We start from the raw sequence: 57,671 nt of genomic DNA on the forward strand, positions 1-57,671 counted from the left end.
TTCGCTCTGATGGAGGCGATCGGCATGATTGATACTCACCTGCTTGACAGTCATCGTCGCGGCAGCAGCGGGGTGTGGGGCTAGGCTGGCACCACGTCACAACTGAATATCGGGCCATATGGACGATGCGGGAGAGTTCGGCGCGAAAGCGTGCGAACACCGAAGGAGCAATCCTCCCCGACAATCTCTCAGGTATTCGTACCGCATCGAACTGGCCACTCTGAAAAGAAGACCTGGCGCGCTTGCCGGTCTCGCCCACGGTGAAAGTCAGTGCTCACGCGCTGGTGAAGCTCTCAGGCACGAGCGACAGAGGGGGAGTTCCCACGCGGCTCAATCGAGTCGCGAACACCGCCGCGGCCGGTAGTTCGGCCCTGTCACCCGGAGAACTCATGACCTCGGCCGATTCCAGCACCCCCGCCTCCAGCTCCGAACGGTTCTCGCCGCTGCACCAGGCGCACGTCGACAGTGGTGCGAGCTTCACCGACTTTGCCGGCTGGCAGATGCCCGTGCGCTACTCGAGCGATCTCGCCGAGCACCACGCCGTGCGAAACCAGGCCGGCCTGTTCGACCTTTCGCACATGGCCGAGATCCTGGTCGACGGCCCGGATGCCGCTGCGTACCTCGACTACGCGCTCGCCGGCAAGCTCTCGGTGATCGAGCTCTGGCAGGCCAAATACAGCCTGCTCCTGAACGAGAACGGCGGCATCATCGACGACCTCGTCGTCTACCGCCTCGATGACGCTAAGTTTCTCATCGTGGCCAACGCCGGCAACCGGTTCGCCGCCTTCGATGCGCTACTCGCTCGTGCCGCCGCTTTCGACGTAGCCGTCGTCGACCAGAGCGACGACTACGCGCTCATCGCCGTGCAGGGCCCGAATGCTCTTGCCATCCTTGACGCGACGGCGGGCGTGACCGAGCTGGGCACCGATCTGCACTTCATGAAGTACTACCGCATCACGGATGCCGTCTTCCGCGGCCACCCCCTGCTGGTCGCCCGAACCGGGTACACCGGCGAAGACGGCTTCGAACTGTACCTCGCGGCCGACCAGGCCCGAGAACTCTGGGATGCGCTCATGAGCGCGGGCGCCGAACACGGGCTCGTTCCAGCCGGGTTGGCCAGCCGGGACACCCTCCGGCTGGAAGCGGGCATGCCGCTCTATGGCCACGAGCTCACCCTCACCACCTTCCCGGCCCAGGCCGGCCTCGGCAAGGTGGTCAACCTGGGCAAGGAGAACGACTTCGTCGGCCGGGCCGCAAGCGTTGCGGGGCCTGCAGCGGGGGCATCCGTTCTGGTGGGTCTGATCGCCGCCGGCAAACGTGCCGGGCGGGCCGACTATGCGATTTTTCGCAGCCTCGACGCCGAAACCGCCGACGGAGTGATCACGAGCGGTGCCCTCTCGCCGTCCCTCGGCTACCCGATTGCCATGGCCTACGTCGCCCCCGACCTGGCCCGCCTCGGCACCGAGGTGTACGTCGATGTGCGGGGCACCCGCCTCCCAGCCACCGTCACGTCTCTTCCCTTCTATAAACGCGTCAAATAAGAATTCTGCTTTCGGAACAACCCTGCTTTCTGAACAACTCTGCTTTCTGAACAACTCTGAATCCGTGCAACCTGCGAAAGGCAACACCATGACAGACACATCGAAACTCCAGTACACGGCCGAGCACGAGTGGGTTCTCGTCGAGGGGTCCGTCGCAACCGTCGGCATCACCGCCTACGCCGCCGAGAAGCTCGGCGACGTCGTCTTCGTCGAACTGCCCGAGGTGGGCAGCACGGTCGCCGGCGGCACGGTCGTCGGCGAGATCGAATCGACCAAGTCGGTCGGGGAGCTGTTCGCCCCGGTCAACGGCACCGTCACGGCCACCAACGACCAGGTGATCGAGAGCCCCGAACTCGTCAACAGCGATCCGTTCGGCGCCGGTTGGTTGATCAAGGTCGAGTTCGAGGCCCTGCCAGCCCTGCTCACCTTTGCCGAGTATTCCGCACTGATCGGGGAGTAACGCACAAGATGACTCAGGCTTTCACGCAGCATTCATTCGCCGACCGCCACATCGGAACCGATGACGACGCCCAGTCCCACATGCTCGCCACTGTCGGCTACGACTCTTTGGACGCCCTCGTCTCCGCCGCCATGCCGGCGTCGATCCACGCCGACCTGTTTCGGCAGGACGGCGACAGCGCCCTTCCGCCCGCCGCGACCGAGAACGAGGCCGTCGCCGAACTGCGCGCCCTCGCCGGCCGTAACACGGTCAAAAGGTCAATGATCGGGCAGGGCTACTACGACACGTTCACGCCCGCCGTGATCAAGCGCAACGTGTTCGAGAACCCCAGCTGGTACACCGCCTATACCCCATACCAGCCCGAGATCTCGCAGGGCCGGCTCGAAGCGCTCATCAACTTTCAGACCATGATCGCCGACCTCACCGGCCTCACGACGGCCAACGCGTCGATGCTCGACGAATCCACTGCGGTGGTTGAGGGCATGCTGCTCGCCCTGCGCGCCTCTAAATCCGGTTCCCGACGGTTCATCGTCGACACGGATGCCTTCCCGCAGACCCACGCGCTGCTGGAACACCGTGCGGCCGCGTTGGGAATCGAACTGGTCCAGATCGACCTGAGCGAACAGACCACAGCCGAGGACCTCGGCGACTACTTCGGTGTCTTCGTGCAGTACCCGGCAGCATCCGGTCGCATCTGGAACCCGCAGGCCGTCATCGACCTGGCCCACGACCACAAGGCGCTCGCCGTCGTGGCTGCCGACCTGCTCGCCCTCACCCTGCTGAAATCTCCCGGCGACCTCGGCGCCGATGTCGCCGTAGGCACCAGCCAGCGCTTCGGCGTGCCGATGGGTTTCGGTGGACCGCACGCTGGCTACATGGCCGTGCGCAAGGGGCTCGAGCGTCAGCTGCCCGGCCGCCTCGTGGGCGTGAGCGTCGATGCCGCCGGAAACCCGGCCTACCGTCTCGCCCTTCAGGTGCGCGAGCAGCACATTCGCCGCGACAAAGCCACTTCGAACATCTGCACCGCCCAGGTGCTGCTCGCCGTCATGGCCGGCATGTACGCCGTCTACCACGGGCCAGAAGGCCTCAAAGCCATCGCCACCCGGGTGCACGAGCGGGCCGGCGCCCTCGTCGCCGCCCTGCGGGCAATCGACGTAGACGTGCTCACTGACGCCTTCTTCGACACCTTCCAGATCAACGTGCCTGCGGGCGCCGCCGAGGTTGTGGCGAAGGCATCGGACAGTGGCTACAACCTGCACCAGGTTGATGCGAACACCATCAGCGTGTCGGTCGATGAGACCACCACGCTCGCAGACCTCTCATACATCGTCGGCGCGTTCGGCGGCCGAAACGCCTTCGGCCACGTGGACTTCGACGCCGTGCAGCACGGACTGCCGGGCGATCTCGATCGCGTGAGTTCGTTCCTCACCCATCCAGTGTTCAACACGCACCGTTCCGAGACCAGCATGATGCGCTACCTCAAGCGCCTCGCCGATTACGACTACGCGCTGGACCGCGGCATGATCCCGCTCGGCTCCTGCACCATGAAGCTCAACGCGGCGAGTGAAATGGAGGCTGTCAGCTGGCCCGAATTCGCCGGGATCCACCCCTTCGCCCCTCGAGCAGATATCGAGGGTTACCTGCACCTCGTGCGCCAGCTTGAAACCTGGCTCACCGACGTCACCGGCTACGACTCCGTGTCGCTGCAGCCGAACGCCGGAAGCCAGGGCGAACTGGCCGGCTTGCTCGCCATCCGCGGGTTCCACCAGTCCAACGGTGACACCGGTCGCACGGTCTGCCTCATTCCGTCGAGCGCGCACGGCACCAACGCGGCATCCGCTGCCCTCGCCGGCATGCGCGTCGTCGTCGTGGCCTGCGACGAGCTCGGCAACGTCGACCTGACCGACCTGCACGCCAAGATCGCCGAGCACGCCGCGAACCTGGCCGCGCTCATGATCACCTACCCGTCCACCCACGGGGTCTACGAGCACGAGGTCGCCACCATCTGCCAGGCCGTGCACGACGCCGGCGGCCAGGTCTACGTCGACGGCGCCAACCTCAACGCGCTGCTCGGCTTCGCCCGCTACGGTGATTTCGGCGGCGACGTCTCGCACCTCAACCTGCACAAGACCTTCTGCATTCCGCACGGCGGCGGTGGGCCGGGCGTGGGCCCGGTCGCGGCCAAGACGCACCTCGCGGCGTTTTTGCCTGGGCATCCACTCGCGCAGAGCGATGAGCATTACCTGCTCGGCAGCGGGGGCGCTACCGAGACCGTCGTGCACGCTGGCGGGCCGATCTCGGCCGCGCCGTACGGCAGCCCGAGCATCCTGCCGATCTCCTGGGCGTACGTGCGCATGATGGGCATCGACGGCCTCAAACGGGCCACCGGCGCCGCCGTGCTCGCCGCGAACTACGTCGCCAAACGCCTCGAGAACAGCTATCCGCTGCTCTACTCGGGTGAGAACGGCTTGGTCGCGCACGAATGCATCCTCGACCTGCGCCCGCTCACCGCAGCGACGGGAATCACCGTCGACGACGTGGCCAAACGCCTCGTCGACTACGGCTTCCACTCGCCGACGATGAGCTTTCCGGTGGCCGGCACGCTCATGGTCGAACCCACCGAGAGCGAGGATCTCGGCGAGATCGACCGGTTCATCGACGCGATGATCGCGATCAAGGCTGAAGCGGATGCCGTCGCCTCCGGCCGCTGGCCCGCCGACGATAACCCGCTGCACAACGCCCCGCACACGGCCCAGTCCGTGATCGAGGGGGAGTGGGAGCATCCGTACGACCGCGCCACCGCGGTCTATCCGCTGGCTTCGTTGGTGCGAAACAAGTACTGGCCACCGGTGCGCCGCATCGACAATGCCTACGGGGATCGCAACCTGGTCTGTGCCTGCCCGCCGCCGGAGGCCTTCGAGTAGCGGCTCGACCGCCACTGCGCCCGCGGGTGGGCTCGCGCCGCGCCGTGGGTCAGCTGGCCGGGGCGAGCAGCCCCGGCCACCAGGCCAGCGCGAGGGGGTAGCCGACGAACGAGAGAATGTCGAGCAGCCAGTGGGTCACTACGAGCGGCATGGTGCGCCCCCAGCGGTTGTAGCACCATCCGAACACCACGCCCATGGCCACGTTTCCGAAGAACGGGCCGACGCCCTGGTACAGGTGGTAGCTGCCGCGCAGCACGGCCGAGCTCACGATGATGGTCCAGGTCGACCAGCCGAGCTCGCGCAGCCGGGTGAACAGGTAGCCGACCACGATGAGCTCTTCGAGCAGCGCTGCCTTGAGGGCGGCGAAGACGAGAATCGGAATGGTCCACCAGAAGCTATCGAGCGGCGCCGGCACCACGGCCACTGTAAACCCGAACGCCCGCCCGGCGAGGTAGAGCGCGAGTCCCGGGATGCCGATGACGAGGAGAAGCCCGAAGCCGCCGAGCAGATCCTTGCCCGGTCGGGTGAAGTCGAAGCCGAGGCGGGTGAACGGGCTCTGGCCGGGCCGCCACAGCAGAAACAGCACCAGCGCTACCGCGGCGAGCCCGAAGGCGATCCCCAGAAATTGGTAGGTGAAGTCGAGCCACTCTCGTGGCGACTGCGATCCGTTGAGCGTCGCCGACTGGTCGGCCAGCGGCGTCACATCGGTCAGCCGAGCCACGATCGACACGATCGAGTACACGGCCGACGCCCCGAGCGAAAGGGCGAGCACGATGCCAATCTCCCAATACAACGGTGAATTACCGAGCCGGGAACGGTGCGGGGCGGATGCTGGCGGCATGGCCCTATCCTGCCACCCCGGCATCCGCAGACGCTCGCGTCGCGATCGCGGGGGAAGCATCCGTTCGAAACCCGCCTCGCAACATATGTGCAAAATGACAGTGTGTGACGCTCAATAGTTGTCAGATAGATTGCGCGTCTGTAACATTTTTCGCCGTATTGCCCAATCTGGGTAAGTAACAAACTAGGGTCGTAACAACCCCCCAACGTTGAGCCGGGTCTTTTGCGGCCAAAATTGGATTGACTCGACGGGCGTGTGACACGGTCAAGAGCTGTGTCAGGCGCTCTTTTGCGCACTGGAGGAAAATTGAAAATCAGGAGAATGGGCATTGTTGCCATCGCTCTCGCGTCGACCGGAGCCCTCGCGCTTTCGGGCTGCGCTGGCGGTTCGACGACAGGTGATGCCGGCGCAATCATCACCACGAACGGTACCGAGCCGCAGATGTCGTTGATCCCGACCAACACCACCGAGGTGGGCGGCGGAAAGATCATCACGTCGATCTTCGCGGGCCTGGTCTCGTATTCTGCGAGCGGTGAGATCCAGGATGAGGTCGCTAAATCGATCGAGTCCGAGGACGCCACGACCTGGACCGTGACTCTCAACGATGACTGGACCTTCACCAACGACGAGCCAGTGACGGCTTCGTCCTTCGTTGACGCTTGGAACTACGGCGCTCTGTCGACCAACGCACAGGGATCCTCCTACTTTTTCGACAACATCGTCGGCTACTCCGACGTTTCCAACATGGTCGACGACCCTACCGGCGCCACGGATGATACCGGTGCTGTGCTTCAGGTCGCTGCACCGCTCGCCGAGACCATGTCCGGCCTCACGGTTGTGGACGACACAACCTTTACCGTTGAGCTCGCCGGCTCTGAGGCTGACTGGCCGCTGCGCCTCGGCTACTCGGCTTACTCGCCGCTGCCCAAAGTGGCTTTTGAAGACATGGACGCCTTCGGTCAGAACCCGATCGGCAACGGCCCGTACGAGCTGGGCGGCGCCGACGCCTGGCAGCATGACGTACAAATCGATCTCGTGACCAACCCGGACTATGCGGGTGTACGCACCCCGGTCAACGATGGTTTGACCATCATCTTCTATGCCTCCTTTGATGCCGCCTACGCAGCGATGCAGGGTGGCGACCTTGACGTGCTCGATCAGATTCCCGAATCCGAACTCGCGAGCTACGAGTCCGACTTCCCGGACACCTTCGTGAACGAGCCCGCTGCGGTGTTCCAAGCCTTCAACATGCCCTACTACCTCGAGCACTGGTCCGGTGAGGAAGGCAAGCTGCGTCGCGCCGCCATCTCCATGGCCATCGACCGCGCCGAGATCACAGACGTCGTGTTCCAGGGCACTCGAACCCCGGCCACCGACTTCACGTCCCCGGTCATCGACGGTTACTCCGATTCCCTCAAAGGGTCAGAAGTACTCGAGTACAACCCGGAAGAGGCCGTGGCCAAGTGGGCCGAAGCCGACGCCATCTCGCCCTACACCGGCACCTTCGACATCGCCTACAACGCGGACGGACCCCACCAGGTGTGGGTTGACGCCGTCGTAAACAGCGTCAAGAACACGCTCGGGATCGAGGCCGTGGGTAAGCCCTACCCGACCTTCGGTGCAGCCCTGGAAGATCGTGACGCCCAGACATTGACCGGCGCTACCCGCGCCGGCTGGCAAGCCGACTACCCTTCCCTGTACAACTTCCTCTCGCCGTTGTACCAGACCGGTGCCGGCTCAAATTACGAGGGCTACAGCAGCGAAGAGTTCGACACACTCCTCCAGGAAGGCGCCGCGGCGTCCAGTGTTGAAGACGCCACCGCCAAGTACGTCGAGGCTCAGGAGGTTCTGCTGCAAGATCTCCCGACCATCCCACTGTGGTACCAGAACACCTCCGGTGTCTGGTCTGACGGCGTGAGCAACGTCGAGTTCGGCTGGGATTCCGTGCCGCTCTATCACGAGATCACCAAGAACTAACCGTTCGTTCCTAGTACGTCGTTACGAGAGGCCCGGGGGTCAGACCCCGGGCCTCTCGAGTTCCACTTAGTGATTGCGAACTTTCTATGCACCCGACCTCTTCCGTGGGGACCTGATGCTCTGGTACACCGGCAAACGCCTGCTCCAGATGATCCCCGTGTTCTTCGGCGCCACGTTCTTGATTTATTTCATGGTCTTCTCCCTTCCGGGTGACCCCATCGCTGCCCTCTACGGTGAGCGACCGCCGTCACCCGCTGTCATCGCTCAGATTCGTGCCGAGTACAACCTCGACAGGCCGTTCATCGTGCAGTACCTGCTGTACATCGGCAATTTCTTCCAAGGTGACCTCGGTACCACCTACTCCGGTCGCTCCGTTTCCGATGTCATGGCTTCAGCCTTTCCCATCACGGCACGCCTGGCCATGCTCGCCCTCGCCTTTGAGGCGTTGTTCGGAATTCTCGTCGGACTCATCGCTGGTCTGCGCAAAGGCAAGCTGTTCGATGCCAGCGCCCTCGTTGTGAGCCTCCTGCTGATCAGCGTGCCGACCTTCGTCATCGGCTTTGTGCTGCAATTCGTGTTTGGCGTTCAGCTCGATTGGGCGCGCACCACGGTCAGCGGGGCAGCGCCCTGGGACCAACTGATCTTGCCAGCGCTGGTGCTGGCATCCGTTTCATTTGCCTATATCGTGCGGCTCACCCGCGCGAGCGTTTCGGACAATCTCAACGCCGACTTTGTGCGCACCGCCACGGCCAAGGGCCTCTCCCGCCCCCGCGTGGTGACAGTGCACGTGCTGCGCAACTCCCTCGTGCCCGTCATCACCTTTCTCGGTGTCGACATCGGGTCACTCATGGTCGGCGCCATCGTCACCGAAGGAATCTTCAACATCAATGGAGTCGGTGGCACGGTCTTCAAGGCCATCCGCCTCGGCGAAGGACCGACAGTGGTCTCGTTCATCGCGGTCATGGTCGTGATCTTCGTACTCGCCAACCTGCTCGTCGATCTGTTGTACGCAGCTCTGGACCCAAGGATCCGTTATGCCAAGTAAGAATCACGGCGCGCAGCCGCACTTTGTTGCAGCGCTCGACGACACCCCCCTCGTCGCCATCGACCGGCTCGACGAGACCGCGAAAGCGCGGAGTACCTGGGCGGATGCCTGGGACTCGATGCGTCGCCGGCCCACCTTCTGGATGTCCTCCGGACTCATCCTCCTGATCGTTCTGGTAGCACTGTTTCCCACCTGGTTCGCCTCGGTCTCGCCGACGCAGTGCCAGCTGTCGGACAGCAACGGGTCACCGCAGTCCGGACATCCGCTCGGATTCACCTTTCAGGGCTGCGATATTTACTCACGAATCATCTTTGGCACGAGTGCCTCGGTGACCGTGGGAATATTGGCCGCGGCGATCGTGACCCTGTTCGGTCTCATCGTCGGCGCCCTCGCCGGGTACTACGGCGGATTCCTCGACGCGATCGTCTCGCGGATCGGCGACATCTTTTTCGCTGTTCCAACCGTGCTCGGCGCTATCGTGCTGCTCTCGGTTCTGCCCGACCGCACCCCGGTCGTGATCGCCCTGGTTATTTCGATCTTCGCCTGGCCGCAGGTCGCCCGCATAATGCGAGGCGCCGTGCTCACGGCGCGCAGTTCGGACTATGTCGTGGCTTCGGTCGCGCTCGGCGTGTCGAGGTTCAAGATTCTGTTGCGTCACGTGATTCCCAACGCCATCGCGCCCGTGATCGTCATCGCGACGGTCTCGCTCGGAACGTTTATCGTGGCCGAAGCCACCCTCTCGTTCCTGGGCATCGGCCTCGGGCCGGGCACCATGTCGTGGGGGCGCGATATCGGCGAAGCCCAGACGTCCATCCGCACCAGTCCGCAGGTGCTCTTGTACCCCTCTATCGCGCTGTCCCTGACCGTGCTGGCCTTCCTCATGCTCGGCGACGTACTGCGCGACGCCCTTGACCCACAGGCGAGGGCACGCCGATGACCCAGTTAGCGACCGAAACCGTGAACCAGATCCCGTCTTCCGACTCCGCACCGCTCCTTGAGATCCGTGACCTCGAGGTCGGGTTCCGCACTCAACGGGGCATCGTGCCCGCCGTACGCGGCGTCAGCCTGACGCTGTACCCCGGGCAGACCCTCGCGATCGTGGGGGAGTCCGGCTCGGGCAAGACCACCACCGCGCAGGCCATCATCAAGCTGCTCGCCGGTACCGGCCAGGTGACCGCCGGCCAGATTCTGTTCGAAGGCCGCGACCTGACGACCCTGACCGCGGCCGAGATGCAAAACGTGCGCGGCCGCCAGATCGGCTACGTTCCCCAGGACCCGATGAGCAACCTCAACCCGGTGTGGAACATCGGCTTCCAGGTGGCTGAAGCTATTAGGGCCAACAGCGACCTTCGTGGCAAGGCGTTGAAGCAGCGCACCATTGAGGTGCTGCAGGAGGCGGGCCTGTCTGATGCCGCCGACCGGCTCAAGCAGTACCCGCACCAGTTCTCCGGCGGAATGCGTCAGCGAGTGCTCATTGGAATCGGGCTGTCCGCCCGGCCGAAGCTGCTCATCGCCGATGAGCCGACGAGCGCGCTCGATGTCACCGTGCAGCGCCAGATTCTCGACCACCTCGCCACCCTCACCAGGGACTACGGCACGAGCGTTCTGTTCATCACGCACGACCTCGGGCTCGCTGCTGAGCGGGCCGAGCAGCTCGTGGTGATGTACAAGGGCAGGGTCGTCGAGTCGGGGCCGTCCCAGGAGATCCTCTCCAATCCGCAGCACCCATACACCCAACGTCTCGTGGCGGCCGCTCCGAGCCTGGCGTCGCGGCGTATCCAGTCCAAGAAGAACGAGGATGCGCCGGCAACCGAGATTTTCTCGGCCGGCGGAACCGACACTGCGCTGATTCGGCGGGCGACGGAGCGCGAACTGGCGGCGTCGGGCAAGGACCTCATCTCGGTCGAGGGCATCACCAAGATGTACCGCATCCGTAAGTCGGGGCTGCGCTATACCGAACTCCTCGCCGTGAACGACGTGTCGTTCGGGGTGAAGAAGGGCACCACCACTGCGATCGTGGGAGAGTCCGGTTCCGGAAAATCCACGGTGGCCAAGCTCATCCTGCAGTTGGAAAGCACCACGAGCGGGCGGATCGAGTTCGATGGGCAAGACGTCGCCGGTCTCACCGGCCGTGACCTGCTGAAGTTCCGTCGCCGGGTGCAGCCGGTGTTCCAAGACCCGTACGGTTCGCTCGACCCGCAGTACAACGTGGGCAACACCATCGCCGAGCCGCTCCTGGCGCACAAGATCGGTACGAAGAAGGAACGCCAGAAGCGGGTGCTGGAGCTGCTCGATCAGGTCTCGCTGCCGGCGTCTACGCAGTTTCGCTACCCGAGCGAGCTGTCGGGCGGTCAGCGCCAACGCATCGCGATTGCTCGTGCCCTGGCGCTCAAGCCAGACGTGCTCGTGCTCGACGAGGCCGTCTCGGCCCTCGACGTGCTCGTGCAGGGGCAGATTCTGAATCTCCTCACCGAATTGCAGACCGAGCTGGGCCTGACCTACCTGTTCATCACCCACGATCTCGCGGTGGTGCGGCTGGTCGCCGACAACGTCTGTGTCATGCAGAAGGGGCGAATCGTCGAAGCGGCGTCCACCGACGAAGTGTTCGATAACCCGCATGAGGTGTACACGCAGGAGCTGCTGGCGGCGATCCCCGGCGCGAACTTTGAGTTCGGGCGCTAGCCGAACGCCTTCGAAATGCTCTGCGGGCCCGACCGGAAATCATCCCGGTCGGGCCCGCAGCTCTTTAACACGATCGCACCCGACGTGTCGACGCGGCCCGCACCGGAATCTGGTGCCTGGGGTAGCGAAATTCGATCGACACGTCGCCTTTTCGACGGTTAGACGCAAGATTTGTGCATATTGCCCGCCTCCGACGAAAAAGAATGGAGCTATTTCATAACAGTTCGGTTATTTTCTTGGCAGAGCTGTGGATTTCTCTCTATGGTCATAGCTAACCACGCTCGACTCGCGGTCACTCGCCGTGCGCCGACGATTATTTCGCCAGGAGGAATCTTGTCCATCAGAGGAAAACTGTTCAGGAAGAGCCTGTGTGGTGTCGCCGTTCTCGGTGTCGCTGCTCTGACCCTCACCGCATGCACCACATCCGGCAGTACCGGCACCAGCACGGATGCCGCCGCCGGCGGTGGCACGGTGACGGTCGCGGTGGTTAACGACTTCACGTCGTTCAACAATCAGACCCCGCAGTCCAACCTCGACACCAACGGCCAGGTTGGCTATCTCATGGGCAACTACGGCTCGGCCTTCTCGTACATCGACAAAGACTTCAAGATCGTGCACGAAGAGAAATTCGGCACCTTTAAGAAAACCAGTGATGACCCGCAGACGGTCACCTACACGCTGAACCCCGATGACAAGTGGTCTGACGGTGAACCCGTAACGGCGGATGACATGGTGTTGTCCTGGGCTACCCAGTCCGGCTACTACAACAGCTCAACTACCGACGCCGCCAGCGGCGATGTGGTCTCTGGCACCCAATACTTCGAAATTGCCGCCAGTACTGCAGGGCTCGACACCACGGCGTTCCCCACGGTCAGTGACGACAACCTGTCGATGACCCTGGTCTACGGCACCCCATATGTGGACTGGGAATTGGTCAACCCGATCGGCCAGCCCGCCCACATCGTGGCCAAGAAGGCCGGTCTCGGCTCTGCTGCCGATTTGACCGCACTCATGAAGGGGCTCCCCAAGGGCGACACGGCCAACCCTGTCGCAGCAGACCCCACCCTGAAGGCCGCCGCCGACTTCGTTAACACCGGCTACGACGTGACCGCGTTTCCCACCGACCCTGACCTGCTGGTTTCCAGCGGACCCATGGTGCCGACCGGCTGGACCCCCGGACAGTCATTTACGATGGAGCGGAACAAGTACTACGTGGGAGGCATGATCCCCAAGGTCGACAAGATCGTCATGCGTGTCATCCCCGACGCCAACGCCCAGGTTACCGCCCTGCAAAACGGTGAGGTCGACATTATCAACCCGCAGGCATCCGCTGACACGTTAACCGCCCTCGAGAACACCGGTGCTGACGTCCTGACCGGCGATCAGGTCTCTTACGACCACCTCGACCTGCGGTTTGACCAGCCGGTTTTCGCAGATCTCAAAGTGCGCCAGGCCTTTTTGAAGACCATCCCGCGCCAGCAGATTCTTGACTCCATCGTGACGCCGGTCAACCCCGACGCCAAGGTTCTGGACTCGCAGATCTGGGTTCCCGCCAATGATGCCTACGCAGACTCCGTGGCCAACAATGGTTCCGAGGACTACGCCGAGGTGGATATTGATGGGGCCAAGGCGCTGCTGGCTGGCGCGACGCCCTCGATCCGCATCCTGTACAACACCAAAAACCCGAACCGGGTAGATGAGTTTCAGGCCATTCAGGCATCGGCGGCCAAGGCCGGTATCACTGTCGTCGATGCTGGCTCGCCCGACTGGAGCAGCCTGCTCGAGGGCGGCGACTATGACGCTTCCCTGTTTGGCTGGATCAGCCCCGGTGTCGGTTCTGCCGGAATCTCCCAGATCTTCTCCACCGACGGAGGCGGCAACTACAACCAGTACACCGGAACCAATGACGACGCCATTGCGACCCAGACCACCCTGGATCCCGACGAGCTGATCGTCCTTGAAAAGAAAATGGACAAGCAGATGTTCGCAGACGCCTACGGGCTGCCGCTGTTCCAGCTGCCGGGTGTGTTTGGTGTTTCCAAGCGTGTCAGTGGAGTGGAGTACATGGGCAACCAGACTGGTCCGTTCTGGAACTTCTGGCAGTGGTCCGTTAGCAAATAGTTCCGTTAGTGGGCGCTTAGCCCCCTGTGATCGCGTCGTTGGGCTCCCGAATTTCCAGGGGAGCCCAACGTCGTGGGCTGGGCGGCATCCATTTGTGGGATCGCTTGGCGCTCCAGAGCCCGATTCAACTTCTACAGTGAGGTAGCCCCAGCATGGTGAGCTTCATCCTCAGGCGCATTCTCGTTTCTATCCTGATTCTCGTGGCCGCTTCGTTTTTGATGTACGTCATGGTGGGGTATTCGGCGCAGCCCCTGCAAGACCTGCAGGGCAGCAACTCTCCTAACAAGCAAGAGCTGATCAATGCGCGCGTTGCGCGCCTCGACCTTGACGTAGCGCCGCCGCTGCGCTGGGTGCTATGGATTAGCGGCGTCGCAAAATGCGCGATTCCCTTCGCCAACGCCTGCGACCTCGGATCAACGATCTCGAACGCACAGGTCGTCGACATCCTGCCCAACGCTTTGGCGGCGACGGTGCAGTTGGTCACCTTTGCGCTGGTACTGGCCATTCTGCTCGGTGTAACGATCGGCATCATCACCGCGCTCCGCCAGTACAGCGGTCTCGACAACACCATGACCTTCGTCAGTTTTTTCCTGTACTCGCTGCCCGCATTTCTGGTCGCCGTGCTGCTCAAAGAGTTCATCGCCATCGGCTTCAATGACTTTCTGCGCGATCCGGTCATTGGCGGCTTAGCGCTGGTGGTCATCGGGCTCATCGTCGGAGCTATCTGGCAGTCTCTTCTCGGAGGCGACGCCAAACGCCGTCTTGTGGTCTTTCTCGTATCGGGACTGGCAACATCTGGCGTACTGCTCGTGATGAGCGCAACCGGCTGGTTCATGCGCCCGGGGCTCGGAGCAATCCCGATTATTGTCCTGGTTGCGGCTATTGCCCTCGGCAGCGCAACCCTACTTGCGGGCTTGCGCAACCGTCGTGCCTTTATTACGGCGGGAATCAACGCGGTCATCGCTATCGTGGCCTACCTCACACTTCAGCCGCTCTTTGATGTGTCCAGCGCCGGCACCCTGTTCATCCTGGCCGTGGCCACCGCTGCAGTCGGATTGCTCAGCGGATTTCTCGCCGGAGGGTTTGATCGCGGTCAGAACATGCGCGTTGGCCTGGTGACCGCCCTGCTGTCCGGCGCCGTTGTGCTCTTGGATCGCTTCATGCAGTCCTGGGGCGACCTGCTCACCGCCACCAACGGGCGCCCGATCGCCACGGTCGGGTCGAAAACGCCGGGATTGAGCGGCGATGTCTGGCTGGCCGGCCTCGACACCTTCGCTCACCTCACCCTGCCAACCATCGCGCTGCTCTTGATCTCTTTCGCCGGGTACACCCGCTATTCCCGGGCCGGCATGCTGGAGGTGCTCAGCCTTGACTACATTCGCACCGCCCGGGCCAAGGGACTTCCGGAGCGCACCGTGATCGTACGTCATGCTTTTCGCAACATGCTGATTCCGCTGACCACCCTGGTGGCGTTCGACGTCGGTGCGCTTCTCGGTGGTGCCATCATTACCGAAAAGGTCTTTGCTATTCCCGGAATGGGCAGCCTCTTCAATGCGGGGCTGGACCGGGGCGACTTGAACCCGGTTATGGGCTACTTTCTTGTCGTAGCGGCCATGGCGATAACCTTCAATTTTCTGGCCGATATGGCCTATGCCGGGCTCGACCCGAGAGTGAGGATCCGCTAAATGTCCACGCCAACCGGACTCGGCCCTGTACCGCCCGAAATGCCCGCCGACGAGCTAGCCGTGGCAAACTCCGTTCCCGAAAGCCAGGGGCGCCTGATTTGGCGCCGATTCGTCGGTAATAAGGTCGCTGTTGCCTCAGTGATCATCCTGCTGGCTATCATTGTGTTTTCCTTCTCCGCCATCGGTCTCGGTCCGATTCCCGGCTGGTGGAAGTACGGCTACAAGGAGCTAAATCCTCAGGCAAACGGTGGCAACCCGACTTTGTCGGTGCTGCCGCAATTTCTCGGTGGCAACGGGATTTCGCTGGGCGATCATCCGTTCGGCCAGGACCGCATTGGTAAGGATTACTTTGCAATGACCATGCGGGGTATTCAAAACTCTGCGTTGGTCATGGTGGTTCTCGGCCTTATTGCGACCGTACTTGGCGTGGTCGTCGGTGCTATCGCTGGCTACTACCGCGGCATCGTCGATGCCATTCTCATGCGCGTCACCGATATTTTCATCGTTATTCCCGCCCTGGTTATCGGTAGCGTCGTCGGCAACTGGTTCGGCAGCCTGGGAGCCCCGGTGCTGGCGATCATGCTTGGCTTCTTCTCCTGGATGGGCATCGCTCGGCTGGTGCGCGGCGAATTTTTGTCGCTTCGGGAACGAGAATTCGTCGAGGCAGCCAGGGTCGCTGGGGCATCGGACATGCGCATTATCTTCAAACACATTTTGCCCAACGCCGCGGGCGTGGTGATTGTGTCGGCGACCCTCATTATGGCCTCGGCCATTTTGCTGGAAACCGCGCTGAGCTACCTCGGCTACGGCATCCGCTCTCCCGATGTCTCGCTCGGCCTGCTGATCAGTTCCAACCAGTCCGCATTCCAGACTCGGCCATGGTTGTTTTGGTGGCCCGGGCTGTTCATCGTGTCGCTGGCGTTGCTGGTGAACTTCATCGGCGACGGTTTGCGTGACGCCTTCGACCCGCGCCACCGCCGATTTAAGCTCAGCAAAATGCGTGAAACCCGGCCCGAACCGGAGCTGGAGACGGCACCGTGATGCTGCGTCACGCGCTAAGAAATCAGAATGGCGACAGCGGATGCCGCGGCAAAAACTACGAAAATTGCCACGCGCTCCCAAGCCCACACCACCAAAACGGGCGTCTGGGCTGCCAGACCACCGTCAACCCGGCCACTCTGCTGCAGCAGGTTCCACCGAGCACGCACCAGGTGCGCCGCCTCGCCCGACTCACTCCCCGGCAGATCACCGGGCCGCGGTTGACCGCTCACGTAGGGCACAGGGTCGGTGGTCCTGCGCTGACCAGAGCGGGTGACGCTTCGGCCCGGTGCCGGAGCGCAGTACACCGCAAACTTGTGGCCCGGCGTATAGAGGGTCAGCGCGAACTTGGTGTCAATGTGAACGAGCGCCGCCCACGGCACGACAATAGTGCGGAAGGGGTTGCGAATGGTCACGGCGTCATCGCTAACCCTCAGGTCGGGTCGCCACAGTACTTCCCAGACAAACAGCACGACGAACAGCGCCGGAATGACCAGCCACCGATTCGATGCTGTTGGCAGCAAGAACAGACTCAGGGCGCTGAGCGCGGCTACCGCGGCGAAAACGGCGGCAATGATGCGGTTAAACCTCGAGTAGAAAATATTCGGGTCGGCAGCGACGGGCATGCAGCCATGCTGCCAGATATTGGCCCAGGCTCCGCACGCCGGAAGCCAGAAACTCGAAGCACCTTCGACGAAAGTGAGACGTTATGACCGACCAGGCGACCCCCGCATTCTCGGGCCCGGTTTTGCAAGTCACCGACCTCACCGTGCACTTCGGTGTGGATAACGTCTGGGTGCCGGCCGCGCTTAACCTCAACTACTCGATCGAGCGTGGCAAGGTGCTTGCCATCGTCGGTGAATCGGGTTCGGGAAAGAGCGCCAGCTCGATGGCGATCCTCGATTTGCTTCCCGAAAACAGTCGGGTCTCCGGCAGCGTCAAACTCAGTGGCCGGGAGCTTATGGGGCTGAAGCCGGCGCAGATGCACAAGGTTCGCGGCGGCCAGATCGCGATGATTTTTCAAGAGCCGATGACGGCATTGAATCCGGTCTACACGATTGGGTTTCAAATTATAGAAACCCTGCGGGCGCACTTCGGAATGTCGCCCTCGGAGGCGAAGACCCGGGCTCTGGAGCTTCTCGATATGGTTGAGCTTCCCGACCCGCTGAAGGCGTTCAACTCCTACCCGCACCAGCTCTCGGGTGGGCAGCGGCAACGTGCAATGATCGCCCAGTCCATCTCCTGCGACCCGCAACTCCTCATCGCCGATGAACCAACGACCGCCCTCGACGTCACGGTGCAGGCAGAAATCCTCGACCTGCTGCGCAGCTTGCGCGACCGACTCGACAGCGCCATCCTCTTAATCACCCACGACATGGGCGTGGTTGCTGACCTGGCCGACGACATTGCCGTTATGCGGCGCGGGGTCATCGTGGAACGCGGGACCGTCGACCAAATCTTCAACGAACCCACCCACCCCTATACGATCGCCCTTCTGCAGGCCGTGCCACACCTCGGCCAGCGTGGTGACGAAGCGATCGATATGACGGCTGCTCTCGCCATCGGCACCGACATCGTGGTGGATGCCGGGCTCGCCGCGCGCATTGAGGTGAATGAGAGGCTGGCGAAGGCTGCAGCGTCCCAGGCCCGCAATGACACCCGCGAAGTGGTAATCAAATTCGACGACGTCGTAATTGAATACCCTAAACACGGTCGGGTGGCGGCGTTCCGCGCTGCGGATAAGGTCAACCTGTTCGTGCGCCAGGGCGAGGTGCTCGGGTTAGTGGGGGAGTCGGGTTCGGGCAAAACCACCCTTGGTCGGGCGGCCATTGCCCTTCTTCCCATCACGGAGGGTTCCCTGCACGTCGCGGGTCAGGATATTTCGAAAGCCAGTCGAGAGGAGATTCACCGGCTGCACAAGAGCGTCGGCATCGTCTTTCAAGACCCGTCGTCGTCGCTCAACCCACGGATGCCCATCGGCGACAGCATTGGGGAACCGCTCAAACTCGCTAAGGGGCTCAAGGGTGCCGGACTCAGCGCCGAGGTCGAGCGGCTGCTCGACAGCGTGGAACTACCTCGGGCGTATCGCAGCCGTTTTCCCCACGAACTTTCCGGTGGGCAGAAACAACGCGTTGGTATTGCACGCGCGCTCTCCCTTGAACCGAAGGTTCTCATTGCCGATGAGCCGACGAGTGCTCTGGATGTATCCGTTCAGGCCAGGGTTTTGCAACTCATTCAATCGCTGCAGAAACAGATGAATTTCGCGTGCCTGTTTATCACCCACGATCTCGCCGTCATCGACGTGCTGGCCGATCGCATTGCGGTTATGCACCACGGCCGCATCGTTGAAACCGGTACACGCGACGAAATTCTTCGTTACCCGAAAGACCCCTATACGCAGCGACTCCTGGCGGCCGTACCGATTCCCGACCCCACCGAACAGCGCGCGCGCCGTGAGTTGCGCCGCGATCTCCTCGCGTCCGGGCAATAGCTGTCCGCAGTGGGCCCACCAAAGGGCAGCGGCTTGATACGGTAGGATAATTCCTTGGGTCACATTATGACCCCTGGTATCCATTCTTCGTCGCGCGCGAGACTCTGCGGCACTCATTCTTCGTAAGGATCTATTTTTATGGCGATTGCTACACGCAATAACCTCCGAAATGTTGCAATCGTTGCTCACGTTGACCACGGTAAGACGACACTGGTTGACGCGATGCTCAAGCAGACCGACTCCTTTGCTGACCACTCACACGTTGAAGAGCGCGCGATGGACTCGAACGAGCTCGAGCGGGAAAAGGGCATTACGATTCTCGCCAAGAACACGGCGGTCTCGTACAAGGGCATTCATGCCCATGAGGGCCCGATCACCATCAACGTGATTGACACCCCGGGTCACGCGGACTTCGGTGGCGAGGTCGAGCGCGGTCTGTCCATGGTTGACGGCGTCGTTCTCCTCGTTGACGCCTCGGAGGGCCCGCTGCCGCAGACGCGTTTCGTGCTGCGCAAGGCGCTTGAAGCCAAGCTGCCCGTTATTCTGTTGGTCAACAAGACCGACCGCCCCGACGCTCGCATCGATGAAGTTGTGGCCGAGAGCCAGGACCTCCTCATCGGTCTCGCGAGCGACATGGCTGATGACTTTCCCGACCTTGACCTCGACGCCGTGCTCGACGTTCCCGTCGTTTACGCCTCCGGCCGTAATGGCGCCGCCAGCTGGAACAAGCCCGAAGACGGAACACTGCCCGACAACGAGGACCTCGAGCCCTTGTTCGACGCTATTCTCAAGCATATTCCGGCACCGACCTATGATGACGAGCACCCGCTTCAGGCGCACGTCACCAACCTCGATGCCTCGCCGTTCCTCGGTCGCCTCGCGCTGCTGCGCATCTTCCAGGGCACCATCAAGAAGGGCCAGACCGTGGCCTGGGTGCAGCAGGACGGCACCGTCAGCAACGTGAAGATCACCGAGCTGCTGATCACCAAGGCTCTCGACCGCTACCCGACCGAGAGCGCCGGACCCGGCGACATCGTCGCCGTGGCCGGTATCGATAACATCACCATTGGTGAGACCCTCGCCGACCCCGACGACGTGCGCCCCTTGCCGACCATCACGGTCGATGACCCGGCCATCTCGATGACCATCGGCACCAACACCTCGCCGCTCATGGGCAAGGTCAAGGGCCACAAGCTCACCGCCCGCATGGTCAAGGACCGCCTCGATCGCGAGCTCGTCGGAAACGTCTCGCTCAAGGTCGTCGACATCGGACGACCCGATGCTTGGGAGGTGCAGGGCCGTGGAGAACTGGCCCTCGCCATTTTGGTCGAGCAGATGCGTCGCGAAGGCTTCGAACTCACCGTCGGCAAGCCGCAGGTAGTCGTCAAGCGCGTCGACGGCAAGATTCACGAGCCGTTCGAGCACCTCACCATCGACGCGCCCGAAGAATACCTCGGCGCCATCACGCAGCTGCTCGCCGCCCGCAAGGGTCGCATGGAGAACATGGCCAACCACGGCACCGGCTGGGTGCGCATGGAGTTCATCGTTCCCTCGCGTGGTCTGATCGGCTTCCGCACGCAGTTCCTCACCGACACGCGCGGTACCGGTATCGCCAACGCCATCCTGCACGGCTACGAGCCCTGGGCCGGTACGATCAACACTCGTACGAACGGTTCCATCGTGGCCGACCGCTCCGGTGCGGTCACCCCGTTCGCGATCATCAACCTGCAGGAGCGCATGTCGTTCTTCGTGCAGCCGACCAGCGAGGTCTACGAGGGCATGGTCATCGGCGAGAACTCGCGCGCCGACGACATGGACGTGAACATCACCAAGGAAAAGAAACTGACCAACATGCGTCAGTCCTCCTCCGACACGTTCGAGTCGATGACGCCGCCCAAGCAGCTCTCGCTCGAGCAGTGCCTCGAATTCGCCCGCGAAGACGAGTGCGTCGAGGTCACCCCGGCCGCCGTGCGCATTCGCAAGGTGGAGCTGACGGCAGCGGCTCGCTCGCGCCAGGTTTCGCGCGTCAAGAAGATGGACGCGAACTAGCCCGTAGCAACCCAATGCCCTCTCGGTTCGCCGAGGGGGCATTGTCGTGTGCTCCACTGGTCAACCGGTGAGTGTGAGACCGCAGCGGATGCGCGCTAGGCGAAGAGGGCGGCGCCTACGTAGCTTCCGTCGGGCGTACCTGTAGGAACAACGAACAGGGCGCTGCCGACGTGGCGAATGTACTCGTTGAGGGCGTCGTGCTTGGCGAGGTTGAGTTGCACCGTCGTGAACTGGGTTGGCGACCGCTGAAAGCTGATGAAGAATAGTCCGGCCTCGAGCCGGCCGAGGTCATCGTTTCCGTCGACGAAGTTGTAGCCGCGGCGTAGCAGTTTGGTGCCGTGATTCTGGGACGGATGCGCGAGTCGCATGTGTGCTGCGGCTCCGATGAGCGGCCGGTCTTCCCGTCCGGCCAGCGCGAAGTCGGGCTCGCTGAACTCGGTACCGCCGGAAAGAGGCGCACCGGCCCCCTTGGTGCGGCCGAACACCGCCTCCTGCTCCCGCAGAATCGTGCGGTCCCAGGTCTCAATGGTCATGCGAATACGCCGCGCCACCAGGTAAGAGCCGCCGGCCAGCCAGGCCGGTCCGTCGGCTGCGGACACCCAAACCTGGTCGGTGACGACGTCGGGTTCCTCCGCCTTGATGTTGGCGGTGCCGTCCTTGAACCCGAACAGGTTGCGCGGGGTGGCCTGGGCAGTCGACGTCGACGAGGTGCGCCCGAAACCCAGCTGGGACCAGCGCAGCGCGGCCCGCCCGAACGCGATCCGCGACAGGTTGCGAATGGCGTGCACGGCCACCTGGGGGTCGTTCGAGCAGGCCTGAATGCACAGGTCGCCGTCGCTGCGGCCGGCATCGAGGTCGTCGCCGGGAAAATGCGGAAGCGGCGTCAGATCGGCCGGCCGCCGGCCGACAATGCCGAAGCGATCGACGCCATCCGCTGTTTCAAACAGGGTAGGGCCGAAGCCGAACGTGATTGTGAGACCGGCTGTTGGCAGGCCCTGCGCCTCGCCGGTGTCTTCGGGCGGTGCGTCGTAGGGGCCGCTGACGGCGCCATACTCGCCGATGTCCTGGCCGGCGCTCATCGCGGCGGCGGCGATGGTCCAGTCCTGCAGCAACTCGATCAGTTCGGCCCGCGTCACGCCGGCCGAAACGTCGAACGCGGCGAAGTGCAGACGATCCTGCGCGGGTGTGACGATGCCGGCCTGGTGGCTGCCATAGAAGGGGTACACCGCCGACGCGGATGCCGCCCCCGGCGTCGCAGCCGCTGCCAGCGCGACCCGATCCCCGGTGACTCCCAGCCCGATACCGGCGACGCTGGCTCCGGCGAGGCCGAGCAGCCCACGCCGCGACAGGCCGCGCCCCGGCGTGGCCAGGTCGGTGGACTCGGTGCGCTTGGCGGCCTGCGGGGAACGCGTCACAGCGCGGGTCATAACACGAGGGCGGCGGTGAGCTGGTTCAGCGGCTCGCCGAGCGCATTGACCTGATCGGCGAGAGCGCGAATCTCGGCCGGAGTGAGGTCGGTGTAGAGGGTGAATGCGTCGCCGACCCGCTGGGCGTCGAGCAGGGTCTGCAGCGAGGCGAACTCGCTGTCGAGCGAGGAAGCCAGATCGGGGTCGGCCTCCAGCAGAATGTCGCGCACCCCGGAGTAGAGCACCTTGGCGCCGTCGATGTTGGCCTGGAAATCCCAGAGGTCGGTGTGCGACCAGGCCTCTTCTTCACCGGTGACCTTGCCGGTGGCGACCTCGTCGAGCAGGCCGATGGCACCGTTGGTCTGCTGCGACAGTGTGAAGCTGAGCTCCTGCACGTTCGCGTCGAGAGTCGCGGTGTCGGCGACGAGCTGCTCGGTCAGAGCGGCACGCTTGTCAGCGCTGTACGGCTCGAATCCGGCTTCGGCGTGTTCGGGCCAGAGGTCCTTCTCGATCGCGTGCCAGCCGGTCCAGTCCTGACCCTCCTCAAGGTCCGCTTCGCGCAGGTCCAGCTTCGGATCGAGATCACCGAACGATTCGGCGACCGTCTCGACCCGCTCCCAGTGCATGCGGGTGGAGGCGTAGAGCGCGCGGGCCGCGTCGTCATCGCCGGCCACGTAAGCGATGGCGAAGGCATCCGTTCCGGTGGCTAGCTGGCTGATCTGGTCTTTGACGTACGACGCGTAGTTCTCGTTAGCGGTGTCCACCTGGGCGGCCGTGTCAGTGTTGACCACAGTGCCAGACGCCGACGGCGTGACGGTGAACGCGGCCTTGCCGATTCCATCGCCGGTCATTCCCGGCTTGCACGCAGTGAAATAGCTGCCCTCGGCGAGTTGCACGACGAGGTCGCGGGTGAGTCCGGGACCGATGTTCTCCGCTTCGCCGACGATACGCAGTCCGTCGGCACCGAGCAGGTAGAACTCCGTGACCTGGTCGCCGGTGTTGGTGATGCTGAAGCTGGTGGCACCGGCGGGCGTCTCGGCTGCTGAGACGGTGCATCCGTCTGCGCTGCTCTCGACCGTTAGTGCCACGCTCTCGCCGGCCGGGGTGTTGGCGACACAACCGCTCAGCAGTCCTACACCGAGCAGTCCAACACCGAGCAGGCTCACGCTGCGTAGGCGGGCAGAACGAATGACACGAGGCATGGAGATCCTTTGACTGGGAAACGTGCGAGTTAGTGCGCGGCGAGGGGCGTGCCCGCCGACGCCTGTGATGCGCGTGTAGCGGGGCGGGTGCTCGTGCGACCGTGGCGGCTCTTGGTGATGAAGAGAGTCAGGGTTGGCACGGCGTAGGCCAGCCAAGCGAACATCTCCAGCCAGGTGGTGGCGGGGGAGAAGTTGAGGGTGCCCTTGAGCAGCGTGCCATACCAGCTGTCCGGCGGCACAGCGGCGCTCACATTGAAGGCGAGGGCATGCAGGCCTGGCAGGATGCCGGCTTCCTGCAGGTCGTGTACGCCGTAGGAGAGCACGCCCGCAGCGACGATGATGAGAATCGCGCCGGTGTAGGTGAAGAACTTGGCCAGATTGATCTTGAGCATGCCAGCGTAAATCAGAGCGCCGAGGCCGATCGCCGTCGCGATACCGAGGGCCGCGCCGAGCAGGGGCATGGTCGTCGCTCCCGTGGCCTGCACGGCGGCCCAGAGGAACAGGGCGGTTTCGATTCCCTCACGGCCGACCGCGAGAAAGGCGACGAGCACGAGGCCGAGGCCGCTGCCGACGAGGTACCTGTCGATGTTGCCCTGCAGGTGGCCCTTGAGGTCGCGGGCCGTGCGCAGCATCCAGAACACCATCCAGGTCACCAGGCCGGTCGCGACGATCGACAGCACGCCACCTATGGTCTCCTGCGCGGTGAAGGACAGCCCGTAGGTACCGTAGGTGAGCAGGGCGCCGATGCCAAGGGCGAGGAGTACGGCGAGGCCGACGCCGAGCCAGATGCGCGCCAGCACATCACGTCGGTCGATCTTCACGACGTAGGCGATGAGGATCGTCACGATCAGGGCGGCCTCAAGGCCTTCGCGCAGGCCGATCAGGTAGTTTGCGAGCACAGGAGTTCCTCGTCGGGTTCGGGCATAAGTTTTGGTAAGGCTAACCTTACCTATGCCGACTCTAGCCGCAATGCCACGACGGTGTCTAGTTATGATGTGGTTTGGGCCGAGAGATGACCCAGTACGACAACTGAGCAGAAACGGTGCGTCAGCCCATGGTCATGTCCGGCAGCGGCGAGCGAATCCTGTTTTTGCACGCCCGTCCCGGCGACGAAGCGGCGCTCACCGGCGGTACCATCGCCCGGTTGCGCGCCGACGGGGCGCGGGTCGTCGTGTTGTACACCGGAGACATCGACGAAGCGGATGCCGTGGCAGCCTCCGCGGCGCTGGCCGAACTGGGCGCGCGCAGCTGGCACCACCTACCGTCGGGCACCGCGGCTGAAATCAACCTCGCCATCGGCGCGGCCATCGAGCAATTGGATGCGACCGCCGTTGTCGTCGGTGCCGTGGACGACGAACTGCAAGCCACGGCGACGGCCGCAGCTCACGAGGCCGGCCTGCCCGTCTTCCTGGTCCGCACGGTGCGTCAGGCTCCCGGGCAGCGCCTCGTGGCGATCGATATCGGCGACCACCTCGAGCCCAAGCTGCGGGCGCTCGGGCGTTTTCCCGCGCGCTGGCGCCTGAACGAACGCACCCGCACCCTCGCCGACGGCACCACCGATCTGATCATTGATACCGAAACTTACTTGCGAGCGGATGCCCCGCGCCCAGCCCTCGCGCCGCCGGCGCCCGCGCCCGCTCGCCGCACGCTGATGAATCGGTCGCTGGCCGGTCTCGTGGGGCTGCTGCTGGGCATCCTCTTCGGCGTGCTGGGAACCATCGCGCATCAGGCCACCCTGACCCTGTTTGGCGTGACGTTGCCGATCGGCCTGACGATCGCGCTCGTCGGTATCGGCGCCCTACTGCTCGGTCTGCGTCTCGTGGTGGGGGACCGGTTCGTGGTGGGCCTGGCTGCCGCCGGGCTGCTCCTGACCATTTTCGTGCTGTCCCTGCGTGGCTCAGGGGGGTCGGTGCTTGTGCCGGCCGGCCTGCCCGGAACCCTTTGGACCGTTGTACCGGCGCTTATCGCGGCGTTCGTGCTGGCGTGGCCGAAGCTGCCGCCGCGCGGCCGTTAAGGCGTCACGATCGGGGGGCGTAGAATTAGGAGTCCGCTCTCGAAGGGAATCCCAAGCCTGTGACGTATGTGATCGCTCTTCCCTGCGTTGATGTGAAAGATCGTGCCTGCATCGACGAATGCCCGGTGGACTGCATTTATGAGGGCGAACGCTCCCTCTACATCCACCCGGACGAGTGCGTCGACTGCGGAGCCTGCGAACCGGTTTGCCCGGTCGAGGCCATCTACTATGAAGACGACCTGCCCGAACAGTGGGCCGACTATTACAAGGCCAACGTCGAATTCTTCGACGACCTCGGCTCCCCCGGCGGCGCGGCCAAGGTCGGCGTACTCGCCAAGGACCACCCCGTCATCTCCGCGCTGCCGCCGCAGGTTGCGCACTAAGCAGATTTCGTGCTGAAGCCGCTTCCGGACTACCCCTGGGACCAGATGGTCCCCTTCGCCACGCAGGCTCGGCAGCACCCGGATGGAATCGTCGACCTGTCGATCGGTTCACCGGTCGACGCCACACCCGACGTCGTTCAACAGGCACTGCGCACGTCTTCGGATGCCCACGCCTACCCACAAACCGTCGGAACGCCGGCCCTGCAGCAGGCGATTATCGACTGGTATGCCCGGCGTCGCGGTGTCACCGGCCTGCAACCGAAGAACGTATTGCCTACGATCGGCTCCAAGGAGCTCGTCGCACTCATGCCGTTCATGCTCGGCCTCGGCGAGGGCGACACGATCGTTCACCCGCTGGCCGCGTACCCGACGTACGCGATCGGCGCCGCAATCGCCGGCGCCGTGGCCCTCGCTTGCGAGGATCCGGCCGAATGGCCGGAATCGACCAGGCTGATCTGGCTGAACAGCCCGGGAAACCCGGACGGTCGGGTGCTGAGGGTTGACGAACTGCGGGCGGCCGTCGCCCGCGCGCGCGAACTCGACGCCGTCATCGTCAGCGATGAATGCTATGCCGAACTCGGCTGGGATGCCCCGTGGGATTCCGAACCGATCCCCAGCATTCTCGACCCCCGCGTGATCGAGGGCGACCGGCGCAACATCGTGGCGATCTACTCTCTCAGCAAGCAGTCAAACATGGCCGGCTATCGCGCGGCTTTCGCCGCCGGCTGCGGCGGAGTTCTTGGACGCCTGTTGACCGTACGCAAACACGCGGGGCTCATGCTTCCGGCACCGCTGCAAGCGGCGATGATCGCCGCCCTCGACGACGACGAGCATGTAGCCGTACAGAAGGAGCGCTACCGTGCCCGCCGCGTCCTGCTGCGGCCAGCACTCGAGCAGGCCGGTTTTCGCATCGATCGGAGCGAGGCTGGTCTCTACCTCTGGGCCACGGAGGGACGGCCGGCGTGGGAATCTATCGAACGGCTCGCCGCCCTTGGCCTTCTGGCCGGGCCTGGTCCGTTTTACGGCGATGTCTACCCTGAGCACGTTCGATTCTCGCTCACGGCGACCGACGAACGCATTGCTGCTGCGGCGTCACGCCTGCATCACCGCCCCGAGTAGGGGGTAGTCTCTGTGGACTTCCGCCAACGAACCGCCCGAACTCTTAGCTGATGCAACAGTAGGCGGTCTGGCCGATTAGGCTGTAGTCGCGGCGGAATCGGCCACAGCAGTTTCACACCTGGCCGACTCAGTGACGCGTCGCCACATTTCATCCGGCAGTGATACCCGAGGAGGCTCCGTGACCGACGTCGCGCAGCAGACAACATCCGGCGCACCGATCAGTGCTGACCCCAACAAGGTCACCCTTACTTTCCCCGGTGGCAGTGCAGATTTCCCGATCTTGACCAGTGTGGACGGCGTGTCGAGCATCGACATCTCCACCCTCACCAAGAAGACCGGACTCACAACGCTGGACTACGGTTTCGTGAACACCGCGGCGACGCGGTCCGCGATCACCTACATTGACGGCGATGCCGGCATCCTGCGCTATCGCGGGTATCCCATCGAGCAGATCGCCCAGAACTCAAACTTTCTCGAGACCGCCTGGCTGCTTATTTACGGTGAGCTGCCCAGCGCGAGCGAACTCGCCAACTTTGACGATCGCATCCGTCACCATACGCTGTTGCACGAAGACATGCGCCGGTTCTTTGACTCCCTGCCGCACAAGGCGCACCCGATGAGCGTGCTCGCCTCGGGTGTCTCGGCCCTGTCGACGTTCTACCAGGACTCACTCGACCCGAAGGACCCCGAACAGGTCGAAATTTCGACCATTCGCCTGCTTGCCAAGTTGCCGGTCATGGCCGCTTACGCCCACAAGAAGAGCGTCGGCCAAGCTTTTCTCTATCCCGACAACTCCCTGAGCTTCGTTGACAATTTTCTCAAGCTCAATTTCGGCAACATGGCCGAGCCGTACGAGGTCAATCCGGTCGTCAGCAAGGCGCTCGAACGCCTGCTCATGCTGCACGAAGACCACGAGCAGAACGCGTCCACCTCAACGGTGCGCCTGGTCGGCTCGACCGAGGCAAACCTGTTCGCGTCGGTCTCGTCCGGCATTAATGCTCTATTCGGCCCGTTGCACGGCGGCGCGAATGAAGCCGTGCTGTCGATGCTCGGTGAGATCCAGGCCTCCGGTCAGGGGGTCGAGAAGTATGTCGAACGTGTGAAGAACAAAGAGCAGGGTGTGAAGCTCATGGGCTTCGGCCACCGGGTCTACAAGAACTACGACCCGCGTGCCACCCTGGTCAAGGAGAGCGCCCACGAGGTGCTCGCCGCTCTCGGTGTGCAGGACGACCTGCTCGACATCGCACAGGAACTCGAGCACATCGCGCTCAACGACGATTACTTCAAGGAACGTCGCCTGTACCCCAACGTCGACTTCTACACCGGCGTCATCTATAAGGCGATGGGCTTTCCAACGCGCATGTTTACCGTGCTCTTTGCGATCGGGCGTTTGCCGGGCTGGATCGGGCACTGGCGCGAGATGAACGAGGATCCGGCCACCAAGATCGGCCGCCCCCAGCAGCTGTACGTAGGATCGCCAGCCCGCGACTACCCGGTGCGCTAACACCGCCCCTGCACGACCGTCGGGCGGCCTGCTCACACTGATAATGCCGTCGCAGCGCCCGGTTCCGGTTCAGGCCGTTCCGTCATCGATGGCCTCGTTGTAGCCCCTCCAGAGCGGATGTCCGGCGCGTCACCCAGACCATGCGTTGCGCATGCGTTCTGGGTAGTGGCCGGTGCGAATCAGGACGCGTGACACGGAGGCAACTGGTGTGCCCGACCGGTCTGCCAAAGAACCGTGGTGGTTCCTCGTCGGTGCGGAATAGCCGTGTATTACGGCTTAGGCGATCATTTAGCTGGTTCGCACGCGCCTTGCCGCCGCCGTGCCGGAGGTGCCCCAGGGTCTCCCGGAACGTATTCGCGGGGCGGAATATGCACGGGAATACGCTGGGTGAGGGCATCTAGCCGTGGTGTCCGTAACCGAAAGGTTCGCCATGACTCTGCTCGAGACGACTGCTACCGCAACACTCGCTCCGGCCCCGATTCTGCGATCCTCAGAGACGCTGCCGACTATCATTCAGGGCGGCATGGGCGTCGGTGTCTCGTCGTGGCGGCTCGCCCGTGCTGTGTCAGAGACCGGGCAGCTCGGCGTCGTCAGTGGCACCGCCCTCGATATGGTCATCGCGCGACGTCTGCAGGACGGTGACCAGGGTGGACACGTGCGCCGCGCTCTCGCGCACTTTCCCGTGCCGGCTCTCGCCGACCGGGTACTGCACAAGTACTTTCGGGCCGGCGGTCGCGGCCCGAAAATTCCGTACCTTGCGATCGCCAAGCCCAGCCAGCATCCGCTCGTGAAATCGCTTGAACTTTCTGTCGTCGCCAACTTCGCTGAGGTCTGGCTGGCTAAGGAGGGCCATGACGGCCTCGTCGGAATCAACTTTCTCGAAAAGGTTCAGCTGGCCACACCGAGCGCTGCCTACGGCGCAATGCTGGCCGGTGTCGATTACGTGCTGATGGGCGCTGGAATCCCAGCCGAGATTCCCGCACTGCTTAGCGGGCTGGCCCGGCACGAGACCCGGTCGCTCGACCTGCACGTCGAGAACTCCACCACCCGCTATTGCGTCGAGTTCAACCCCGAAGCACTGACCGGTGGGGGACTGCCGCCATTACACCGACCACGGTTCCTGGCTATCGTCGCCGCTCATGTGCTCGCCGTGTACCTGGCCAGGGAGCAATCGACTCGCCCCGATGGCTTCGTCATTGAAGGCCCACGGGCCGGCGGGCACAACGCACCGCCGCGCGGGCGGGGTTCCCTCGACGACGAAGGCCAGCCGGTCTACGGCCCCAGGGACGACGCCGACCTGGCCAAGGTCGCCGCGGTTGGCCTGCCCTTCTGGGTCGCTGGCGGCTACGGCACCCCCGATCGGGTTCGCGAAGCCCTCGCACTCGGTGCCGCAGGCGTGCAGGTCGGCACACTGTTCGCCTTCGCCGCCGAGTCCGGCCTCGACGAGACCCTGCGAGCACGACTGCTCGACGAAGTCGACGGCCCTGGGCTGCAGATTCGCACCGACCCGCTCGCGTCGTCGACGGGATTCCCCTTCAAAGTCGCGACGCTGCCCGAGACTCTGTCCGATGACAGCCTGTACGACGAGCGACCGCGCCTGTGCGACCTCGGTTACCTCCGGATGCCCTACGAACGCACGCCCGGAGTAATCGGCTATCGGTGCCCGGCCCAACCGATCGCGACTTTTGTGCGTAAGGGCGGTTCCAGCGAAGAGGCTGCTGGCCGCAAATGCCTGTGCAACGCTCTTCTGGCCAACGTGGGTCTAGGCCAGACCCGGCGCGACGGATACCAGGAGGTGCCGTTGGTCACCCTCGGCACCGATTTGGATGGGGTCATGGCCCTGCGTGCGGCGCACCCGGAGGGCTGGTGCGCCGCCGAAGCCGTAGCGTACCTCGAGGCCTGAACCGACAGCCGCTCACCAGCCCTTGGCTTCTATTCGTGGCACGCCGTCTGGGTGCAACGGGGCGGCGCATGCTTGATAAGTCCCATTCCGAGCACGGCCTGAGCCGCATTCAAAACATTCTTTTGGGTTTTCTTTGGTGGATTTGTTGGGTTTAGTGCTTGTAAGCATGATTTTTCCTCGGGAATGTCGGTGGTCGGGTGTTGAGTTGAATCATGAACGACCTGGCGTTGGAGCTCACCCGGACGGCGGCCGCTGTGGCCGCTTTGGGCGATTCCAGTGCTGAGTTCGCCGGTTTGAGCGATGCGGAGGTGCTCGCCGCGCGGGGTCCGATCGCCGCGTTGCTGCGGCTGACGAACACGGCGGCGGCGCGGCTGGCTGGCACGATCGCCGAGCGGTCGCGGCCGCAGCTGGGCCAGTCCGGGCTGTCGGCCCGGCACGGGTTTGGTAATCCCACGCTGATGGTGCAGCACGCCACCGGCCTCAGCCGCGTCGAGGCCGGCCGGCTGCTGACCGTCGGGGTGCTGATGAGCGAGACCGAGACGGCCGAACGCCGGGCGGCCGAGGCGCGGGAGGCGGAGCGCATCGCGCAGGCGGCCGCCGATGCTGCGGCTGCCGCGAACGCTGCGGCTCTCGCTGCGGCCCACGCACAGCGGCAAGCCGCCCACGGGGAGGCCTGGGAAGTAGCCCAGGGGGAGGCTTGGGAGGCCGGCCAGTGGGAGGCGCGGGAGGCCGATCGGGCCGCCGCGTGGGCTGAACTACACCCCGACCGGCCGCTGCCGGAGGCCGCGCCCCGCCCGGTCGGGCCAGTCATCCCACCGGTCCCGCTGGCGCTGCCCATCCTTCCGATCCCTCCCATGCCGCTGGTCCCGCCGATGCCGCTGGTCCCGCTGGTCGAGGTGGTGGTGCCGTGGCAGGCGCCGATCATGCACGCCGTCGCCGACGGCACCTTCTCGCCCGGTGTCGGCGACGCCCTGCTGCGTGGCCTGGGCACCCTGGATCAGGCGATCACCGCCGAGAAACTCGCCGCCGCGCTGCGCGTGCTGCTGGGTGAAGTGCCCGGGATGAACACCGAGCAGGCCTACAAACGGGCCAGGCGCCTGCGTGATGAGCTCGATGCGGAGGGTATCCTCGCGCGGGAGAAGCAGGCTCGTGACGACACCACCTGGTCGCTCTGGCGGCGCGCCGACGGAATGGTCACCCTGCACGCGCTGCTGCCACCGGAGCAGGGCGAACTGTGGATCGCCACCTACGACGCCCTGACCAGCCCGCGCCGCGGCGGGGTTCGGTTCGTCGACCCGGAGCGGGCGGCGTGGGCGCAGAGCGTGAAGGACGACCCCCGCACCGTCGCCCAGATCGCCGCCGACAGCTTCACCCAACTGCTCAAACTCGGCGCCGACGCCGACCCGAACACCCTCTTCGGCGGCCGCCGCCCGGTCGTGCAGGTCATCGTCACCGAACACGACCGCCCCACCACCATCCCCGCCCCGACCACGCCGACCCGCAGTACCGCCGGCGACACCGGAACCGCCGGCACGACTGGAACGACTGGAACGACTGGAACGACTGGAACGACTGGAACGACTGGAACGACCGGAACGACCGGAACGACCGGAACGACTGGAACGACTGGAACGACTGGAACGACCGGAACCACGGGAACCGCCGGAACGACTGGAACCACCGGAACGACCGGAACGACCGGAACGACCGGAACCACGGGAACCGCCGGAACGACTGGAACCACCGGAACCGCCGGAACGACTGGAACCGCCGGAACAACGGGAACCGCCGGAACCGCTGGAACCGCTGGAACCGCCGGAACCGCCGGAACGACTGGAACGACTGGAACGACTGGAACGACGGGAGCGACTGGAGCGACTGGAGCGACCAATGGTGCAAGCCCCGGAGGGGTGTTCGGATATATCGAGGGCAATCCGGCACCCGTCTCGGCTGAGGCTGTCGCCCGGCACCTGTGCGACACCGGCTACCTCGGCATTCTGTTCAACGAAACCGGGCAACCCCTCAACGTCGGACGAGCCGAGCGCCTCTTCAACTCCGATCAACGACAGGCTCTCGCCGTGCGCGACGGCGGATGCCGCTGGCCCGGCTGCGATCAGCCACCCTCGTGGAGTGAAGCGCACCACCTCGAAAACTGGTCTGACCATGGACTTTCCAATATTGACTACGCCATCCTGCTGTGCGCCCTGCACCACCTGCTGCTGCACAACCGTAACTGGAAGATCCTCTACATCGACGGCTGGTATTGGCTGCAACCCGCCGTCGAGATCGATCCCGAGCAAGCGCTGATCGCCCTCCCCAGCAAGAACCCGCTCATGCACCCGCCGCTCACGCTCGACCCGCCGGAGTAGTGTACTGGGCTGCTTGGTCCGCAGGCAGCGGCGCATTGGACGATGGCGGTTTCGACGAGCTCGACCATCGTAATGCGACGCCCAAAGATCGGGGTGCCCACTTCACGACAACCTGACACGTGTCTTTCGAGACGAGAGCACTCGACCTTTCGATGCGAGAGCAGGTTTGCTTCCGAAACGTGAATAGGTTTGCTTCCGAAACGTGAGGAGGGTTGCTTCCGAGAGTGAGCAGGTTTGCTTCCCAAACGAGGGCACTTCTGCTTCTGAAACCAGGGCAACGATTTCTGAATCAGGAGCGCTGCGCCGCCGGCGGAATCCCGGTGGCCGCCGCAGCCGGTGGCTCGGTCGGGCACCCACCGCGTGAGGTGGAGGCGGCCTCATGGTTGATTTAGCAGCCGGGGCCGCGGGGGTTGGTGTTGCAGTCTTCGGCGACGAGTACGGTGGATTCTCGTGCGGCGAGGACGGTGAACGGGGCGGAGGGTACCGTCACGATTCCTACGACGGGTCGCCAGCCTTGGTCGCCGAAGCTGTAGTCGGCTCGGTAGTCGACGGTGAGCGTGACCGTGTAGGTGCCCTTATCGGTGTAGACGTGGCTGGTGGGGGTGGTGGCGAATTCGGCGAGGCTGAGGGACTCCCAGCTGGCGCCGCCGGTTACAGTTGATGCAGCTGCACCGTCGCCGTAGTCCCAGTGGTAGCCGATCGGGGTGAACATGACCTGCGCTGGTTCTCCGAGCAGCAGCCCTTCGCCAATTTGAAGGGATGCTCCCGCCCAGAAATTCGCGGCCAGCCCAATGATCGCCCAGCCGTTTGGCTCCATGCCGGCGGGAGCTGCGTAAGCGGGGAAGTTCTGAAGGTCTGAGACGCGCACTATGGTGTCGGGGGAGCACACCGTGCACGGGTCGGTTGCGGTGCGGTGGCGGGCGAGGGGTAGAAACTGGCCATTACCGCACGGAATCGTCTTAATGCCAGGTCTCGCCGGATCTCCGTGGGCGCAGACCTGCGGTGCTGCCGTGGTGACCTTCCCGCCGCGGCCTCGCCGTGGGTGACTCGAGGTTCCCGTGCCTCTGGAGCCCGAAGTGGTGTCCGCGGTCAGGTCGACACTTCCCCCGTTTGCGACACCGCCCGTCGCTGGTGGGTCAGGGCAGGCATACAGTGCGCCGTCAATGCCAGTGCAGGCGGTGGTTCGCATTCCAGCCACGGCAACATGCGTTGGGGACAGTAGGAGAGCAAGAGCGGCGGTGGTGATCAGCAGAAATTTGAGCCGGACCATGAGTCTGATTTCTCGACGAAGAGTCGGTTGGAGGAAGAATCATGAAGGAGCGACACTTGCAGTGGGTAGCGATTGGGGCGGCCCACGGAGATGGCAGATGCCCCCTCGGCGTCAATCACGTCCGTTTTGGTGACGTCGAGGCAGACATATGCCACCAAGGCGCCCGTCTTTAAATTTGCGCTCTGTAGCTTTAGCGAATCGAATGCGAGATCACCCACGAGACGGAGTCCGTCCGCCGCCATTCGGTTGTATGTTCCGAGCTCAGACTCAAGGGTGGCGCCAACTGTAAATTGGGCGATTCTGGACGGGTCTGCTCCACCTTCATGGGCAATCTGATTCGATAATTGCTGGTAGTCGCTGTACAGGGCCTCCGCCGCAGCCAGGGCCTCCTCGTTCGAGGCGAAGACTGGGGGAGAACCGGTGGGCGCTCCGGTTGCTTCGGCGACGGGTGGTGTTGTAAGGCTAGGGGAGGGGACAGTGGCGGCGGAGCATCCGCTCAGTGCGCCGACGGCGAGCGATAGGAGAGCGGCAGTGAGCACAGCACTGTGCACGGGGCGGCGACGCGGCGGAATTCGCATGCGCACACCATAGACCGAATTACTACAATCCCATTTAACTTACTAACAGGCTGGTGGTGTCGCTCTATTGACGCTAAGCGGGCTCGAGGGTCAACGTGTTGGCCGCCGTCTTGTTGATGGCAGCCGGGGTGAACAACCACTGGCGGGTCTCATGGTCGCGCCAGAGCGGCGCCTGGTCCGTGTAGTTCGTGTGAAAGGCGTGACCGGATGCCCCGGTGAGGTTGATCCAGGTGGAGTCGTCGAAGTTCTCCAGGCTGATCACCTGCCGCATCGACGGCACCCAGTCCACCCGATAACCCTGGGTGGCATCCCAGCCGACCGCGTTGACGACGGCTGAACCCCCCGCCAGCTCATACGGGCCGCGATTGAACAGCCACTCCAGCGGTGCGATCCCCGATTCACCAAAGCTCGCATTCTTCAACTCGAGCGTGTGAATGCTGCCCCACTGCCAGGCGGTCGGATTCGAGCCCATAAGATCGGCGGCCTCCGCCGCGGCATCCGTCAGCACCCGCCGCAGCATGCTCTCCTGACCGACGGTGCCATACGACGGGTTCGACCACCACGGGGAGTCGGGCTCGGCGAGCAGGCTCGTGACCACCGAAAAGGAGCGATCGCCACCGGTGAAGGCCGCTCCATCATCGATCTTGCCGGTGAACATATCGTGCAGCAGTGTGCGCCAGATCACGTTGAAGTAGGCGGCCGCCGCGCTGTCGGCGTCGACCTGATAGTCCCAGCCGTCGAGCAACTTTTGCGCCTCGGCGGCGTCACCGCCGAGGCGTACCTTCTGCAGGGCAGGAACGAGAGCAGCCGCGATGGCACTGTAATTGTCAGCCTGAATCTCGCTCATCAACTGCGCGGTCAACGGGGTTTTTGCGGCGATAAGTTCGTTCAACCTGACCGTGATTTGATTGGCCCGGTAGCCCAGATCCCAGTCGGCGGTCAGCAGATAGGGGTAGCTGGGGTCGGTAGCCGCATTGTTGGCCGTGACGATGTATCCGCTCGGCGGGTTGAACGTGCTCGGCAGGGCGTCAAAGGGAATGTAGCCAGTCCAGCCGTACTGGCTGGTCCAGCCCGGTACCGGCAGGGTACCGTTGCCGCTGGCACGAATGGGGATAAGCCCGGGAGCCTGGTAGCCGATATTCCCGTCGACGTCGGCATAGGTCAGGTTTTGCGCCGGCACGTCGAACAGGGCGGCCGCTGCGCGAAAACTGGTGAAGTCTGTCGCCCGGTTGAGGGCGAAGATAGCGGATGCCGTACGGCCCGGCGTCAGCGCTGTCCACTGTAGAGACAGCTCGTAGGTGGTCGGCGGCGTGCCTGCAACGACTTCCGGGGCTGGAGGAAGATCTGCCGCCTCGGGAAAATCGCTCGCGATCTGCGGGTAGACGGTGCCCTCGAAGCCGCTGAGGAGCGGGCCGTGTTCGGTGGCCCGAATCTCGATTTTCACGTCGTCACCGCCGGCGACGGAGACCTTTTCGTCCCGCAGCAGCAGCGGTTTGGCGACACCGTCGAATTCGTAGCTATCGCCCGTGACCTTCTCGATGTAGAGGTCGGCGACATCGGGGCCGAGGTTGGTGAAGCCCCAGGCGATGCGCTCCGTGTGACCGATGATGATGCCGGGCATACCCGAGAAGCTGTACCCGGCAACGTCGAACGGGCACTCCTCGCTGATCGACTGACAGCGCAGCCCCACCTGGTACCAGACCGAGGGCAGTGCCGGTCCGAGGTGCGGATCATTGGCCAGCAGGGGCAGCCCGGTGTCGGTGAGGGCGCCGGAGACCACCCACGAGTTGGAGCCGATTTCGCCGCCGGCCGGTCCGAGCAGTTCGGGAACCGAGTTGAGCGAAGCGCGCAGCTCAGCGAGGGCCGAGGAGTAGGACTCCACGTCGACAAGGGCGGCGGGCTCATCCGTTGAATCACCGGGACCGGCGGCAGGCGCACCGGCCGACGGCACGGTGACCGTTTGACTGCCGGTGATGGTGGGGTGCTGACCGGCTGGAAAATCGGGGTGCAGCTGGTTCACCTCGGCGGGGGTGAGCGTCGTCGACAGCAGGGCCCGGTCGATCTCATCGTCGAGGTTGGACCGCAGATCCCAGGCCATGGCTTTCAGCCACGCCACGGAGTCGGCCGGTGTCCACGGTTCCACCTCGTAGCCGGGGTTCTGCACACCCAACACGGCATACTCGAGCGACAGGTCGGCGCCCTGATGCGTGTCGAGGTAGGCGTTCACCCCGTCAGCGTAGGCCTGGTAATAGCCGAGAGTCACCGGGTCGAGCAGGGCGACCTCCTGCTCGGCGACGGTCCGCCAGCCGAGCGTGCGCACAAAGGTGTCGGTACCGACCTGGCTTGCCCCGAACAGCTCCGACAATCGGCCGCTCGTGACGTGCCGCCGAAAGTCCATTTCCCAGAACCGGTCCTGGGCATGCACATAACCCTCGGCGATGAACAGGTCGGCCGCGGTCTTCGCCGTGATCTGCGGAATGCCGGCCGTGTCGCGCGTGACCGTGACCCGATCGGTCAAACCCGCAATGTCGACGGTGCCCGCAAGCGTTGGAAATGACCGCGTGACCGTATAGACGCCGAGCCCCGCACTGACCAGCACGAGACCGACCACGACCACGAACGCAATCAGCAACCGCCGAACCCGTCGGTGCCCCTTGCTGCGCGGTGCGTCGGTGCCCACATCACTCCCTCGTGAATTGCGCGATCTCCACCAAAGCGGATGCCGCTAACCGGATGCTAGCGGAACCCACCGACATCCGTTGCGCGGGTGTTAGGCGTGCAGCGCAGCGTTGAGCGTAATGCCGCTGCCGCTGCGGGTGAGCACCTCGACGGCGCCCGAGAGGGAATTGCGGCGAAACAGCAGGTTCGGCACGCCGGAGAGCTCGACCGCCTTCACCGTCGCGAAAGTGCCGTCGGTGAGCCGTGGTTCGCCGGCCAGAACGACCTTGGTACCTGCCGTCACGTAGAGCCCGGCTTCGACGACGCTGTCGTCACCGATCGCGATGCCAACACCCGAGTTGGCGCCGAGAAGCGCGCGGGCGCCGATCGAAATGCGCTGGGTGCCTCCACCGGAGAGGGTACCCATGATGGATGCCCCGCCACCGATATCCGCGCCGTCACCGACCACGACACCCTGGGAGATACGGCCCTCGACCATGGAGGAGCCGAGGGTTCCGGCGTTGAAATTGACGAACCCCTCGTGCATCACGGTGGTACCGGGGGCGAGGTGGGCACCGAGCCGCACGCGGGAGCCATCCGCTATTCTCACGCCGGCCGGCACGACGTAGTCGAGCAGCGGCGGAAACTTGTCGACGCCGCTCGCCTGGATGCCGGCGCGCTGCAGGGACGGCCGCAGGCGGGCGAAGTCGGCCGGCAGCATCGGGCCGGCATTGGTCCAGACCACGGTGGGCAGAAAAGCGAAGATACCGTCGAGATTGATGCTGTTCGGCAGAACGAGAAGGTGAGAGAGCAAGTGCAGCCGCAGGTAGGCATCCGAGGTGCTGGCCGGTGCTGCGGCGAGGGTGATCTCGACCGTGACCGCTTCGAGGCGCACGGCGCGGCGGGCATCGTCGCCGGCCGCTTCGCTCAACTCCGCCGGAACAATCCAGCGATCGCGCCCGGTCGGCAGCGCGCCAAGCGCCGGGGACGGGAACCACGTGTCGAGCACGGTGCCGTCGGTGGCTATGGTCGCGAGACCGTACCCCCAGGCCTGGGCTGACGAGGTGGGCAGGGCGTTTTCGGAAACCACGGAGAGCATACCTCTAGATTAGTAGGGTGAATCCTTCGACTCCGGCCCCCAGCGCTCCCTCGCCACTCAGCGTGCTTGACCTCACGGCAACGTCCATCGAACTGACCAGGCAAATCTGCGACATGGAGTCGGTTTCGGGCGATGAGACCGCCTTGGCCGACGCGATCGTCGCCGCCCTTCAAAGTTTCGACCACCTCGAGATCATTCGCGACGGTGACACCGTCGTTGCCCGTACCAACCTCAATCGTGCCCAGCGGGTCGTCATCGCCGGCCATATCGACACCGTGCCGCTCAATGACAACCTGCCGACCCGTTACGAGACGATCGACGGCACCGAGTATCTCTGGGGCCGCGGCACCGTCGACATGAAGGCGGGGGTGGCCGTGCAGCTCAAGCTCGCCGCCGAGCTGAGCGATCCGGGAGTCGACGTGACCTGGATGTGGTACGACCACGAAGAGGTCTCCGACGACCTCAACGGTCTCGGCCGCCTCGCCCGCAATCGTCCCGACCTCTTCAAGGGCGACTTCGCCATTCTCGGCGAGCCAACCAGAAGCCAGATCGAGGGCGGCTGCAACGGCAACTTGCGCGTGGAGATTCGCACGTTCGGCCTGCGCTCGCACTCGGCCCGAAGCTGGGTCGGCGAGAACGCCATCCATAAGGCTGCGCCGATCCTGAATATCCTGGCCACATACCAGGCTCGCGAGGTTGAGGTCGAGGGCCTGGTCTACCGCGAAGGCCTCAACGCGGTCGGAATCACCGGCGGCGTCGCCGGCAACATCATCCCCGACGAGTGCATGGTGCACGTCAACTACCGCTTCGCCCCGAGCCGCAGCGGCGACGAGGCGGTCGCCCACCTGCGCGAGCTGTTCGCCGGCTACGACCTCACCGTGGTGGACCGGGCCGAGGGCGCCCGGCCGGGACTCGACGCCCCGCTCGCCCGCGAATTCCTCAACGCCGTCGGCGGTGTCGCTACCCCCAAGTACGGCTGGACCGACGTCGCACGCTTCTCCGCCCTCGGAGTTCCGGCCGTCAACTACGGCCCCGGCGATCCGCTCAAGGCACACGCCGACGACGAACGTGTGGCCGTGGCCGAGATCACGGCGTGTGAGAACGGCCTGCGCGCCTGGCTGAGCGCATCCGTTCGTTAACCCCACACCCACAACGGATGTCCCGCTCCCGCCCGTCGCACCGGCTGCCGGCCGCTTGGCGCGCCCGCTACCGGCTGACCCCGTGGTGGGGCAAGGTATTTGTGGTTTGGGCCCTGTCGCGCCTGGTCACGACGAGTCTCGTGCTCGTGCTGGCGAGCGTGCAGGGCCCAAACGCCTGGACCGGCGCACGCCCGAGATACGCCGATTTCGCCACCATGTGGGATGGCCGCTGGTACAACATTGTCGCGATGGGCGGCTATCCGAACGTGCTGCCGGTCACCGACACCGGGCAGATCGGCGAGAGCGCTTGGGCCTTCATGCCCGGATACCCGGTGCTGGCCCGGCTGCTGATGGAACTGAGCAACCTGCCGTGGGCACCGGTCGCGGTGTTCGTGTCGCTCGCGTTCAGCCTCGGCACCGCCTTGCTGTTCTACCGCCTGATGACGCGAGTGCAGTCACCGGCGACGGCGTTGTTCTCGGTCGTGTTGTTCTGCGTTGCCCCGCTGTCGCCGATTCTGCAGTTTGCCTACGCAGAATCGATGTACCTGTTCTTTCTGACCCTCGCGCTGTACCTGCTTCTCGAACGCCGATACTGGCTGCTGTTCCCGGTCATCGCGGTGATGGCGCTGACCCGGCCGAGCGGCCTCGCCTTCGCCCTGGCACTCGGCCTGCACGTGATATTCCGCTTCGTCACGCGTTCCCGCGACCCGTTTTTTCTTCGAGAGCGGATGCTGGCGGCATCCGTTGCCCTGTTCAGCGCGTTAATGGGTCTGGCCTGGCCGATCACGGCCGGGGTGGTCACCGGCGACCTGATGGCGTACACCGACACCGAGCTGGCCTGGCGGGCGCCGTACATCGGCTATCAGGAGCTCGTTCCGTTTACCGCCTGGTTTCAGGGGGGTGTCTTCTGGCTCGGGAGCGTCTGGGGCATCGTGGTGGTTACCGCTCTTATTCTGAGCTTCGTTGTGCTGCTGTTCACGCCGGCCGTACGCAGGCTCGGCGTGGACCTGCGCCTGTGGGTGGCCAGTTACGGCCTCTACCTGCTCGCGGTCTTCTTTCCACAATCGAGCACGTTTCGGCTGCTCATGCCCATGTTTCCCCTGCTCGGCGCTGCCGCGCTACCGCGCAGCCGGCTCTACCGGGTATCGATCGTTCTGCTCTTCGTGGCCGGTCAGTGGGGCTGGCTGCTGATCTGTTGGGGAGTGGACGGGTATGACTGGACGCCACCGTAACGGGCGGCTCCCGACCCAAACCTGACGCGAATTTACGTCTAGGGCCGAGATAGTCGATAATGGTTATACAAAGACGAATGGAAGGGGAGTTCATGGCGGCCATGAAGCCACGGACCGGAGACGGTCCAATGGAGGCTGTAAAAGAGGGGCGCCTGATCATCGTGCGTGTACCGCTCGAAGGTGGGGGTCGGCTCGTTGTCTCAGTGAACGACGCCGAGGCCAAGGAACTTCACGACGCACTCGCCGGGGTTGTCGCCGCGGCGAAATAGCCTCGCGTTCCTAAAAGCAACACAAAAGAACGGCTGCCACGGCAGCCGTTCTTTTGTGTCTGCGTTCTATCGTCTGCGTGCGGTTAGGCGCGCAGCTTGGTGATTTGCAGTAGTCCGTCGCCGACGGGGGAGAGCGCGCTGATCACGGCGCTCGACGCCGCGATTTCGGTGAGCAGCGTGCGAAACCCGGTCGCGACATCGTCGCGTTGGGCCGGGTCGGCAACCCGGCCACGCCAGAGGGCGTGCGCGACCAGCACGGTTCCCCCCGGGCGAGCCAGGCGCAGCCCGTGTTCGACGTATTCGATGACCGACTGCGGATCGGCGTCGATGAACACGATGTCGTAGGAATTCTCGTTCATGCGTGGCAGCACTTCGCTGGCCTTGCCCGTGATCAAACGCACCCGGTTGGCCGGAATCTTCGCCTCGGTGAAATTCGCCTTCGCGTGCTGCAGATGATCGACCTCGGTATCAATCGAGGTGAGGGTGGCGCCCGGCGCCCCGGTCAGCAGCCAGATGCCGGAGACTCCGGCACCCGTGCCGACTTCGAGGATGCTGCGAGCCCCGGTGGCGGCCGCCAGAACAGCCGATTGCGCCCCGACTGCGGGAGCGATCGCGTCGATCCCCAGCTCGAGGGATTGCTGGCGCGCTCGGGCGATGGCTTCGGACTCCACGACACAGTCGTCGGAGAATTTCCAGTTCAGTTCAATGTCAGACACAAGTAACTCCAGTAGATGATTAGGTCAAGACTAGGGCCGGGGCGTGTGTGGTCTGTGGATGCCTCGCCGGACAGTTACTCTAAGGACATGTTTGGGCTGACGTTCGAGAAGATTCTTCTGATCGGGATCATCGCTGTCTTCTTGCTCGGCCCCGACAAGCTACCGCACTACGCCGCTCAGCTCGCTCGCCTCGTGCGCCAGTTGCGCGACATGGCCAACGGTGCTAAAGATCGCATGCGCGACGAAATGGGCCCGGAATTCGACGATCTGGACTGGAAAAAACTGGACCCGCGCCAGTATGACCCGCGCCGGATCATTCGGGAAGCCCTCGCCGACGAAGACCCGGTCAAGGAGCAGTCAGCGATGATTTCTCGCGCCGAGCCCAACCCCGACGGCGCCTACCTGAAACGCAAGCGTGCCAGGGAAGCGGCCCTGGCCGCGCTCGAGCCGGCCCCATTCGATTCTGAGGCCACCTAAAGCCCCTTCGTAAAGGAGATCCGATGTCGAAAAGCCCCCCAACGGTTGTGCGCGTCAAGAAGAAGGTTTACGAAGCCGAACTGGCCCGCCTGCAAGCCGAACTGGTCACGATGCAGCAGTGGGTGAAGGCATCCGGTGCCCGCGTCGTGGTGATCTTCGAGGGTCGCGATGCTGCCGGCAAGGGCTCGGCGATTAAACGCATCACCGAATACCTCAACCCCCGGGTTGCCCGCATCGTGGCTCTGCCGATGCCGACCGAACGCCAGCGCGGTCAATGGTATTTTCAGCGCTACATCGAGCACCTGCCGTCGACCGGGGAGATCCTGCTAATGGACCGCTCCTGGTACAACCGTGCTGGTGTCGAACGGGTCATGGGCTACTGCACCAGTGATGAATATCGTCGTTTTCTGCACCAGGCCCCGCTGTTCGAGCGGATGCTCGTCGAAGACGGCATTCTGCTAGTCAAATACTGGTTCTCGGTCTCGGACCTGGAGCAGGAACGACGTTTTCGGTCGCGACTGAACGACCCGATGCGGCGCTGGAAGCTCTCTGAAACCGACGTGCTGTCGATCACCAAATGGGTCGACTATTCCAAGGCCAAAGATGAGATGTTCGTGCACACCGACATCGCCGAAGCCCCCTGGTGGGTCGTCGAGAGCGAAGACAAGCGGGCCAGCCGGCTGAACGTGATCAACCATCTGCTCTCGCTCGTGCCCTACGAGAAGATCGACCCGCCCAAGGTGCACATTCCGCCGCGTCCGCCGGCGTCAGACTATGAGCGACCTCCGCGCGAGGAGAACCACCAGGTTCCCGACCACGCGGCGACACTGGCCAAGCCGACGGAGTAGGGCGCTAGCGCGGCCGGAGGCCGAGGCTCACTCCGGCCAAGCCCTTGGCGCGCGTCTTCATGCTGCGGGCGAGCGCGAGGATGGCGCGCGCTGCGGGGTCATCCGGCGCCCCGAGCACGACGGGCAGCCCGGCATCCCCACCGGTACGCAGGGCCAGACTCAGCGGAACCTGGGCGATTACCGGTACCGGGGCGGCCTGGCCGACCGACAGGCGCCGCGCGACCTCCGCGCCGCCGCCCGAACCGAAAAGTTCGAGCAGGCTGCCATCGGGCTGCACCATCGCCGACATGTTCTCGATCACGCCGAACACGCTCTGACCGGTCTGCCGGGCTACGATTCCGCTTCGCTCGGCCACATCGGCCGCCGCCGCCTGCGGGGTGGTCACGACAATGACCTCGGCGTGCGGTAGTAGCTGGCCGACCGTGATGGCGACGTCGCCGGTGCCGGGCGGCAGGTCGAGCAACAGCACGTCGAGATCACCGAAGTACACGTCGGTGAGAAATTGTTTGATCGTGCGATGCAGCATTGGACCGCGCCAGGCGACGGCGGCTGATGCATCGTCGATAAACATGCCGATCGAGATGACCTTCACGTTGTGAGCGATCGGCGGCAGAATCATGTCGCCGACCTGGGTCGGTTTGACCGCGAGCCCGTCGTGTACGAGGCCGAGCAGACCGGGAATGCTGAAACCGTGCACGTCGGCGTCGACGATACCCACCCGCAGTCCCTCGCCCGCCAGCGCCACCGCCAGGTTTGCGGTGACGGTGGACTTGCCGACGCCGCCCTTACCGCTCGTGATCGCGTAGACCCGGGTGAGCGACTCCGGGCCGAACTGCACGCTGCGTTCCGCCTGGCCGCCGCGCAACTTCTCAGTGAGCGCGGTGCGCTGCTCGCGCGTCATGACGGCCACCTCGACGCTCGCGCGGCCCGCGCCGGACACCGACTCGGCGGCGGCGAGAACATCGCTCTCGATGCGCGCAGCGGCCGGACAACCGGCAATGGTCAAGCGGATGCCGACGGTCACCAACCCTTCGTCGCTCACCATCACCCCCGACACCATGTCGAGCTCGGTGATGGGCTTGCGAATCTCCGGGTCGGTCACTCCGGCCAGAGCGGTGAAAACGCGGGAGCGGATGCTGTCGGGCTCAGAATTCATGCGGTGGGGCGGCTTTCCGTGGTGCTGATGTTGTCGGGATCTGAACGCTCGTCCAGGTGACCGCGCTCGTCCAGATGACTGCGCTCGTCCAGATGCTCGAGCAGCGCTCGCATTTCCGCGCGAATGAAGTCCTTTGAGGCCATGTCTTTGATCGCGATGCGCAGGGCCACGACCTCTCGGGCGAGGTACTCGGTGTCGGCGAGGGTACGTTCGGCTCGCTGCCGGTCCTGTTCGAATTGCACCCGGTCGCGGTCGTCCTGCCGGTTCTGGGCGAGCAGAATCATCGGCGCGGCATAGGACGCCTGCATCGAGAGCACGAGGGTGAGGGCGATGAATCCCAGCGCGACGGAGTCGAACCGCCAGGACACCGGGGCCAGGGTATTCCAGGAGATCCAGGCGGCGGCGAACAGGGTGAGCCCGAGTAGAAACCACGGGGTGCCCATGCCACGGGCGATAGCCTCGGTGAATCGGCCGAATCGGTCTCGGCTGTGCCCGTTGCGACCGAGGCCCACAATGTTGCCGGTTCGGAGGCCCTTCGGCGCGTCCAGGCGCAGGTCTGCGCGGTTATTGCGGGCCACGAGCTGTCCTTTGCGCTCCGGGCAGCGGGATGCTGCCGGTTCTCAGCTCGCTGCGCGCGGCAGCACGGCGCCGCACATCGTCGTTGCCGTCGTGGCTGCGCCAGTCGTCGGGCAGGAGGTAGTCGAGCACGTCATCAATGGTCACCACCCCGACCAGTCGGTAATTCTCGTCGACAACGGGCACCGACACGAGGTCGTAGCTCGCCAGGATACGGCTGACCTCAGCGGCCGAGGTGTCGGCTGTCACCGGGTCCAGCCCGGCATCGAGCAGCGTACCGAGGCGTTCGTGGGGCGGGTAGCGCAGCATCCGCTGAAAATGCACCATGCCCAGAAAACGCCCCGTGGGCGCCTCGTAGGGCGGCAGGGTCACGCAGATCGCCGCGCCGAGCGCCGGGGCCAGGTCGTGTCGACGGATGCGCGCGAGCCCCTCAGCGACGGTGGCATCGGCCGAGACGATGATCGGCTCGGTCGTCATAAGCCCACCGGCGGTGTCGGGGGCGTAGGAGAGCAGAAAACGCACGTCTTCGGCTTCTTCGGGCTCCATCAGGTCGAGCAGCTGCTCACCGCGCTCCTCTGGCAGCTGGGCGATCAGGTCTGCCGCGTCATCGGGCTGCATCTGGTCGAGCACGTCGGCGGCTCTGGCGTCTCCCAGGCTGGTCAGGATGCCGACTTGGTCTGCCTCAGGCATCTCTTCGAGCACGTCGGCGAGGCGGTCATCGGGCAGTTCGCCGGCCACCTCGAACATGCGTGCACGCGGGAGATCGAGCAGGGTATTGGCAAGGTCGGCCGGCTTGAGGTCGGAGTAGGTCGCAATCAGGTGCTCGGCAGACTGCGCCTGGCCCTTGATTGCTTTCTCGCGAACTTCGGGCCAGGTAACAAAAGTGGTCACGCCCTTCACGAACGGGGAGGCGCTGGTTTTAGGACGGCGAACAAAGAGCTGGCTGATGGCCCAATCGGCCTCGTTACCCTCTTTTATCGCGACGTCTTCGATGGTCGCTTCACCCGAACCGTCGGCGAAGAGCACTTTGCGGCCGAGCAGTTCGGCGATGACACGTACCTCGCCGCCGCGCTGTTCGTACCGGCGCACGTTAATGAGACCGGTCGTAATGATCTGGCCGCTGCCGATACTGGTGACCCGGTTGATCGACACGAACACGCGTCGTTTGCCTGGGATCTCCACGATCAGGCCGACGACGCTGGGCGGGTCGTTTTTTCGATAGACCACGAGAACATCGCGCACCTTGCCCACGCGGTCGCCCGCGGGGTCGAAAACGGTGCACCCGGCCAGTCGGGCAACAAAAACTCTGGTGGCACTCACAATATAAATGTAGGCCACTGGCCTGAAAATGGTGGCCAGCCACGAACGCTTCGTCGTTTCGCCGCAGGGTCAGGTCGGCGTGGAAGAATGGGGCTATGAGCAACCAGAGCCTTTTCTCCCGGCGCCGCCCGGTGCTGCCCCCCGTGTTGCCCCGCGGGGAGGTGCTCGCCACCTACTCCACTTACGCCGAGGCGCAGACCACGGTCGATACCCTCGCGAAGGCCGATTTTCCGGTAAAACAGCTCTCGATCGTGGGTAACGACCTGAAGAGCGTCGAGCGGGTGACCGGCAAACTCACCTACGGCCGGGTCGCGCTCGCGGGCGCGGCATCGGGTGCCTGGCTCGGAATCTTCTTCGGGATCCTGTTCTTTTTGTTCTCACCGACCGGGTCGAGCCTGCCGTTCGTGTTTGCCGCCCTGATCATGGGTGCCGGGTTCGGCATGCTTCTCGGCATCGCGAGCTACGCCATCAACCGACGCCGGCGTGACTTCACCTCGACGATGCAGGTCATTGCGACGAGCTACGAGGTAATCGTCGACCCCGAGCTGGCCAACCGAGCCCGCAACCTGCTCGGCGGCCAACGCGAGCCCGAGCCGCCGACTCCGCCCATCTCCCAGATCTAGTCACACATCAGCGCTGCGCAGCGGCGACCCACGCCTCGACCTCGGTGGCGGTGCGCGGAATTGCCGCCGACAGATTCTCGGCACCCGTCTCGGTCACCAGAATGTCGTCCTCGATGCGCACGCCGATGCCGCGAAATTCGACCGGTACGGTGAGGTCGTCTGGCTGAAAGTACAGGCCAGGCTCAATCGTGAAGACCATGCCCGGTTCGAGCACGCCATCCATATACATGTCCCGGCGGGCTTGGGCGCAGTCGTGCACGTCAATACCGAGGTGATGGCTGGTGCCGTGCACCATGTAACGCCGGTGCTGGCCGTTCTCCGGCTGCAGGGCCTCCTCGGCGGTGACCGGGAGCATGCCCCACTCGGCGGTGCGCCGGGCGATGACGGCCATCGCTGCGGCGTGCACGTCGCGAAAGACCGCGCCGGGGTGAACGACGGCGAGGGCGGCATCCGCTGCTTCCCGAACCGTTTCGTAGACCAGGCGTTGCACCTCACTGTAAACACCGTTCACCGGCAGGGTGCGGGTGATATCGGCGGTGTAGTAGCTGTCGAGCTCGACGCCGGCGTCGATGAGGATGAGGTCGCCGGGAGCGACGACGCCGTCGTTGCGGGTCCAGTGCAGGATGCAGGCGTGCGGGCCGGAGGCGGCGATGGTGTCGTAGCCGACCGTGTTGCCGTCGCTGCGGGCGCGAGTGTTGAATACCCCTTCGACCAGGCGTTCCCCGCGGGCATGCACGCTCGACCGGGGCAGGTCGGCGATGACATCGTCGAATCCGCGGGCGGTGGCCGCGACGGCCAGGCGCATCTGCGCGATCTCCCAGGTGTCCTTGACGAGGCGCAGCTCGGAGAGGTCGCGGGCCAACGCAGCGTCTGGCTCGTGCTCGGCGTTGATCTCGATGCTGAACGGAGAGTCGGTGGCATTGCTGCCCAATACCCGCTCGGCGGAGAAGCGCAGGCGGGCCTCGTCGACGCGCTCGGTGAAGTTCGGGTCGGCTTCCCGCAACACGAGGGTTTCACTATCGACGGCGTGCAGAACGGCGGCGAGGTCGGCGATGCCGCGCACCTTGAGGGCAAGGTCGCTCGCCACCTGGGCGACCGATGGGCGCGGGCCGATCCAGAACTCTCCAATATCCGGGTTGGCGTAGAACTCGTCGGAATCGCGGCCGGCTCGTTCCCGAAAGTACAGGGTCGCCTCGTGACCGCCGGCGGGCGCCGGTTCGAGGACGAGCACGGCGCCGGGCTCGCTGTCGCTGCCCCAACCGGTGAGGTGGGCGAAGGCGGAGTGGGCGCGAAAGGCATAGTCGGTGTCGTTGGAGCGTTGCTTCAACCGGCCCGCCGGAATGATCAGGCGCTGGCCGGGGTACTGCGCCGAGATGCGGGCCCGGCGCGCGGCGGCGAACGGCGCCTGCTCCCGGGCCGACGGCAGCACGTCGGTACGCTCGGCCCAGCCGCTCGCGATGAACGATTTGAAGCCGGTGGATCCCGGAGTCGTCGAACGGTTCTCGTTCGAGCGCGCAGCGGAAGGAGGTGCGGGAGCAGTGGTATCAGCCATTCCCCCATTCTCGCACCGCACTCTGGGCAGCGGCCGATCACGCTGCTGCAGATGCTGCGACGAGAGGATGCTGCGCGCCTTCCAGATGCTGCGCGCCTTCCAGATGTGCTGCGCCTTCCGACTGCTAGGACGCCGGCGTCAGCGTCGCGACGATCGGTCGGTGGTCGCTGCCGGCGTCATCGAGGGACTCGAGCACCTGCAGCGCGGTCACCGACCAGTTCGTGGTCGCCATCACGTGGTCGATTGGGCTGCCAAGCAGCGCGGGAACGCTCGTGGGCCAGGTGCCGACGGAGGCCGCATCGGCCGACAGGGCGGCATCGGCGCAGTTGCCCAAAACGGTTCCGGTGCCTCCGCTGGCCCGACCCGCCAGGTGGTCCAGGGTCGAATTGAAATCGCCGGCCATGATCACGTTCTCGCCCTGGCACTGGGTGGCGAGCCAATCGAGGTCGCTGCGCCAGTTCGACATCTCATACTGGATCGGGGCGACCGCGTGCACGGCCACAATGGTCGGGCCGGAGCCGTCCGCAGGTTCGGCGACGACGGTCGGCAGCACGTTGGTGTTACCGGGCGGTCCGGAACCCGCGGCATTGCTCACAACATAGTCGCCGAGATCGGGGCTGATCAGCAGCGTCGTGGAACGGGCCTTGGAAATCAGGTCGAATGCGAGCGTGTGCACCCACATGGGGCGGCCGGCGTCGCGCATCGCTTCGGCGATCAGAATGCCGGTCTCTTCGGTGGTCTCTGGCAGTGTCACGACGTCGGCGTTCTGCGCCACCGCGAGGTCGGCGATGACCTCGGCTCCTGGGGCGTCGCCGAGTGTGTTCCAGCTGAGTATCGTCACCGAACCGGCATCCGCTTCGTTGCCAGGCTCGGCGGCCAGCACACTGCTGGCGATGAAGCCGCGGGAGACCAGAATGCCGACATTAGCCACGGCGAACAGAGCGAGCAACACCATGGCCATGCCGAGGGTTCGGCGCAGCGGGTGAATGAAGCGCAGCAACCCCATCAGAATGATGCCGACGCCCGCGCCGATCACGGCGATGGCGCGGAACGAGACGAGGTGGGCGACCACCCAGGTGTTGTGCAGGCCGAACGCCTGCGGCCAGGTCAGGACCAGCAGAAAAACGGCGGCGCCGATGAAGACCAGGGCGCGGAGGAGTCGGGAAAGCATTGTGCAAAAACCCTAGTTCAGAATTCTGGGGAATCCCCAGCCCCCGCCCAGCGCGGAAGGGGCGCAGACGGCCAACTAGCATGGGGTCATGGCAGTCGCGCGGCAATTCCGGGGTCCGATCGACCTGCACGCCCATTCGAGCGTGTCGGACGGTACGGAGACCCCGGCTGAACTCGTTCGTGCGGCCTCCGCGGCGGGTCTCGGCACGATTGCCCTGACCGATCACGATTCGACCGCTGGCTGGGCTGAGGCATCCGCTGCCGCGCGCGAGGAGCACCTCACGCTTATTCCCGGAATGGAATTCAGTACCCGGGTGCAATACGCCAGTGTGCATCTTTTGGCATATCTTTTTGACCCCGCCGACTCGGCGCTGCTGGGTGAGATGACGCGGGTGCGCGCCGCCCGCCTCAGCCGGGCCGAGCAGATGGTCGCCCGCATCGGAATGGACTACGACCTGAGCTGGGACGACGTGCTCGCCCAGACGACTCCCGACGCAACCGTGGGCCGGCCGCACATCGCTGATGCCCTCGTTGCACGGGGGCACGCCCTGAATCGCAGTGCCGCCTTCGCCGATATTCTGCACTGGAAGGCCGGCTACTTTCAGCCGCACTACGCCCCCGACCCGCTCCGGGCGATTGAACTCGTGCGCGCCGCCGGGGGAGTGCCGGTCATCGCCCACCCGGCTACGCGCGGTATCGGCGATGTCGTCTCGGAGTCCAGGTTGAGAACAATGGCCGCGGCCGGACTGTTCGGGCTCGAACTGGGGCACCGCGAGAACAAGCCCGAACCCACCGCGCATCTCTACGAACTCGCCGCCAAATTGGGGCTGCTCGTGACCGGGTCGAGCGACTACCACGGCACCGGCAAACCCAACCGGCTCGGCGAGAACACGACCGCCCCCGACGTGCTCGAGCGCATCATTGCCGAGGGCCGCGGGTCTACTCCCGTCTACGGCTGACTACCGCTCCGAGCTGGCCGCGGCGCGCAGTCCAACGGCTTCCCCAGCCGACACGCTCGCCCCGGACGGTGGTCGCTGCAACTGCGGAGATTCCCGGGGAACGGGTCAGGAATCGCCGATTTCGCGGGCTCTGAGCAAGAATTTCCGCAGTTGTGAACAACAGGGCCCGGCCACCTAGGCTGCCAGGGCCGAAGCGCGGGCAGCCCGGGCGCCGGGCGCGAGTAAATTTGAGGGGCTGCTAGATGGTGCTGCCGGTCCGCGGCGAGCGACGACGGGTGCGGCTACGACGAAGCGGAGCATTGTTGCCGTCGTGGTGCTCGGCTCCGCCACCATCGTGCGTGCCGGCAGCGGGGGTCGCGGCCGGGGCCTCCGGGTTGGTGCTGGAACCCACGCGGGTGCGCGACCGGGCGGGCCGGCCGGCATCCTCGGCGGCGGTGGCGGCCACCGGGCTCGTCGCAGCGCGGTCAGCGTTGCGGGTGGAGTCGCCGCGGCCGGAGCCACGTGCGCCCTCGGAGCGGCCGGAGCGAGCCGAACCGGACCGACCGGAGTCGGAACGGCTGCCGCTTCCGGAGCGGGCACCGCCGGAACGGCCGGCGCCGCTGGTGCGAGCCTCGCCAGCGGCGACATCTTTCACCGGGGTTGCCCGTAGGCGGCCCTTCGAGCCAGCCGGAATGTTCAGGTCGGTATACAGGTGCGGCGACGACGAATAGGTTTCCATCGGTTCCGGCTGGCCGAACTCGAGGGCCTTGTTGATGAGCGACCACTTGTGCAGGTCGTCCCAGTCGACGAACGTAACAGCGATGCCGGTCTTGCCGGCGCGGCCGGTGCGGCCGACGCGGTGCAGGTACGCCTTCTCGTCTTCGGGAATGGTGTGGTTGATCACGTGGGTGACGTCTTCGACGTCGATGCCGCGAGCAGCGACATCCGTTGCGATCAGAATTTCTTTCTTGCCGCTCTTGAAGCTGGCCATGGCGCGTTCGCGCTGTTCCTGGTTCAGGTCGCCATGCACGGCGGTGGCGTTGAAACCGCGGTCGCCGAGTTCCTCGACCAGCTTCGCGGCAGCGCGCTTGGTGCGGGTGAAGATGATGGTCTTGCCGCGTCCCTCCGCCATGAGGATGCGGCCGATGACCTCGTCCTTGTCCATGTTGTGGGCGCGGTAGACGAGGTGCTCGATGTTGGCCTGCATGAGGCCTTCGTCGGGGTCGGTCGCTCGAATGTGGATCGGACGGTTCATGAAACGGCGGGCCAGGGCCACGATCGGTCCGGGCATCGTCGCCGAGAACAGCATGGTATGACGGGTAGACGGGGTCTGCGCGAAAAGCTTCTCGATGTCGGAAAGAAAGCCGAGGTCGAGCATCTTGTCGGCCTCGTCGAGCACCATTTCGCGCACGTTGGCGAGGGTCAGCAGACGCTGGCTGGCAAGGTCGAGCAGGCGGCCGGGGGTTCCGACGACGATCTGCGCGCCGGCCTTCAGCTGTTCGATCTGCCCCTCGTAGGCTTTGCCGCCGTAGATCGAGACGATCTTGGTGCCCCGGCCCGTTGCAGCGAGCTCGAGGTCTTCGGAGACCTGCACGCACAATTCGCGGGTCGGAACGACGATGAGCGCCTGCACACCGGGCTCTGGATCGAGACCGAGGCGCTGGATGACCGGAAGGCCGAAGCCGAAGGTCTTGCCCGTGCCGGTCTTGGCCTGACCGATGATGTCCTGGCCGGACAGGGCGAGGGGGATGGTCTGGGACTGGATGGGGAACGGCTCGAGGATGCCCTTGGCTGCAAGGGAGTCGACCATGTCCTGGTCAATATTGAGTTCGGAGAAAGTCACGAATGTATGCCTGTCATTAACTGGAAGCGAAGTGCGCCCGTTTTTGCGTCTCGGGCAGCGGCCGCCGATCCTTGTCGGCGACGTATTTCCACCTTACTGCCCCGTCTGGACACGAGCCACAGGCGCGCTGTCCTAAGCTAAGCCCGTGGTCTCACGCGTAGGTTGGCGCCCGCAGCGCAATGAAACTCCGCGGCTTTCCGCCCGTGGGGGGAATCAGCCAACCGAAAAAGTGGACATCAGTTCGCTCGCACCGGATGTGCAGCATTTTCTGGGCCAAGCCGCGTACTGCGAGCTGGGCGAATTCGAAGCCCTGGCTCGGGCCGTGGCGACGGCGCCGAACCTTGCCGTCAAGGAAGGCCTCAGCGCCGCTGCCGGTCGAGCCCTGAGCAAGCATCACGGCCTGATAAACGAGATTCGCCGTCGTGGTCATGAACCGGCCGCCGAGATGGCTCCGTTCGTTGCGGACCTCGACGAGTTTCGCCGCAAGACCAGCGGCGCCGACTGGCATGAACTGTTGCTGAGCTGCTACCTCGCCGGCGGGTTGCTCGACGATTTCTTAATTCGTCTCTCCGACGGCCTGCCGCGAGACATCGGACCGAGGGTGGCGCAGTTGCTCGGCGAAGAGTCCGGCACCGACGTACTCGTGCACGAGCTTCAGACCGCCATTGAGAATGACCTGGCGCTCGGCTCCCGGCTCGCCATGTGGGGTCGCCGACTTGTCGGCGATACGCTGCTCGTGGCGCGGTCGGCCATGCCGGCCGCCGATCCCGCCGATAGTGCCGAGGCGCGCATCGAACCGGTCTTCACCGAGCTCATCGCCGCGCACACCCGCCGAATGGACGGCTTGGGCCTGACGGCTTAGGTCGGGGCCCGGTCGTTCGGCCTGGCGAACCTGCTGGTACCTACTGGGTCTTATGCGGTCTCCGGAGCACCGGTTTTAGCGAGACGTTGCAGCATCCGCTGATCGCCGTGAATGCGTCGCCGACTAATCACAAGATTCAGTACAACGGATGCCGCGACTGAGGCCCCGAGGGACACCCACCAGATCCACCCCTCGGCCCAGTTCCAGCCGAGCCAGGTCAGTGCAACCCACACCAGGGCTGCGGCGACCGTTCCGATTGCCGGAACGAGCACCGAACCCTGCGTCGACCGACCGGGCAGAAAATAGCGCGCGCCGAGACCGATGACCGCGCCGAACAGCGCGACGAACAGAAGCTCCACGCGCTTTAGGCGACGAAGCCGACGCGGCGCGATTCTTCGCTGCCGAGTTCGACGTAGGCCAGGCCCACGGTCGGAACGATGTAGACGCGACCCTTGCTGTCGCTGAGCTTCAGATAGCCGGTCTGGCCAGAGAGCGCCGCCGCAACGGTCTCCTCGATCTCGGTCGCTGGCTGCGAAGTCTCAAAACCGATTTCCCGGGGGGAGTTGAAAATACCAATGCGAATATCCACAGAATTGCCTTTCGTAGCCGTGCGATCAGAGTACGACAGAACGCGCCGCGGCCCTGACAGAGTTCACTGTCGGCGCAACCCGATACCGTTGAATTGTGATCAACCACCATCCCGATGCCGCCCAGCAGGCCGCTCTCGACCTCCCCGACGGGGTGAGCGTTGCGGTGATCGGCGCGCCCGGCTCCGGCAAGACGACAACGCTCGTTGAACTCGTGGCCGACCGGGTGCTGAACCGGGGATATTCGCCGAGCGAGGTGCTCGTGCTGGTGCCGACCCGTGCCGGCGCGACCGCCCTGCGCGACCGCATTGCACTGCGTCTCGGGGTGCCAACGAACGGGCCGCTCGCTCGCAGCGCGAACTCGGTGGCCTTTCAAATTGTGCGTTCCGCTGTTGCGCAGGCCGGCGGGCCGGCGCCGACGCTGCTCACCGGTGGCGAGCAAGACCAGATCATCGCCGAACTGCTGCAGGGGCACCTCGACGACGGTGCCGGTCCGGCGTGGCCGGCCACCCTCGGGCCCGACGTGCGCCGCCTGCGGGGTTTTCGCACCGAATTGCGCGATCTCATGATGCGCGCCGTGGAATACGGGGTGACCCCTGGCCAACTCGAGCGGTTTGCCTTGGGTCGACCCGAGTGGGTCGCGGCCGCCGAATTCATTCGCGGCTATGAAGATGCCAAGGACCAGGCCCGCCCCGGCCAATACGACTCCACCGAGCTGGCGCGCTATGCTGCCGCCATCGTGGCGGGCGCGCCGGCCGGACCAGCCGCAGCTGCGCAGCTCGGCACGCTCGCCGGGCTGCGCCTCATCATTGTCGACGATGCCCAGGAAGTCACCCAGGCGACGCTGACCATGCTGGCCCAGTTTCAGGCGCGCGGGGTGGCGGTCATCGCCGTCGGCGATCCCGACATCAGCACCGGGTCGTTCCACGGAGCCCATCCAGATGCCCTCGGTCGCCTCGGCTCGTACTTAGCGGCGAATTTCGGTGCCGACCTGGCCGCGCCGGTCGTGCTGAAGACGGTCTATCGGCACGGGGCGGGCATCCGTTCGGTTATTGCTCAGATCACGAGCCGGATCGGCGCTGCCGCGGCCGGAACCCAGCGCGCAGCGGCCAGCATCGAAGCTGAAACCCCGGCTGCTCCGCTCGACCAATCGGTGCACACCGTCGTCGCCACCAGCCCGGCCGATCAACTCGCGGTGATCGCCCGGCTGTTGCGTGAACGTCACGTGATCAACGGCACGCCCTGGTCACGGATGGCCGTGATCGTGCGCACCGGATCGCTCGTGCCGTCGATCTCCAAGGGGCTCGCCGCCCTCGAGGTGCCGACCCAGGTGTCGACCGCGAGCACAGCGCTGCGCGACGAATATGCGGTGAAGGCCTTTATTCTTGCTCTCGAGGTGACCCTCGGTCGCCAACCGCTGGGTCCTGAGGCGGCGATCGACCTGCTGCGCGGCCCGCTCGGCGGGCTCGACCCGATCACGCTGCGCCGACTGCGCGCAGCGCTGCGTCAACAGGAGCTAGACCAGCCGGAGCCGGGCGAGGATACCCCCACGCCGCGCACGCGCCACGAGCGCAGCGCCGACGACCTGCGCAGCGCCGACGAACTGCTGGTTGCCGCCCTGGAGAACCCCGAACTGCTCGCCGCCATCGACAACCGCACTGCCCGCCGCGCGGCCGGCTGCGGGGCAAGCCTGCGCCAGGCGAGAATCGAATACGAAGCCGGCGCCACCATCGAAGAGCTGCTCTGGGGCCTGTGGCAGCGCAGCGGCCTCGACCGGGAGTGGAAAGAACAATCCACCGGCACCGGAATCGTCGCCGACGAAGCCAACCACAACCTCGACGCCGTCGTCGCTTTGTTCTCGGCAGCGCAGCGATATGTCGAACGCACCCCGTCGGCCCCGCCGGTGTTGTTCCTGGAACACCTCGTCGACACCGATGTGCCCGAAGACACCCTTGCGCCGCGAGCCCTCGGCGCGGCCGTGACCGTCTCCACCCCGAGCGGCACCATCGGTCGCGATTTCGACGTCGTCGTGGTCGCCGGCGTGCAGGCCAACGTTTGGCCAGATCTGCGCATCCGTGGCTCCCTGCTCGGCGCGGGCGACCTCGCCCAGCTCGCCTCCGGTCAGAGCGCCCCCGGCACCGATGCCCGCACCGCGGTGCTCCATGACGAACTGCGCATGTTCGCCCAGGCTGCCAGCCGTGCCACCACCGAACTGCTCGTCACGGCCGTCAGTAACGAAGAGAACGAACCATCCGCGTTCCTGCGATTGCTGCCGCAGCCCGAACCCGAGCCCGACATCGACGATCTCAGCCGATACCCCCTGTCGCTGCGCGGTCTGGCCGGGCGACTGCGGCGTGACTTGACTCGCGCCATCCGCTTGCCGGCCCGCACCGATTCCGAGACCAGTTCGCGGGCGGCAGATGCTGCGGCTACGCTGGCCCGCCTGGCCCGCGACAGCGTGCCAGGCGCCGCGCCCCACGACTGGTACGGGCTGGCCGATCCAAGCACCGTGCGCCCACTCAACGACCCGGAGGCCGGCGACCAGCCGGTGCGCGTTTCGCCGTCGCGCATGGCCGCGTTCGAGACCTGCCCGCTGCACTGGCTGATCGGCCAGGTTGGAGGCGGTAGTTCGAACACCGCAGCGAACCTCGGCACGATCATCCATAAGGTCATGGAAGAGTCGACCGACCGTCGGCCCGAAGCGCTCTGGCAGGGGGTGGAAGCTCGCTGGAACGAACTCGACTTCGACGCTGACTGGCAATCGCGCGTACATAAAGTCGCCGCCCGGGCGCTCACCGATCGGCTGGCTTCGTACCTGCTGGACTTCGAGCACGGCGGCGGTGAGCTGCTGAGTGCCGAAGGCAGTTTTGAACTCGAGGTCGGCGGTGCCGTGCTCTCGGGCACGATCGACCGGGTGGAGCGCCAACTCGACGGACGGGCCGTCATCGTCGACCTGAAAACAGGCAAGGGCGACGCGACCAGTGACAGCGGCGTCGCTGAGCATCCGCAACTCGGCGCCTACCAGCTGGCATTCCAGGAGGGTGTGATCGACGGCGTCTCCGGGGATATGGCCTTGGCCGGTGCCCGCCTTGTCATCGTCTCCTCCGGCACGGTGAAACAGAACTACCGCAATCCCACCCAGCCCGCGTTCACCCCTGAACAGCTTGATGCTTTTCGCACCCGGGTCGGTGTGGACGCCGCCGGTATGGGCGGCGCCACTTTCATCGCCGAGATCACCTCGCACTGCCTCGACCCGCGCAGCCACGGGTCCTGCCGAATCCACGTCATCAAGCAGGTCAGCTCATGAGTCTTGTCACCACCGCCACGGGGGTTTCTGCCCTCGACATTGCCGCGAAGCTCGAATTGCCGCCGCCCACACTCGAACAACAGGCGGTGATCGAGGCACCGCTCACGCCCACCCTCGTGGTCGCCGGTGCCGGCAGCGGCAAGACCGAGACCATGGCCAACCGGGTGCTCTGGCTGCTCGCCAACGGTCACGCCCGCCCCGACCAGATTCTTGGACTCACTTTCACCCGGAAGGCCGCCGGCGAACTGAGCGAACGCATCAACAAGCGCATCACCGACCTCGACGCGGCCGGCCTCATGCCGTTCGTCGACTCCGACGACGACGCCATCGGCTCCGACCTGTTCAACACCCCGAGCGTCTCCACCTACAACTCCTTCGCCAGCCGGCTGTTCACCGACAATGCCTTGCTGCTTGGTCGGGAACCGGAATCGGTACTGCTGAGCGATACGAGCGCCTGGCTGCTCGCCAGGCGCGTTGTCATCGACTACGGCGACGGTCGGCTGGTGCCGTTCGGCAAAAGCGTCGACCTCGTCACCGATGCCGTGCTGCAGCTCAGTCGCGTCCTCGCCGAGAACCCACCGGCATGGCTGGGGGGCGAGCCGGGTGCCCCGCACGATCTCAACGGCCTGGCTGACAGCTTCGCTTACCTGCCCGACCTGCCCTACGGCAACCCGCGTAAGAAGAAGCCCTACGATTC

46 protein-coding genes and 2 riboswitches (2 of these 48 running past the window's edge) are annotated in these 57,671 nt (G+C 64.7%); of the genes, 29 read left to right on the forward strand and 17 right to left on the reverse strand.

The genetic code is table 11. The features are described 5' to 3' along the window. The 4 genes from QMK31_RS13725 to gcvP all read left to right on the forward strand — a co-directional run. Positions 1–84, forward strand: partial view of a DNA-3-methyladenine glycosylase I gene (locus QMK31_RS13725; RefSeq protein ID WP_283501503.1) — the 3' portion only. Its footprint begins 543 nt before the window's first position; only the last 84 of its 627 coding nucleotides appear in the window; its start codon lies beyond the left edge, outside the window; it ends in the stop codon at positions 82–84. 34 nt (positions 85–118) lie between these two features. Further along, positions 119–214: riboswitch (glycine riboswitch) on the forward strand. Position 215: 1 nt separating this feature from the next. Beyond that, positions 216–317, forward strand: a riboswitch (glycine riboswitch). 72 nt (positions 318–389) lie between these two features. Beyond that, positions 390–1,541, forward strand: a complete 1,152-nt coding sequence (gene gcvT / locus QMK31_RS13730) for a glycine cleavage system aminomethyltransferase GcvT (protein WP_283501504.1) — start codon at positions 390–392, stop codon at positions 1,539–1,541. An 88-nt stretch (positions 1,542–1,629) separates the two neighbouring features. Next, the gene (gene gcvH, locus QMK31_RS13735) at positions 1,630–2,001 is read left to right on the forward strand and encodes a glycine cleavage system protein GcvH (RefSeq protein ID WP_283501505.1); all 372 of its coding nucleotides are present in this window, start codon (positions 1,630–1,632) and stop codon (positions 1,999–2,001) included. Between the two features lie 8 nt (positions 2,002–2,009). Then, positions 2,010–4,925, forward strand: a complete 2,916-nt coding sequence (gene gcvP, locus QMK31_RS13740) for an aminomethyl-transferring glycine dehydrogenase (RefSeq protein WP_283501506.1) — start codon at positions 2,010–2,012, stop codon at positions 4,923–4,925. Positions 4,926–4,974: 49 nt separating this feature from the next. On the opposite strand, the gene QMK31_RS13745 is transcribed toward gcvP, so the two are convergent. Further along, positions 4,975–5,766, reverse strand: coding sequence for a CPBP family intramembrane glutamic endopeptidase (locus QMK31_RS13745; RefSeq protein WP_283501507.1), 792 nt, complete (start codon positions 5,764–5,766; stop codon positions 4,975–4,977). A 321-nt stretch (positions 5,767–6,087) separates the two neighbouring features. Between QMK31_RS13745 and QMK31_RS13750 the strand changes: the two genes are divergently transcribed. The 7 genes from QMK31_RS13750 to QMK31_RS13780 all read left to right on the forward strand — a co-directional run bounded on the left by QMK31_RS13750 (position 6,088) and on the right by QMK31_RS13780 (position 16,317). Then, the gene (locus QMK31_RS13750; protein WP_283501508.1) at positions 6,088–7,743 is read left to right on the forward strand and encodes a peptide ABC transporter substrate-binding protein; all 1,656 of its coding nucleotides are present in this window, start codon (positions 6,088–6,090) and stop codon (positions 7,741–7,743) included. Between the two features lie 115 nt (positions 7,744–7,858). After that, positions 7,859–8,788, forward strand: a complete 930-nt coding sequence (locus QMK31_RS13755) for an ABC transporter permease (RefSeq protein WP_283501561.1) — start codon at positions 7,859–7,861, stop codon at positions 8,786–8,788. Then, the gene (locus QMK31_RS13760; protein ID WP_283501509.1) at positions 8,778–9,725 is read left to right on the forward strand and encodes an ABC transporter permease; all 948 of its coding nucleotides are present in this window, start codon (positions 8,778–8,780) and stop codon (positions 9,723–9,725) included. Before QMK31_RS13755 ends, QMK31_RS13760 begins: the two co-directional genes overlap by 11 nt. Next, positions 9,722–11,470 carry an ABC transporter ATP-binding protein gene (locus tag QMK31_RS13765; protein ID WP_283501510.1) on the forward strand — a complete coding sequence of 583 codons (1,749 nt, stop codon included), beginning with the start codon at positions 9,722–9,724 and terminating at the stop codon, positions 11,468–11,470. Before QMK31_RS13760 ends, QMK31_RS13765 begins: the two co-directional genes overlap by 4 nt. Positions 11,471–11,803: 333 nt before the next feature. Next, entirely contained in the window at positions 11,804–13,591 is a 1,788-nt protein-coding gene (locus QMK31_RS13770) for an ABC transporter family substrate-binding protein (protein ID WP_283501511.1), read from the forward strand. Between the two features lie 152 nt (positions 13,592–13,743). Further along, the gene (locus QMK31_RS13775; protein ID WP_283501512.1) at positions 13,744–15,276 is read left to right on the forward strand and encodes an ABC transporter permease; all 1,533 of its coding nucleotides are present in this window, start codon (positions 13,744–13,746) and stop codon (positions 15,274–15,276) included. 39 nt (positions 15,277–15,315) lie between these two features. Continuing rightward, positions 15,316–16,317 (forward strand): ABC transporter permease, encoded by a 1,002-nt coding sequence (locus QMK31_RS13780; RefSeq protein ID WP_283501562.1) that lies wholly within the window; start codon positions 15,316–15,318, stop codon positions 16,315–16,317. Between the two features lie 14 nt (positions 16,318–16,331). On the opposite strand, the gene QMK31_RS13785 is transcribed toward QMK31_RS13780, so the two are convergent. After that, a complete protein-coding gene (locus QMK31_RS13785; RefSeq protein ID WP_283501513.1) occupies positions 16,332–16,940 on the reverse strand; it encodes a PH domain-containing protein in 609 nt (202 codons plus the stop codon). 83 nt (positions 16,941–17,023) lie between these two features. Between QMK31_RS13785 and QMK31_RS13790 the strand changes: the two genes are divergently transcribed. Together QMK31_RS13790 and typA are read left to right on the forward strand one after the other, a co-directional pair. Further along, complete coding sequence (locus QMK31_RS13790; protein ID WP_283501514.1) at positions 17,024–18,805, forward strand: dipeptide ABC transporter ATP-binding protein; 1,782 nt, start codon at positions 17,024–17,026, stop codon at positions 18,803–18,805. 138 nt (positions 18,806–18,943) lie between these two features. Further along, positions 18,944–20,854 (forward strand): translational GTPase TypA, encoded by a 1,911-nt coding sequence (gene typA, locus QMK31_RS13795; RefSeq protein ID WP_283501515.1) that lies wholly within the window; start codon positions 18,944–18,946, stop codon positions 20,852–20,854. Between the two features lie 95 nt (positions 20,855–20,949). Here the strand turns inward: typA and efeB are convergent, their stop codons facing one another. The 3 genes from efeB to efeU are packed head-to-tail and all read right to left on the reverse strand — an operon-like array spanning position 20,950 to position 24,361. Continuing rightward, positions 20,950–22,269 (reverse strand): iron uptake transporter deferrochelatase/peroxidase subunit, encoded by a 1,320-nt coding sequence (gene efeB / locus QMK31_RS13800; RefSeq protein ID WP_502853213.1) that lies wholly within the window; start codon positions 22,267–22,269, stop codon positions 20,950–20,952. 8 nt (positions 22,270–22,277) lie between these two features. Further along, entirely contained in the window at positions 22,278–23,462 is a 1,185-nt protein-coding gene (efeO, locus tag QMK31_RS13805; protein ID WP_283501516.1) for an iron uptake system protein EfeO, read from the reverse strand. 29 nt (positions 23,463–23,491) lie between these two features. Then, positions 23,492–24,361, reverse strand: coding sequence for an iron uptake transporter permease EfeU (gene efeU, locus QMK31_RS13810; RefSeq protein ID WP_283501517.1), 870 nt, complete (start codon positions 24,359–24,361; stop codon positions 23,492–23,494). A gap of 143 nt (positions 24,362–24,504) precedes the next feature. Here efeU and QMK31_RS13815 point away from each other — a divergent pair, with 143 nt between their 5' ends. The 6 genes from QMK31_RS13815 to QMK31_RS13840 all read left to right on the forward strand — a co-directional run bounded on the left by QMK31_RS13815 (position 24,505) and on the right by QMK31_RS13840 (position 32,754). Beyond that, positions 24,505–25,476: a hypothetical protein gene (locus tag QMK31_RS13815; RefSeq protein WP_283501518.1), complete on the forward strand. Its 972-nt coding sequence runs from the start codon at positions 24,505–24,507 to the stop codon at positions 25,474–25,476. Positions 25,477–25,535: 59 nt separating this feature from the next. Then, positions 25,536–25,859, forward strand: a complete 324-nt coding sequence (gene fdxA, locus QMK31_RS13820) for a ferredoxin (RefSeq protein WP_283501519.1) — start codon at positions 25,536–25,538, stop codon at positions 25,857–25,859. Between the two features lie 9 nt (positions 25,860–25,868). Then, positions 25,869–26,978 (forward strand): succinyldiaminopimelate transaminase, encoded by a 1,110-nt coding sequence (dapC, locus tag QMK31_RS13825; RefSeq protein WP_283501520.1) that lies wholly within the window; start codon positions 25,869–25,871, stop codon positions 26,976–26,978. Positions 26,979–27,156: 178 nt separating this feature from the next. Further along, positions 27,157–28,482 (forward strand): citrate synthase, encoded by a 1,326-nt coding sequence (locus tag QMK31_RS13830; protein ID WP_502853217.1) that lies wholly within the window; start codon positions 27,157–27,159, stop codon positions 28,480–28,482. A gap of 430 nt (positions 28,483–28,912) precedes the next feature. Continuing rightward, on the forward strand, positions 28,913–30,385 hold the full coding sequence (locus QMK31_RS13835) for a nitronate monooxygenase (RefSeq protein WP_283501521.1): 1,473 nt from the start codon (positions 28,913–28,915) through the stop codon (positions 30,383–30,385). Positions 30,386–30,597: 212 nt separating this feature from the next. Further along, entirely contained in the window at positions 30,598–32,754 is a 2,157-nt protein-coding gene (locus tag QMK31_RS13840) for an HNH endonuclease signature motif containing protein (protein WP_283501522.1), read from the forward strand. 388 nt (positions 32,755–33,142) lie between these two features. Here QMK31_RS13840 and QMK31_RS13845 read toward each other — a convergent pair whose 3' ends face one another. The 3 genes from QMK31_RS13845 to dapD form a co-directional block, all read right to left on the reverse strand. After that, positions 33,143–33,643 (reverse strand): PKD domain-containing protein, encoded by a 501-nt coding sequence (locus QMK31_RS13845; RefSeq protein ID WP_283501523.1) that lies wholly within the window; start codon positions 33,641–33,643, stop codon positions 33,143–33,145. Between the two features lie 1,032 nt (positions 33,644–34,675). After that, the gene (locus QMK31_RS13850; protein WP_283501524.1) at positions 34,676–37,282 is read right to left on the reverse strand and encodes a penicillin acylase family protein; all 2,607 of its coding nucleotides are present in this window, start codon (positions 37,280–37,282) and stop codon (positions 34,676–34,678) included. Positions 37,283–37,372: 90 nt separating this feature from the next. Continuing rightward, complete coding sequence (gene dapD, locus QMK31_RS13855) at positions 37,373–38,359, reverse strand: 2,3,4,5-tetrahydropyridine-2,6-dicarboxylate N-succinyltransferase (RefSeq protein ID WP_283501525.1); 987 nt, start codon at positions 38,357–38,359, stop codon at positions 37,373–37,375. A gap of 17 nt (positions 38,360–38,376) precedes the next feature. On the opposite strand from dapD, the gene dapE reads away from it, so the two are divergent. The 3 genes from dapE to QMK31_RS13870 all read left to right on the forward strand — a co-directional run bounded on the left by dapE (position 38,377) and on the right by QMK31_RS13870 (position 40,999). Beyond that, entirely contained in the window at positions 38,377–39,498 is a 1,122-nt protein-coding gene (gene dapE, locus QMK31_RS13860; protein WP_283501526.1) for a succinyl-diaminopimelate desuccinylase, read from the forward strand. Positions 39,499–39,515: 17 nt separating this feature from the next. Further along, positions 39,516–40,730 (forward strand): putative hexosyltransferase, encoded by a 1,215-nt coding sequence (locus QMK31_RS13865; RefSeq protein WP_283501527.1) that lies wholly within the window; start codon positions 39,516–39,518, stop codon positions 40,728–40,730. Between the two features lie 92 nt (positions 40,731–40,822). Beyond that, a complete protein-coding gene (locus tag QMK31_RS13870; RefSeq protein ID WP_092108645.1) occupies positions 40,823–40,999 on the forward strand; it encodes a DUF3117 domain-containing protein in 177 nt (58 codons plus the stop codon). Between the two features lie 83 nt (positions 41,000–41,082). Here QMK31_RS13870 and QMK31_RS13875 read toward each other — a convergent pair whose 3' ends face one another. Further along, entirely contained in the window at positions 41,083–41,715 is a 633-nt protein-coding gene (locus QMK31_RS13875; protein ID WP_283501528.1) for an O-methyltransferase, read from the reverse strand. A gap of 87 nt (positions 41,716–41,802) precedes the next feature. Between QMK31_RS13875 and QMK31_RS13880 the strand changes: the two genes are divergently transcribed. Further along, positions 41,803–42,192 (forward strand): sec-independent translocase, encoded by a 390-nt coding sequence (locus tag QMK31_RS13880; protein WP_283501529.1) that lies wholly within the window; start codon positions 41,803–41,805, stop codon positions 42,190–42,192. Positions 42,193–42,215: 23 nt separating this feature from the next. Continuing rightward, on the forward strand, positions 42,216–43,040 hold the full coding sequence (ppk2, locus tag QMK31_RS13885) for a polyphosphate kinase 2 (RefSeq protein ID WP_283501530.1): 825 nt from the start codon (positions 42,216–42,218) through the stop codon (positions 43,038–43,040). A gap of 4 nt (positions 43,041–43,044) precedes the next feature. On the opposite strand, the gene QMK31_RS13890 is transcribed toward ppk2, so the two are convergent. The 3 genes from QMK31_RS13890 to QMK31_RS13900 are packed head-to-tail and all read right to left on the reverse strand — an operon-like array spanning position 43,045 to position 46,092. Continuing rightward, positions 43,045–44,196 carry an Mrp/NBP35 family ATP-binding protein gene (locus tag QMK31_RS13890; RefSeq protein WP_283501531.1) on the reverse strand — a complete coding sequence of 384 codons (1,152 nt, stop codon included), beginning with the start codon at positions 44,194–44,196 and terminating at the stop codon, positions 43,045–43,047. Further along, entirely contained in the window at positions 44,193–44,774 is a 582-nt protein-coding gene (locus QMK31_RS13895) for a DUF1003 domain-containing protein (RefSeq protein WP_283501532.1), read from the reverse strand. Before QMK31_RS13895 ends, QMK31_RS13890 begins: the two co-directional genes overlap by 4 nt. Continuing rightward, on the reverse strand, positions 44,761–46,092 hold the full coding sequence (locus QMK31_RS13900; protein ID WP_283501533.1) for a magnesium transporter MgtE N-terminal domain-containing protein: 1,332 nt from the start codon (positions 46,090–46,092) through the stop codon (positions 44,761–44,763). Before QMK31_RS13900 ends, QMK31_RS13895 begins: the two co-directional genes overlap by 14 nt. Before the next feature lie 95 nt (positions 46,093–46,187). Between QMK31_RS13900 and QMK31_RS13905 the strand changes: the two genes are divergently transcribed. Next, the gene (locus QMK31_RS13905; protein ID WP_283501534.1) at positions 46,188–46,715 is read left to right on the forward strand and encodes a YflT domain-containing protein; all 528 of its coding nucleotides are present in this window, start codon (positions 46,188–46,190) and stop codon (positions 46,713–46,715) included. A gap of 7 nt (positions 46,716–46,722) precedes the next feature. On the opposite strand, the gene QMK31_RS13910 is transcribed toward QMK31_RS13905, so the two are convergent. After that, positions 46,723–48,267: an aminopeptidase P family protein gene (locus QMK31_RS13910; RefSeq protein WP_283501535.1), complete on the reverse strand. Its 1,545-nt coding sequence runs from the start codon at positions 48,265–48,267 to the stop codon at positions 46,723–46,725. Positions 48,268–48,391: 124 nt separating this feature from the next. Continuing rightward, the gene (locus QMK31_RS13915) at positions 48,392–49,438 is read right to left on the reverse strand and encodes an endonuclease/exonuclease/phosphatase family protein (RefSeq protein ID WP_283501536.1); all 1,047 of its coding nucleotides are present in this window, start codon (positions 49,436–49,438) and stop codon (positions 48,392–48,394) included. A gap of 88 nt (positions 49,439–49,526) precedes the next feature. On the opposite strand from QMK31_RS13915, the gene QMK31_RS13920 reads away from it, so the two are divergent. Further along, positions 49,527–50,396 carry a PHP domain-containing protein gene (locus tag QMK31_RS13920; RefSeq protein ID WP_283501537.1) on the forward strand — a complete coding sequence of 290 codons (870 nt, stop codon included), beginning with the start codon at positions 49,527–49,529 and terminating at the stop codon, positions 50,394–50,396. Between the two features lie 238 nt (positions 50,397–50,634). Here QMK31_RS13920 and QMK31_RS13925 read toward each other — a convergent pair whose 3' ends face one another. Further along, a complete protein-coding gene (locus tag QMK31_RS13925; RefSeq protein WP_283501538.1) occupies positions 50,635–52,218 on the reverse strand; it encodes a DEAD/DEAH box helicase in 1,584 nt (527 codons plus the stop codon). Between the two features lie 229 nt (positions 52,219–52,447). Here QMK31_RS13925 and QMK31_RS13930 point away from each other — a divergent pair, with 229 nt between their 5' ends. Then, positions 52,448–53,080, forward strand: a complete 633-nt coding sequence (locus QMK31_RS13930) for a ferritin-like fold-containing protein (protein WP_283501539.1) — start codon at positions 52,448–52,450, stop codon at positions 53,078–53,080. 50 nt (positions 53,081–53,130) lie between these two features. Here QMK31_RS13930 and QMK31_RS13935 read toward each other — a convergent pair whose 3' ends face one another. Together QMK31_RS13935 and QMK31_RS13940 are read right to left on the reverse strand one after the other, a co-directional pair. Then, positions 53,131–53,439: a hypothetical protein gene (locus tag QMK31_RS13935; RefSeq protein WP_283501540.1), complete on the reverse strand. Its 309-nt coding sequence runs from the start codon at positions 53,437–53,439 to the stop codon at positions 53,131–53,133. 5 nt (positions 53,440–53,444) lie between these two features. Next, on the reverse strand, positions 53,445–53,669 hold the full coding sequence (locus QMK31_RS13940; protein ID WP_092108379.1) for a DUF3107 domain-containing protein: 225 nt from the start codon (positions 53,667–53,669) through the stop codon (positions 53,445–53,447). 95 nt (positions 53,670–53,764) lie between these two features. Here QMK31_RS13940 and QMK31_RS13945 point away from each other — a divergent pair, with 95 nt between their 5' ends. Both QMK31_RS13945 and QMK31_RS13950 read left to right on the forward strand, forming a co-directional pair. Then, positions 53,765–56,974, forward strand: coding sequence for an ATP-dependent helicase (locus tag QMK31_RS13945; protein ID WP_283501541.1), 3,210 nt, complete (start codon positions 53,765–53,767; stop codon positions 56,972–56,974). Next, positions 56,971–57,671: the 5' end (the start) of an ATP-dependent helicase gene (locus QMK31_RS13950; RefSeq protein ID WP_283501542.1), read on the forward strand. Its footprint extends 2,719 nt past the window's final position; only the first 701 of its 3,420 coding nucleotides appear in the window; the start codon lies at positions 56,971–56,973; its stop codon lies beyond the right edge, outside the window. The genes QMK31_RS13945 and QMK31_RS13950 overlap by 4 nt, the downstream gene beginning before the upstream one ends.

This window comes from Cryobacterium sp. PH31-O1 (genome assembly GCF_030063455.1).
Taxonomy (GTDB): Bacteria; Actinomycetota; Actinomycetes; order Actinomycetales; family Microbacteriaceae; genus Cryobacterium.

Excerpts from the sequence above, each read along its gene's own strand:
- QMK31_RS13920 (WP_283501537.1), top strand. The coding sequence starts at position 49,527 with ATGGCAGTCGCGCGGCAATTCCGGGGTCCGATCGACCTGCACGCCCAT.
- QMK31_RS13835 (WP_283501521.1), top strand. The coding sequence starts at position 28,913 with ATGACTCTGCTCGAGACGACTGCTACCGCAACACTCGCTCCGGCCCCG.
- gcvT (WP_283501504.1), top strand. The coding sequence starts at position 390 with ATGACCTCGGCCGATTCCAGCACCCCCGCCTCCAGCTCCGAACGGTTC.
- QMK31_RS13785 (WP_283501513.1), bottom strand. The coding sequence starts at position 16,940 with ATGCCCGTCGCTGCCGACCCGAATATTTTCTACTCGAGGTTTAACCGC.
- QMK31_RS13865 (WP_283501527.1), top strand. The coding sequence starts at position 39,516 with ATGTCCCGCTCCCGCCCGTCGCACCGGCTGCCGGCCGCTTGGCGCGCC.
- QMK31_RS13880 (WP_283501529.1), top strand. The coding sequence starts at position 41,803 with ATGTTTGGGCTGACGTTCGAGAAGATTCTTCTGATCGGGATCATCGCT.
- QMK31_RS13890 (WP_283501531.1), bottom strand. The coding sequence starts at position 44,196 with ATGAATTCTGAGCCCGACAGCATCCGCTCCCGCGTTTTCACCGCTCTG.
- QMK31_RS13915 (WP_283501536.1), bottom strand. The coding sequence starts at position 49,438 with ATGCTTTCCCGACTCCTCCGCGCCCTGGTCTTCATCGGCGCCGCCGTT.
- QMK31_RS13870 (WP_092108645.1), top strand. The coding sequence starts at position 40,823 with ATGGCGGCCATGAAGCCACGGACCGGAGACGGTCCAATGGAGGCTGTA.
- QMK31_RS13760 (WP_283501509.1), top strand. The coding sequence starts at position 8,778 with ATGCCAAGTAAGAATCACGGCGCGCAGCCGCACTTTGTTGCAGCGCTC.
- QMK31_RS13780 (WP_283501562.1), top strand. The coding sequence starts at position 15,316 with ATGCCCGCCGACGAGCTAGCCGTGGCAAACTCCGTTCCCGAAAGCCAG.
- QMK31_RS13790 (WP_283501514.1), top strand. The coding sequence starts at position 17,024 with ATGACCGACCAGGCGACCCCCGCATTCTCGGGCCCGGTTTTGCAAGTC.
- QMK31_RS13840 (WP_283501522.1), top strand. The coding sequence starts at position 30,598 with ATGAACGACCTGGCGTTGGAGCTCACCCGGACGGCGGCCGCTGTGGCC.
- QMK31_RS13905 (WP_283501534.1), top strand. The coding sequence starts at position 46,188 with ATGAGCAACCAGAGCCTTTTCTCCCGGCGCCGCCCGGTGCTGCCCCCC.
- QMK31_RS13755 (WP_283501561.1), top strand. The coding sequence starts at position 7,859 with ATGCTCTGGTACACCGGCAAACGCCTGCTCCAGATGATCCCCGTGTTC.
- QMK31_RS13765 (WP_283501510.1), top strand. The coding sequence starts at position 9,722 with ATGACCCAGTTAGCGACCGAAACCGTGAACCAGATCCCGTCTTCCGAC.
- dapD (WP_283501525.1), bottom strand. The coding sequence starts at position 38,359 with ATGCTCTCCGTGGTTTCCGAAAACGCCCTGCCCACCTCGTCAGCCCAG.
- gcvH (WP_283501505.1), top strand. The coding sequence starts at position 1,630 with ATGACAGACACATCGAAACTCCAGTACACGGCCGAGCACGAGTGGGTT.
- QMK31_RS13745 (WP_283501507.1), bottom strand. The coding sequence starts at position 5,766 with ATGCCGCCAGCATCCGCCCCGCACCGTTCCCGGCTCGGTAATTCACCG.
- ppk2 (WP_283501530.1), top strand. The coding sequence starts at position 42,216 with ATGTCGAAAAGCCCCCCAACGGTTGTGCGCGTCAAGAAGAAGGTTTAC.
- typA (WP_283501515.1), top strand. The coding sequence starts at position 18,944 with ATGGCGATTGCTACACGCAATAACCTCCGAAATGTTGCAATCGTTGCT.
- QMK31_RS13910 (WP_283501535.1), bottom strand. The coding sequence starts at position 48,267 with ATGGCTGATACCACTGCTCCCGCACCTCCTTCCGCTGCGCGCTCGAAC.
- efeO (WP_283501516.1), bottom strand. The coding sequence starts at position 23,462 with ATGCCTCGTGTCATTCGTTCTGCCCGCCTACGCAGCGTGAGCCTGCTC.
- QMK31_RS13750 (WP_283501508.1), top strand. The coding sequence starts at position 6,088 with ATGGGCATTGTTGCCATCGCTCTCGCGTCGACCGGAGCCCTCGCGCTT.
- QMK31_RS13775 (WP_283501512.1), top strand. The coding sequence starts at position 13,744 with ATGGTGAGCTTCATCCTCAGGCGCATTCTCGTTTCTATCCTGATTCTC.
- gcvP (WP_283501506.1), top strand. The coding sequence starts at position 2,010 with ATGACTCAGGCTTTCACGCAGCATTCATTCGCCGACCGCCACATCGGA.